Here is a 41,689-nt window from a genome sequence, read left to right as displayed (position 1 = left end):
CCCCGGGCGTGTGCCCGGGGAACCGGCCCCCTCGTACGTACTGCCGTACTGCCGTACTGCTGTTCCGCCGTGCCGCCTACTGGCCGAAGCCGTAGGCGAACAGGTGGTCGGTGCCCGAGGAGCCGGTCACCGGCAGCGTCACCGACGCCACCTGCTTGGACGGATCCAGCGGGACCTTCGTGGCGAAGACATAGGTCTTCACGCCGTCCCGGCCCCCGCTCCCGGTGTTCCGGTAGGCGGTGGTGACGGCCGTCGTGTCACTGGGCAGCGGCTTGCTCGGTCCGCCGTTGAGCGTCCAGTCCGAGAAGCCGACCGTCGCCTGGGAGGTGGTGCCGTCGGTGTAGGTGACGGTCAGCGTGCCGGAGACCCCGCTGCCGTCGGTCGGCGCGTTGACCGCCGCGCCCAGCAGGCCCAGCGACGACCCCGAGGTGCCGGCCGGCATCGGGAGGGTCTGGCCGGCCATCTCCAGGTTGTCGAGCTGACCGGAGGTCGCCGTCGGCCAGGTGTAGGAGATGCCGTCGACGGTGAGGGTGGAGCCGCTGGTGACGCCGGCCGCCGAGAGCGCGTTCTGCGAGTAGGCCCAGCCGCCGCCGTCGAAGCCGCCCGAGTAGGTGGTGCCGTCGGGGTAGATGCCCTCGTTGGTGGCGTACGGCCACAGCGCGCCGGGCTTGGCGACGGCCACCCGCAGGGCCGCCCCGGACAGTGCCGTACCGCTGGCGTGGTCGGTCAGGGCGAAGGTGACCGGGTACGTCCCCTCGCTCGCGCCCGCCGTCACGTGGACCTTGGCCTCGGCGCTGCCCGAGGCGGGCACGGTCAGCGAGCCGGACGCGGTGTCGAGCGTGACGCCGGAGGGCGCCGTCGCCGTCCAGTCGACCGTGACGGCCGCGCTGCCGAGGTTGGTCACGTCGAGGGTGCCGTCACCGCCGGTGCCCGGCTGGAGGACCAGGCCGTTGGCGGGACCGGTGGCCGCCAGCACCCGGCCGCCGCCCGTGGTGTCCGACGGCGGCACCGCCGACGGGTCGGACGCCCAGGAGGTGTTCGGCTGGGTGCCGAGCGTGTAGTCGAGCGTGCCCGCACCCTTGAACTGCTGGAACGTCAGCCAGGAGGCGTTCCACGCCTTGCCCTTGACGTTCAGGGACTGCACGTACGGCGCGTCGGGCGCGGCCTGCGGTGCGTCGATCTTCACCGTCTTGCCGTTCCCGAGGGTCACCTGGGCCGCCGGGAACGCCGGGCTGCCGAGCACCAGGGTGTCCGTGCCCGGGGTCTCCGGGTACATGCCGAGCTCGGACCAGACGTACCAGGAGCTCATGGCGCCGAGGTCGTCGTTGCCGAAGGAGCCGACGGGAGCGTTGAAGTACAGGTTCTGCTGGGCGTCGCGGACGGCCGCCTGGGTCTTCCACGGCTGGCCCGTGTAGTCGTACTCCCAGGGGATCTCCACGCTGGGCTCGTTGCTCAGGTCGGCGTCGGTGCTGCCGGGGCTGGTGATGTCGTCGAGGAGGCCGTCCAGGTAGGACGAGTACGCCTTGGCGCCGCCACGGGCCTGGATGAGTTCCTTCAGGTTGAACGGGACCATGGGGGTGTACTGGGCGGAGGTGCCCTCCACGAAGCCGTTGGAGGTGCCCGGGGTGAAACCGGTCGCGAACTGGCCGTCCTTGTTCTTCGCCTGGAGGTAGCCGGTCTGCGGGTTGAAGACGTTCATCCAGTCCTGGGCGCGGGTGGCGAACTTCGTGTAGACGTCCGTCCTGCCGAGCGACTTCGCGAAGGCGGCGAGGGCGTAGTCGGCGGAGTCGTACTCCAGTTGGGTGGAGACCGGGCCGTAGAAGTTGCAGCAGTTGTAGTCGTTCTCGTCCAGCGGGAGGTAGCCCTTGGCGTCCCGCACCGGCTCGCCGGGGCGGTCGTTGTTCGGGACGGTCGCCTCGTGCTGGAGGGCGGCGAGGGCCTTGGAGGTGTCGAAGTCCGTGGCGCCGAAGGCGTACGCGTCGGTGATGATGCCGGCGGCCGGGTCACCGACCATCACATAGCTCTCGCCGTTGTTCGAGGCCCACTTGGGCAGCAGACCGGTCTGGTCGTAGCCGTTGAGCATCGAGGTGACGACATCACTGGCGACCTTGGGCTCGACCAGCGCCATCAGCTGGGTCTGGGAGCGGTAGGTGTCCCAGCCCGAGTAGTTGGCGTACTGGGCCTTCTGGCCCTTGGCCAGGGTGTGGATCTGGTTGTCCATGCCCATGTACTGGCCGTTGGCGTCCGAGAAGACGTTCGGGTGCAGCAGGGCGTGGTAGAGCGCGGTGTAGAACTGCGTCTGCTGGTCGGCGGTTCCGCCGCCCACCTGGATCTTCTTCAGCACCGCGTTCCAGGCGTCGTGGTTGGCCTTCGCCACGGTGCCGAGGTTCCAGTTCTTGATCTCCTTGCCGAGGTTGTCCGCCGCGTTGGCGTCGCTCGTGTACGAGATGCCGACCTTCGCCGTCACCGTGGTGTTCGTGGAGGTGTCGAAGGTGAGGTACATGCCGTTCGCGCCGGTCGTGGGCGGTTGGGCGGCCTGGGCGGCCTTGGACAACCGGGAGGCGGCGTTGGCGCTCGGGGTCAGGGACGCGGTGCCGGAAGCCTTGGCCGAGGTCTTGGCCGAGGTCTTGGCCGAGGTCTTGGCCGAGGTCTTGGCCGAGGTCTTGGCCGAGGTCTTGGCCGAGGTCTTGGCGGTGCTCCCGTGGATCGTCGGGGCCGGCTTCGCGGGGACGGTGAAGTGCTTCTCCTTCAGCGGCTTCGACGTGGACTTCTGCGGGGCCTGCTCGACCTTGCCCGCCTTCAGCGACTTGGCGTCCGGGGTGATGGTGCTGCCGACCCAGGTGCCGCTCGCGGCGAACGGGCGGTCGAACTTGATGTCGAAGTGCAGCGTGTACCGGTTGCTCGCGCCGCAGAAGTGGCCGCTGTCGATCGCGCCGCTGATCTCCTTGCTGTTCACCACCTGGACCCGGGTCCCGTCCACCTGAGTGGCGCCCCCGCTCAGCTTGAACAGCAGGTTCGCCTGCTGTCCGGCGGGGAAGGCGAAGGTGCCGAGCCCGGCGCGGGTGGTGTCGGTCAGCTCGGTCGTGACCCCGTTGGCGTCGGTGACCTTGTAGGACCCGAGGGCGGCCTTCTCGTCGGCGTGGCTGAAACCGACCGACGTACTGCCGAGGTCGCCCGACAGGGCGCCGGTCACCGGCAGCACGGGCAGGTCGCCCGCGACCGGGCAGCCCGGCCCCGAGACGTGGGTGAGGCTGAAGCCGGAGAGCTTGTTGTCGGCGTACTCGTAGCCGCCGCCGTCGGGGCGGTTCGGCGTCGTGTCGGGGCCCCACTGCACCATGCCGGCCGGCATGTCGGGGCCGGGGAAGGTGTCCACCGCACCGGAGGTGCCGATCAGGGGGTTGACGAGGGACGCGGGGTCGGTCACGAGGGCCGGACTCGCGGTGCTCGCGGCATGGGCGGTGCCGACCGTCGAGAGCGGCAGGGCTGCCATGCCCAGGACGCAGACCACGGCAAGGCGCCCGCGGAATCCTGCTCTGGTGGGGGGTGGTGCGGCTGAACGTCGGGGTCTCACCATCGGTTGCCTCCGCAGCAGTTCGTGCTTCGCACATCAGGTGTCGGCGCGTCGGGAAGCGCCGGAAAGCCAGGCGACAGGCAACGGAGCGGGTCGCGCTCCCACGGCCTGACAACGTTGCCATACACGAGTGTTGAGTGAAACGCCTGCGCTTGCGGCATGTCAACGAGGCCAACAGGACTTTCCGCGCGCGAAGTTCAAAGAGTGACCCACGCCGGGATCAACGCCTGGTTTTCTTGCGGAGGTTACGCCCGCTCGGCAACGGCCCCGCGCGGCCCTACAGCCCCCGGGTGACGTGGCGCAGCGCGTCGGCGAGCTGTTCGCGGTGGCGGCGCAGCGCCTCGGGGGTGATGCCCTGCTCGGCCACGGCCCGGGCGAGGTCGTCGGTCGCCACCTTGAGCACGGCGCTCATGGTCGCGGCCCGCACACGGACGTCGAGCAGGTCGACGGAGGCTCCCGCACGTCCGGCGAGCACCTCGGCGAACGTCTGCTCCGCACGCTCCCGGAGCACCAGGTAGACGGCGCGCAGCGCGGGTTCGCCGTGGGTCAGCCGGATCACGGTGAGGACGGCCTCGGCGTCGCCGTCGGCGGACGCGTCGGGGGCGGGCCGATAGGCGGCGCGCAGATGCCCCGTCAGGTCGGCCTCGGGCGGCCAGGCGCGCAGGACCTCCTGGAAGGCCGCGACCGACTGCGTGAGCAGCGGCTCCACGCAGCTCTCCTTGCTCGGGAACCAGCGCCACAGTGTGCGCTCCGAGACGCCGGCCGCCCGCGCTATCTGCTCGCCGGAGGTGGCGGCCACGCCCTGTTCGGCGAAGAGCCGGACCGCGTGACGGGAGATGTCCAGGCGCCGGTGTCGCCGCTGCCGCTCGCTCACCGGGGGCCGTCCCCGGCGGGGCGCCATCGGGCCACTGTCCGCCGTCACGTCCTCCATCGGGCGATCCAATCACGCCGGGGTCGCGGGGCGACTGGCCGGAAACATTATTGGCAGTGACTGACAATAAAGTGTTACGGTCGAAATGCCGGAAGATCGCGTTCCGAGGTCCAGGAGGAGGACCATGAACGGTGCCGCCGAGCGTTCCCGACTGCCCTTCGCACGGCCGAACGTGCTCGATCTCGCGCCTCTCTACGAGGTGCTGCGCCGGGAGGCGCCGATCACGCCGGTGACCACCCCTGCCGGGGATCCGGCCTGGCTGGTCACCCGTTTCGAGGAGGTCCGCGACCTCCTCGGCGACAAGCGGCTCGGCCGCTCCCATCCCGACCCGGAACGGGCGTCCCGCATCACGACCGCCGCGGTGCAGGAGGGCCCCTCGGGCACCTACGCCACCGAGGAGGCCGACCACACCCGGATGCGCCGGCTGCTGACCCCGGCCTTCTCCGCCCGGCGCATGGTGATGCTCTCCGACCATGTACGGCACCTGGTGGACGGCTGTATCGACCGGCTGACCGCCGAGCACGCCGCCGCCCCCGACGGGGTCGTCGACCTGCATGCCGGGCTGGCCTTCCCGGTGCCGGTCGCCGTCATCTGCCGGCTGCTCGGCGCGCCCGAGAGCGACCGCGAGTACTTCGCCGGGCTGTCGGGGCGCATGGCCGACCACGCCATCGGGGACGAGGCCGAGCGGGCGCGGGCCGAGTTCAACGCCTACATGACCACGCTCGCCGAGGCCAAGCGCGCCCGGCCCGGCGAGGACGTCATCTCCGACCTGGTCCGTGCGCAGAGCGCCGACGCGGACTTCGACTACGACGAGATGATCAGGCTCTGCGTCGGGCTGCTGTTCGCCGGGCACGAGACCACCGTCAACCGCATCGGCCTCGGCACGCTCTTCCTGCTCACCCGGCCCGACCAGTGGCGGGCGCTGACCGCCGACCCCGCCGGCCGGGTCAACGCCACCGTCGAGGAGATCATGCGCCTGGGCGCGCCCGGCGACCTGGGCCTGCTGCGCTACGCCCACACCGACGTCGACGTCGCCGGGGTCACCATCCGCAGCGGCGACGCCGTGATCCTCTCCGTCAACTCGGCCAACCGCGACGCGGCCGTCTACACCGACGCCGAGACGTTCGACCCCGACCGTCCGGAACGGGGCCATCTCGGATTCGGCCACGGCCCGCACTTCTGCATCGGGGCGAGCCTGGCCCGCACGGAGCTGCGCATCGTGTTCGCCGCTCTGGCCGAGCGGCTGCCCGGGCTGCGGCTGGCGAAGGACGTCGACGAACTGGAGGTCCGCACCACCCTCACCGGCGGGGTCAGCGAGCTGCCCGTGACCTGGTGAGGGCGGCGCGGCCGTCGGGTCACCCCCGTCGCGCGTACGGGCGGCGCGGCCGGCGGGTCACCCCTCGTCGCGCAGCCGGGCCGCCAGGGAGGTCAGCGACTCGGTCTCCTCGGTGTGGCCCAGCGCGGTGAGGCGGGATACCGCCGCGTCGAGGCGGGCCAGGGCGGGTTCGGGGCGTTCCAGGTAGAGGCCCTCCACGACGGCCGCGAGCCGGACGCACTCGGCAAACTCGCCGACGTGGTCCCGGTCGTGGGACTCGGGTTCGGGTTCCGGTTCGGGTTCGCCGAGCAGGGTGAGCGCCTTGTCCAGGGCGGTCAGGGCGGTCTCGTACTCACTGGCGTAGGCGTTGACCCGCCCGTGCTCGTAGGCCAGGGCGCTGTCCAGGTCACGGCCGCGGGCCTCGTACCCCGCGGTCCGGGCCTCGTCGGCGATCCGGCCGGCGTCGGCGAGCAGGGCGAGGGCGTCGGCCAGGCCCTCGGCGCCCTGCTGCTGGGCCTGGAGACGGGCGAGTTCGCGCAGGCAGCTGCTGAGCTGCTCGTAGCGCGGCTCCCGGGCGTGTGCGGCGAGGGCCTGGTCCGCGGCCTCCCGGGCCCGGCCGAACTCGCCGGACTCGGCCAGGAGTACGGCGGTCTCCGCGGCGATCATGGCATGGCTCCCCGGGTCGTCGTCCCAGCCGGCCGACTCGGCCGCGAGGGCGGCGTACTCCACCGTCGCGGCCTTGAGGTCCTCGCCCGCGTGCAGCGCGCGGGCGCGGGCCAGGCGCAGCTGGGCGACGAGCCGGTCGTCCAGCTCCCCGGCGGTGACGTCCGGTTCGGCCAGGAGGGAGTCGAGGAGCGCGATGCAGTCCTCGATCCGGCCCAGGTCGAGGCTGAGCTGGGCCGCGTTGCTGTAGGTGCAGAACGCGTCGAACCGGCTGCCGTGGCGCAGTTCGAGCTCCGCGGAGCGCGTCAGGTGCCGCAGTGCCTCGTCGGGGCGGCCCAGACGCATGCAGGCCTGCGCGAGATCAGCGTGCAGGCGGGCGGTGTCGACGGCGTCGGCGGGCCATGCGGCGGCCAGTCGGAGGGCCTCGGCCAGGTCCGCGTGGGCCGCCTGCGCGTCCCGGAGGCCCAGCTGGATCCGCCCGCGCAGGCCCAGCGCGTGGGGCAGGTGCCAGGCCGGGCCGTGTGCCCTGAGCCGGTCGAGGAGGACATCGGTCCCGCTGACCGCGGCAGGCAGGTCGCCGCGGAGGGCATGGGTGCCGGCCCGCAGCAGCAGGGCTCCGGAGATCTGCCCGACGATGTCGTGCCGGACGGCGAACGCGTCCAGCAGGTCCACCTCGGCGAGGACCGGCGCGAGATGCTCCTCGTCGTGCGACGTCTGGAACCGCAGGCCGAGCGCGGTCGCCCGCAGCCGCAGCAGACGGGCCTCCTGGTACGGGGTGAGGTCGGTGGCCGCCTCGTGGAGGCGGACCATGGACGCGTGGGCGTCCGTCAGCGCCGCGGTCCTCGCCTCGGCTTCGTCGGCGTCCTGCGGGGCGATCTGCGCGGCGGCGAGCAGGGCACTGGCACGGGCGACCGCCGCCCGCCCCGGCTCCGCGGCGTCGTCGTACAGGCCCGCGGCCTCCTCGTAGAGCGCGGCGGCCTCGTCGAACAGGTCCTTCTCGCCCACCCCACTCGCCTCGTCGGCCAGCAGGTCCGCGCGCAGCCGTACGAGCGGTCCCACGGCCGGGTCGTCGGGGTGGACGTAGCCGGGGGCGGCGACGAGCGTGCGCAGCCGTGCCCAGTGGGCCGTCGCGTCCGGATGCCCCTCGGCCGCCGACGCCCGGGCCCGGGCGATGAGTTCGGGCAGCGACTCGGGCACGGCGGCGGGCGCGGGGCCGGGGGCGGGTACGGCGGCCGGGGTCACGTCGTCGAGGCCGCGGGTGCGGAGGGTCAGTTCGAGTGCGTCCAGGAGGGGGGCGCGGTCGAGGCGGGAGCGGCGCCGGTCGGCGTGGGCCGTGGTGCCGTTGCGGGTGTCGAAGCGGGCGGCGAGGTCGTCGGCGCGGCCGCGGACCTCGGCGCGCAGCCCGGCCACCGTCCAGGTGCGGCCCGGGTAGCCGGCGGCGGGCAGGCCACCGTGGCCGAGGGCCTCGACACGCTGGAGGAGGACCTCCACGCCGGTGAGGAAGCTGAGCTGGTCCAGCGGCGATTCGACGTCGTCGAACAGGTTCCGGTTCTCGGCGAGGAGTTCCAGGCCGCGTGCCTCGTTGCCGGTGAGCGCGCAGAACTCCAGGTGCCGGCCGACCTCGCCGGACATCGAGGGGTTGCGGCGGCAGGCGCGGTAGCCGGCGAGGTGCAGCTCGCGGGCGCGGTCGGCGCCGCCGGTGCGCAGCAGGGGAAGCAGTGCGTAGGAGACGGAGCGGGCGGGTTCCTCCTGGCAGGACTCCTTCCCGGCCAGGACGGGCTCCCAGGTGCGCAGCGCCTGCTCGTCGTCGCCCGCCGCGAGGTGGTGCAGGGCGCGCCCGCAGATCTCGCAGGCCTCGCAGTCGCTGAGTTCGGTGCGGGCCCGTCCCGCCCACAGCTCGTAGGCCAGGTCGGTGTCCTCGCCGACGTGGACGGCGAGCTGGTACGCCTGTCCGTAGTAGGGCTGGAGGCCGAGACCGGCCTTCTCGTACCGGTCCCGCATCTCGGTCAGCCACTGGCGCAGGCTGGCCAGCGGCATCTCGGGCAGGGCGACCAGGGCGAGGGCCACCCACTTGAACCGCCAGAACAGGGTGTGCCGCAGCCGTTCGTCGAAGACGTCGGGCTGCTCGTCGAAGAGGGTGAGCACGCGGGCGAAGACGACGGGCGACTTCCGCGGTTCGGAGCCGTAGTTGTACGCCTTCTGGAGTGCGAGGAGCGCGTGGGCCAGCGGGCGGGGCTCCGCGAACTGCTCGGCGGCGTCGACGAGTTCCTCGGCGGTGACGGTGCGGGTACGGCCGAAGGGGCGCCGGTCGTTCTCCTGGAGCGCCTGGTACAGCTCATCGGTGGTCTGGGGTGCGGTCGGCATCGTCAGCTGTCCTTGCGGAGGGCGTGGGCGAGGAGGTCGAGGAAGGAGCGGTTGATGAGGCTCGACTCGGCGGGCCTCAGCGGGCGCCGGGACAGCATCGCGGCCTGCCCGTAGAGGGCTTCGGCGCTGGTGCGGGCCAGTTCGGGCTCGTCGATGGTGACGGCGGTGCGGACCAGGGGGTTGAGCTGGTTGAGGATCAGCTGGGCGCGCGGTGCCTCCTGGCGCAGGTGGCCGAGGATGTCGCCCCAGACGCCGCCCTGCTGTTCGCGGGCGAGCTGGGAGCGGGTGCGCTCGTGCCGGGCCTCGCGGCTGTCGAGGAGGAGGGCGGGGGCGGAGGCGGGCTGGAAGGTGCGCAGCGCGACGTCGCAGTCGAAGACGGCGAGGGCGTCACGGGCCAGCGCGAGGTAGGCCGCGGCGGCGAGTTCCGTCTCGCGGTCGACGGGGTCGAGGTGGGCGGTGAGGGTGCCCGGGTCGAGGTCGGCGACGCTGACCTCGGGCCTGATCTCCGGCAGCCGGTGGACCAGTTCACGGTCGTAGGTGTAGCCGCCGTTGACGACCCCGAGCCCGGCGGCCGCGGCGATGGCCGCCACCTGCCGGAACTCCTCCACGCTGGAGGTCACGAGGACGGTGCGGTGGGTGCGCGCGAACTCGTCCAGGGTGGCGTGTCCGTCGGTGGTCTCGAACGGCAGCCACGGCAGCAGCATCCGCAGGATCTCGTCGTCGTGCACGGCCAGCGACTTGACGGCCAGGTGGTGGGTCTGGAGGAAGCGGCCAAGGAGGTCGGGGTCGCTGGCGGCGGTCCGGGCGATCCAGGCGCGCAGCCGTTCGGCGAGGGCGTCGCGGACGGCGGCGAGGGTGTCGTCCTCGTACAGGGACTCGCGGGACGCGGTCGGGCGCAGGCTCTCGGCGTCGAGGACGCAGCGGACGAAGAACGCCCACTCGGGCAGGATCTCCTCGGCCTGCTCGGACAGCAGCATGCCCTTGACGTGCACGCGGTGGCCGTGGCGGCGCCCGGCGGGCACCGCGTCGGGCAGCACGCACGCGATGCCCTTCAGGCCCACCGCCGGCAGGTCCAGGTCGATGGTGTCGAGCGGGGTGAACCCGAAGATGTCCTCGCCGTACGCGGCCAGCGCGCGGGAGCGGGCGCCCGGTGTGGGGTAGCTGCGCGCCCAGGGGGCGGGCTCGGGGTTGACGGCCGCGCCCGGGCCGCCGGTGCCGTCGTGGAAGGTCACCGGGTGGCGCAGCAGGGAGCCGAAGTGCCGGGCCAGCGCCTGCACTTGGACCGGCCGGGTCCACTCCCCCGCGTCGGCGCGGGGCGTGAGGGTGACGGTGGTGCCCGGCCGGGGGCGGGCGGAGGCGGGCAGGGCGCGGACGGAGTAGCTGCCGTCGCCGCGGCCCCGCCACTCCACGGCGGGGGCGTCGGGGGTGCGGGCGGAACGGCTGACGACGTGGATCTCGTCGGCGACCAGGAAGCAGGAGAGCAGGCCGATACCGAACTGGCCGATGAAGTCGGCGCGTTGCTCGGCAACCTGCTCGGCGCGCTTGCTGCTGCGGCCGATCGTGGCGAGGAACGTGTGCACGTCGGCCTCGGTGAGGCCGACGCCGTCGTCCTCCACCCGGACGACCGAGCCGTCGGCGTACACCCGGATGCCGAACGCGTCGGCGGGGGAGCCCGGTTCGAGGCCGTGCCGGGCGGTCAGCGCGTCCACCGCGTTCTGCAGGAGTTCACGCAGGTAGACGCGGGGGCTGGAGTAGAGGTGGTGGGAGAGGAGGTCGACGAGGCCGCGCAGGTCCACCTGGAAGGTGCGGTCGGCGCCGGCCGGGCTCGCGGGGGTCTGAGGCAGAGTCATCAAGGAGTCCCGGGGTGGGATGTCGGAAGAAGGGCGGGTGCGGTTGCCGGGCGGTGCGGGAGACACCGGTGACGACGGCAGCGCGGTGCGGGGACACCGGTGACGGCGGCCGTCGGCTCAGGCGCGGCGCCGGAAACGGGCGTACGTCTTCTCCGGCTGCGCCATGTAGACCCAGGGCCACCGGGTGTAGGCACCGTCCAGCTCGTGGTAGACGCGCGGGGCCACGACGCTCTCGGCGGCCAGCGACAGGGCCATGGCGAAGATGTTGAAGTCCTCCTGCCAGCCCGGCTGCCGCTCGTACTCGGGGTGGAGGATGCTGCGCTTGGCCGCGTCCCTCAACTCGCCCTGGATCTCCGGGGTGTCGAGGCAGTTCTTGTCGTCGGACTCCACCCAGTCCTCGATGTGGGCCATGGCGACCGCACAGCCGAGGCGATGGCCGTCGGGGGCGCCGGCGAACGCCTTGCGCGCGAACTCCAGGGCCTGGCCCGGCTCGCCGTGCCAGCGCGGCTGGAGGTGCGACACCCACTCGATGTGGGTCTCCAGGTCCAGCGGGTCGCGGCGCAGGGCGGCGGCCAGCCGGGCCTCGTTGACGGCGGTGCCCAGCGACATGCCGCGGCCGGAGGTGAGCAGGCGCCGCCACGGTGTGATCCACTCCGGCCGCAGCTCGGCGGCTTCGAGCAGGTGCTCCTCGGCGATGCGGAGCCGGTCGTAGAAGACGCGCCACTGGTCCCTCGACACGTCCGTGGCACGCGCGGAGGTGCGCGCCTCCCAGCCCCAGCTGATGTGGCGCGCCCCGGATATCAGCAGGGCCGTCGCCCGGTGCTCCTCGTCCTCCTCGACGGCCCGGCCGATCCAGTCCTGCAGCCCGTCCACGTCGGACAGTTCACCCAGCACCTTGTGGTCGCTGCCGAGATCGAAGGGGGCCGACGCCATCCTGACCGCGTCCCAGTCACCCGACTCCGCCGCCACCACCAGCGCCATGACCCGGGTGTCCCCGAGGGTCTGCAGCTTGTACACCCCGTTCTGCCGGCGCGGCGCGGGAAGGGCATGCGGATCCGCCGCCGGTCTCTCCCCGCCCCTGCCGAACAGCTTGCCGAACATGCCGCGCCCTCCCCAGGTTTCGCGTGATCATTCCGGTGCAGCATAAGCGGCACCACCGACATCGCTTCCACAGAGTTTCCACGGCCTGGGCACGGGCTGGACACGGGGTCGGTGGTCCCGCCCTCGCACCCCTCCCCCGGCCCCCGGCGCTCGGATATTCCAGCGCGGTCGCGGGTCACCCCCTGCTAGGGTGCGCCGATGCCTTCGATCAAGCAGTTCCAGGTCACCTTCGACTGCGCGGAGCCCGAGCGCGTCGCTCGCTTCTGGTGCGAGGTGCTGGGGTACGTCGTACCGCCGCCACCGAAGGGGTTCGCCACCTGGGACGACTACCAGGGCTCCGTGCCGGTCGAGGAACAGGGTTCCTGGTTCGCCTGCACCGATCCCTCGGGGGTGGGCCCGCGGCTGTTCTTCCAGCGCGTTCCCGAAGGCAAGGTCGTCAAGAACCGGGTGCACCTCGACGTACGGATCGGCACCGGACTCGTGGGTGAGGAGCGTCTGGCCGCGCTGGAGGCCGAGTGCGCACGGCTGCTCCCACTCGGCGCGGTGCGCGTACGACTGCTGTACGACGGCGGCGACGACTCGTGCATCGTGATGCAGGACATCGAGGGCAACGAGTTCTGCCTCGACTGAGGATCGCGGACAACAGGTCCGACCTCCGCCGAACGCCGCTTGACCTTACCCTCGGGGGCAGGGTCTAGCGTTCGTCGAGGTGAGAGGCATGCTGATCGGTGAGCTCGCCCGCCGGGCGGGCGTGACGGTGAAAGCGGTGCGGTACTACGAATCGCTGGGACTGCTCACGCCCGGCCGGCTGGCCAACGGCTACCGGGACTACGGCGAGGGCGACGTACGGCTCGCGCGGGAGATCCGGGCGCTCGGCGGGCTCGGGATCCCGGTGGAGAGCACCCGTCCCTTCCTGGAGTGTCTCGCGGCCGGCCACCGGCACGCCGACGACTGCCCCGCCTCGCTGGCCGGGTACCGGGACGCGATCGACGACCTCACCCGGCGGATCGAGGGACTCACCGCCCGCCGGGCGGCGCTGGTCATGCACCTGGAGCAGGCCGCTCACCGCAACAGCCGTGTCCCACCGGCCGGCGCACGCGAGGGAGAGGACCTGATGACCGACTACCTGACACCGCCCGACGACCTGCCCGTCCCCGAGGACGACGGCGCGGCCGCCCATCTGCCCGGTACGAGGATGCCGCACCTGGAACTGCGGGGCACCGGCGGCGAGCCGGTCGGTCTCGACGCGCTCGGCGCGGGCCGGACGGTGCTCTACGTCTACCCGCTCACCGGCCGCCCGGGCACCGACCTGCCCGAGGGGTGGAACGCGATCCCCGGGGCCCGCGGCTGCACCCCGGAGGCATGCGGTTTCCGCGACCACCATCAGGAGCTGCTGGCCGCCGGAGCGGCCCGCGTGTTCGGCCTCTCCAGCCAGGACACCGCCTACCAGCAGGAGGTCGTCGAACGGCTCCGCCTGCCGTTCCAGATGCTCTCCGACCCCGCCCACACCCTGGCCCGCACCCTCGGCCTGCCGACGTTCGCCGCCACCGGGCAGACGCTCTACACGCGGCTGACGCTGGTCGTCCGGGACGGTGCGGTCGAGCACGTCTTCTACCCGGTGTTCCCGCCGGACGCACACGCCGGCCAGGTGCTGGACTGGCTGCGCGCCAACCCCCGATAAGACGAACGGCCTTGGGAGTCAACCGTGTTCACAGGTCTGAGCGCCTTCCCGCTGACCCCTCTCGACCCCGACGGAGACATCGACGAGGAAGCGTTCGCCCGTCTGGTCCGTCGCCTCGCCGCCGCCGGCGTCGACTCGGTCGGGGCATTGGGTTCCACCGGGTCGTACGCCTACCTCACGCTCCAGGAGCGGGCCCGCGCCGCCCGTGTCGCGGTGGAGCACGCCGACGGCGTTCCGGTCATCGTGGGCATCGGGGCGCTGCGCACCCGGGACGTGCTGGCGGCGGCCGAGGACGCGCAGAACGCCGGGGCCGCGGGGGTGCTGCTGGCGCCGGTGTCGTACCAACCGCTCACCGAGGACGACGTGTTCGGGCTCTACGAGGACGTCACCGCGAACCTCTCGGTTCCGCTGGTGGTCTACGACAACCCGGGCACCACCCGGTTCACCTTCACCGACGAGCTGTACACCCGGGTGGCCGGGCTGCCGCGCGTGGCGTCGGTCAAGATTCCCGGGATGCCCGCCGACCCGGCCCTGGCCCGGGCCCGGGTGGCACGGCTGCGGGAGATCCTGCCCGGGCATGTGACCGTGGGGGTCAGCGGAGACGCCCGGGGAGCGGCCGGGCTGAACGCGGGATGCGACGCCTGGTACTCGGTGACCGCCGGCACGCTCCCCCGGACCGTCCTCGCCATCACGCGGCCGGCCCGGGCCGGCCAGGCGGACCGCGCCCAGGAGGAGTCGGAGCGGCTCCAGCCGCTGTGGGACCTCTTCGCCCGGCACGGATCGCTCCGGGTCATCGCGGCAGTGGCCGCCGAACTCGGCCTCACGGCGCACCACAATCTCCCCCTCCCGCTGCGCGGCCTGCAGGCCCACGACCAGAAGCAGGTCGCCGACGTGCTGGAACTGCTCCGGTTGGACGGGTGAGCGCCGCCGGACAGGAAGGAGCGCCACCCCGCCGCCCCGGCACCGGCGCCCGAGCCCGGGTTCCCGAAGGCGCCCGTCACATGGGGAGCGAGAGCAGCCGCACCGTCCCCGAGGGCCAGCGGGCGTCGTCGCGGAGGGGGGTCACCATGGTCCGCAGCGGCATGGTCACCAGGCGCTCCTCCGGCTGTTCGACGAGCACCTCCTCGTCGAGCGAATGCCATCCGAGGCGCTGGTAGAGCGGCACGAGGGGAGGCCGGCAGAACAGGAGCGCGTGCCGAGGGCCCATCGTGCGGGCGTGCTCCAGTGCGGCCGTGACCACGAGCCGCGCGAGCCCCTGGCCCTGCACACGGGGTGCGACGGCCACCCCGCCGACGCCCACCACCTCGGTCTCGGCGTCGCCGATCGCGACGGGCAGCCGCAGCAGACCGGCGTGGGCCACGAGCCGGCCGTCGTGTCTGATGCCGAAGTGCTCTTCTTTCGGCAGCCAGGTCAGACCGGCCGAGGCGACGCCGAAGGGATCGTCGCCGGTACCGAGGATCTCCTCCTGGTCGGCCTTCGTGTACCGGGGCAGCCGCACCACAGTCGGTGCCCCGGCGGACTGGTTCTCGGACATCCCCCCATGATGATCTCTCCGGCGACTGCGGACCAGGCGGTCCCCAGCCGATCCGCGCCGTCCGGAGCAGGGCCGGCACCTCGCCGATCCCCGACGAAAAAATCTCGCCCGGTTTCTGTTACGGCAGCGCCGACGGCGAACCCTCCCTTCACATGGACACCTTCTCTCCCACCCCGGAGCCCTCCGTGCCCCTCTCCCACCGCGCTCCGACCTGGACCCGCCGCAAGCTGCTCGGCGCCACGGCGGGCGGCACCGCGATCGCGGCACTGGGCACGTTCGGCGTCCGCCGCTTCGCCTCGGCGGCCGATGCGAGCGCGAGTGCCGTGGGTGACGTCGTGGGCAAGGTCACCGTCGGCTACCAGGGCTGGTTCGCCTGCAAGGGCGACGGCGCACCGATCAACGCCTGGTGGCACTGGGCCCCCAACAGCGCCTCCACCCCTTCCCCCTCCAACAACGGCATCAAGGCCTGGCCGGACATCCGCGACTACACCAACACGTACCCGACCGCCTTCGCGAACTTCGGCAACGGCCGCGCCCCGGGCCTGTTCTCCTCCTACGACCAGCAGACCGTGGACACCCACTTCCTGTGGATGCAGCAGTACGGCATCGACACCGCCGCCCTGCAGCGCTTCAACCCCACCGGTGGCGAGGGCCCGACGCGGGACGCCATGACGCAGAAGGTGCGCTCCGCCGCCGAGGCGTACGGGCGGAAGTTCTACATCATGTACGACGTCTCCAACTGGACGAACATGCAGTCCGAGATCAAGACGGACTGGACGAACAAGATGTCCGCGTACACGGCGAGTTCGGCGTACGCGATACAGAACGGCAAGCCGGTCGTGTGCATCTGGGGCTTCGGCTTCGACGACGACAAGCACGCGTTCAGCGCGGACGCCTGTCTCGACGTCGTCAACTGGTTCAAGAACCAGGGCTGTTACGTCATCGGCGGCGTCCCGACCTGGTGGCGGACCGGTACCGGTGACTCCCGCTCGGGCTTCTCGGACGTCTACCACGCGCTCGACATGATCTCGCCGTGGATGGTCGGCCGGATCGGCACCTCCTCCGACGCGGACAACTTCTACACCAACGCAACCGTCCCCGACGTGGCGGACTGCAACGCCAACGGCATCGACTACCAGCCTTGCGTCCTGCCCGGCGACGTCGCCGAACGCCAGCGCGCGCACGGCGACTTCATGTGGCGGCAGTTCTACAACATGGTCCGGGCCGGGGTGCAGGGCATCTACATCTCGATGTTCGACGAGTACAACGAGGGCAACCAGATCGCCAAGACCGCCGAGACCCAGGCCTGGGTACCCACCGACTCCGGGTTCCTCGCCCTCGACGAGGACGGCACCGCCTGCTCCGCCGACTACTACCTGCGCCTCACCGGCGACGGCGGCCGCATGCTCAAGGGGCAGATCGCGCTGACCGCCACCCGCCCCACCACCCCCTACGTGAACGGCACTTCGGCCGGCACCCCCGCCACCGCCACCGTCACCCTGAAGGCGCGGGCCAACGGCAAGTACGTGACGGCGGAGAACGCGGGCGCCGCCGCCCTCATCGCGAACCGGGACTCGCCCGGCACCTGGGAGAAGTTCGACCAGATCGACCTGGGCAGCGGCACCATCGCACTTCGCTCTCGCGCCGACGGCCGTATCGTCTGCGCGGACGACGCGGGCGCTTCCGCGCTGATCGCCAACCGCACGGCCATCGGCAGCTACGAGACCTTCCAGCTGGTGAAGAACTCCAACGGCACCGTCAGCCTGCTCGCCGCCGCCAACGGCAGGTACGTGACCGCCGAGAACGGCGGCGCCGACCCGCTCATCGCCAACCGCACCGAGGTCGGGACCTGGGAGCAGTTCGACCTGACGACGGTCTAGCGCGGCTCGCCGGTCGGGCGTCAGGCGCCGAAGACCTGGAACTCCGAGACCTGCCCGGCCAGCCAGCCGTTGTTGGCCGTGAAGGTGAGTCGTACGTAGCGGGTGGTGGCGGTGGCGGGAAGCGTGAGGGTCGCGGTGTTGCCGGTCGCCGGGTCGAAGGTGTAGCCCGCGGAGGCGAGCAGCTGGGCGAAGGTGCCGCCGTCCGTGCTGCCCTGGACGGAGACGGTCTGGGTGCGGGTGGCCCAGGCGGTCGCCGGGGGCAGCTTGAGGACGATCCGTCTGACGCCGGTGGCGGCGCCCAGATCGACCTGGACCCACTGCGGGAAGGCGTTGTTTGCGGACTCCCAGTAGGTGTTGGTGTCGCCGTCGGTCGCGTTGGACGAGGCGTAGACCTGGGTGTGGCTGCTCTCCGAGGTGGGGCGGTGCAGGGCGAGGTTGGTGGTGCTGGAAGGGGGGTCGGTGGTGACATTGACCTGGTTGGAGGGCTGCGACACGTTTCCGGCCGCATCGTGGGCGACGACGTCGAAGGTGTACGCGGTGGACGCCGCGAGTCCGGTGACGGTGAACGACGTGGCGTCGGTGGTGCCCACCTGGGTGCTGGTCGAGCCGGACACCTGCAGGACGCGGTAGCCGCTCACGCCGACGTTGTCGGTCGCCGCGTTCCAGGCCAGCGAGAGGGAGTTGCCGGTGTGCCCGGTGACGGTCAGGGCCCCCGGCGCGGCGGGCGGTGTGGTGTCGCCGGTGGGGACGACCGGCTGGGTGGGGCGGGTGGCGGTCAGCGCGATCTGCCCCTTGAGCATGCGGCCGCCGTCGCCGGTGAGGCGCAGGTAGTAGTCGGCGGAGCAGGCGGTGCCGTCCTCGTCGAGGGCGAGGAACCCGGAGTCGGTGGGTACCCAGGCCTGGGTCTCGGCGGTCTTGGCGATCTGGTTGCCCTCGTTGTACTCGTCGAACATCGAGATGTAGATGCCCTGCACCCCGGCCCGGACCATGTTGTAGAACTGCCGCCACATGAAGTCGCCGTGCGCGCGCTGCCGGCCGGAGACGTCGCCGGGCAGCACACAGGGCTGGAAGTCGATGCCGTTGGCGTTGCAGTCGGCCTGGTCGGGGACCGTGTAGGTGGTGTACGCGTTGTCGGCCTCGGTGACGTTCCCGATGGCGCCGACCATCCAGGGCGAGATCATGTTGAAGGCGTGGTAGACGCCGAGGAAGCCGGGCTGCGAGCCGCCGGTCCCCGTCCGCCATTCACGCGGGACGCCACCGATGACGTAACAGCCCTGGTTCTTGAACCAGTTGACGACGTCGAGGCAGGCGTCGGCGGTGAAGGGGTGGTTGGGGTCGTTGAAGCCGAAGCCCCAGATGCACACGACGGGCTTGCCGTTCTGCTTCGCGTACGCCGAACTCGCCGTGTACGCGGACATCTTGTTCGTCCAGTCCGTCTTGATCTCGGACTGCATGTTCGTCCAGTTGGAGACGTCGTACATGATGTAGAACTTCCGCCCGTACGCCTCGGCGGCGCTGCGCACCCTGGTCGCCATGGCGTCCCGCGTCGGGCCCTCGCCGCCGGTGGGGTTGAAGCGTTGCAGGGCGGCGGTGTCGATGCCGTTCTGCTGCATCCACAGGAAGTGGGTGTTCACGGTCTGCTGGTCGTACGAGGAGAACAGCGTGGCGGGCTGACCGTTGCCGAGGGCGGCGTACGAGGTCTGGTAGGTGTTGGTGTAGTCACGCATGTCGGGCCAGCACTTGATGTTGGTGTTGGTCGGGGACGGCGACCGGCTCCAGTCCTGGCTCCAGTGCCACCAGCCGTTGATCGGCGCGCCGTCGCCGACGCAGGCGAACCAGCCCTGGTAGCCGACGGTGATCTTGCCGACGACGTCGCCCGGCGCGCTGGCCGCGGACGCGGTCGGGGCGAGTGCGGTCTCGGTGGCGCCCACGGCTCCCACCGCGGTGGCCGCCGCCGCGGCCCGTAAGAAGACTCTGCGTGTGACACCCATCTGGACTCCTCTGCTGGCCTTCGGTGTTCGGTGCTGCCGGGTGCGAGCACGCCCGCACCCGGCGGCACCGTCGGATCGGATCAGGTGTTCCAGACCTGGAACTCGGAGACCTGGCCGGCCGGCCAGCCGTTGTTCGCGGTGATGTTCACCCGGAAGTAGCGCTGGGTGGTCGCGGTGAACGTGATGGTGACCGTGTTGTTGGTGGTGGGGTCGAAGGTGTACGTGGCCGACGACTTGACGGTGGTGAAGGAGGAGCCGTCGGTGCTGCCCGACAGGGACAGCGTCTGGTTGCGGGCGCCCCAGGTCGCGGGGAGCTGGAGGACGACGCGGCTCGCGCTCTGCGCGGACCCGAGGTCGACCTGGACCCACTGCGGGAAGGCGTTGTTGGCGCTCTCCCAGTAGGTGCCCTGGTTGCCGTCCGTGACGTTCGACGACGGGTAGACGTCGGTGTGGCTGGACTCGGTGGTGGCCGCCCCGGCTGCCAGGTTCCTGCTCACCGTGCCGACGCCGGTGCCGGTCAGCGCGACCGTGGTCGTGCCGTTCGACGCGTTGCTGGCGATGCTGAGATCGCCGGTGCGGGTGCCGGACGCGGTGGGCGTGAAGGTGACGGCCACCGTGCAGGAGGCCCCTGCCGCGATCGACGTCCCGCAGGTGTTGGTCTGCGAGAAGTCGCCCGTGGTGGTGACGCCGGAGACGGTCGCGACCGCGGTTCCGGTGTTGGTCACCGTGACCGTCTGCGCGCTGCTCGCGGTGTTGAGCGCCTGGGTGGCGTACGTCAGCGACGTCGGGCTGGCCGACAGGGTCGCCGGCGAGGAGCCGCCGGTGCTGGGGAACACCTCGAAGTCCGACAACTGGGCTGCGTTCCACCCGGTGTTGGCGGTGATGTTCACCCGCACGTAGCGCGCCGTGGCGGCGCTGAACGTGATGGTCGCCGTGTTGCCGTTGGCGTTCGGGTCGAAGGTGTACCCGGCCGATGCCTTGATCGTGGAGAAGCTGGAGCCGTCCGTGGAGCCCTGCACCGACAGGGTCTGCGTGCGGGCCGACCACGCCGTCGCCGGCGGGAGCTTGAGCACGACCTTTCCGACGCTGTAGTTCTGGCCGAGGTCCACCTGGGCCCACTGCGGGAACGAGCCGTTCGTGCCCTCCCAGTACGTCGACGCGTCCGTGTCGGTGAGGTTCGAGGCGACGTACGGGCTGTTGCTCGAACTCGCCGACGCCGGCCGCCCGGCGGCGATGTTGGTGGTGGAGTCGATGCCGCTGCCGGTCAGGGCGACGACGGTCGGGCTGTTGTTGGCGTTGCTGGTGACGGTCAGGTTGCCGGTGCGCGTTCCGCCAATGGTGGGCTTGAAGCCGACGGTCACCGTGCACGACGCGCCGACCGCGAGGGTGGCGCAGTTGTTGGTCTGGCTGAAGTCACCGGTCGCGGCGACGCCCGAGACGGTCGCCGACGTGGTGCCCGAGTTCGTCACCTTGACCGTCTGCGTGTCGGCCGAGGAGCCGACCACCGTGGCGGCGAAGGCCAGACTCGCCGGGTCGGTGTTCAGGACCGGGCCGGGCGCGGTGCCGGTACCGGAGAGGGTGACCGTGTTGGTGACCCCGCCCGCGTTGACGGTCAGCGTGCCGCTGCGGCTGCCGGTCGCCGTCGGCGCGAACTTCACGCTGACGGTGCAGGAGCCGTTCGCGGCGATCGACGAGCCGCAGGTGTTGGTCTGGGAGTAGTCGCCGCTGGTGGCGATCGAGGAGACGGACGCGGCGGTGCTGGTCGGGTTGGAGACGGTCACGGTCTGGGCGTCACTCGTCGAACCGGTCGCCACCGAACCGAAGTTGAGCGCGCCGGGGGTGGCCGTCACGCCTTCGGACGGGTAGGGCGGGTAGACCGGGGCCGGCCACCCACCGCAGTACGGCGTGCCGCTGATGCCGGAGTTGCCGCCGCCGTCGGTCACCGTGAAGCTCCCGACCGAGCAGCTGTACACCGGGGAGGAGTAACCGACGCCGGTGGCAGTGACGTTGGTGAACTTGGCGGCGCCTCCGGTCTGTTCCTGGAGGGCGAAGGTTCCGGTGCCGGCGATGGTCACGTTGTCGAGGTTGACCCCGCTGATGGTGCCCTCGACCCACTGGACCGCCTCGTACGGGCTCTGCTGGATCAGGGCGTTGGTCACGTTGATCGGGCCGGTGATCGCGCCCTGGCTGCCGTCGAACCACAGCGCACCCACGCCGAACTGCCAGTTCGGGTCGAGGCTGCCGTCCCGGACCATGGTGTTGCCGGAGATGGTGGTGGTGCCGACCGGCGTGGAGGAGAAACGTTGCCCCACGTGGATGCCGCCGCCCTGGGTGATGCCGCTGTCCACCACCCGGTTGCCGCTGACGGTGTTGTCGTGGCCGCCGTAGATCGCGATGCCGTTGGCGAGGATCTGCAGGGACACGGTGTTGTTGGAGATGGTGTCGTTGGCGTCGGCGCCGATGCCGGAGTCCGCCCAGGTGGCGATGCCGTCGTCGCCCGTGTTGCGGATCTCGCTGTTGGTGACCTTCGAGTTGGTGACGGCGCCGTGGAAGTTGATGCCGTCGGCGGTGGTGTCACGGATGCGCATGCCGGTGAACGTCAGTCCGTCCATCGGCCCGTCCATCCAGGCGCCGACCTTCATGTGGTCGATCCACACGCTGGAGACGGTCGAGTTGCTCATCGCGCCGCCGATGCCGTTGACCTGGGCGCTGTCGTTGCGCTCCTGCACATCGCCGAAGATGGCGAAGTTCTGGAGGTGCACGCCGGTGCTCGCCGAGGGTGCGGAGTTGCCGTAGAAGCCGGGGGCCGTGCCGGTGACGGTCGAGTACCACATGCCGGCGCCGGCGATCGTGACGTTGTTGACGCTGATGTGGCCGGGGATGTTGTAGGTGCCCGGCGGGATCCACACGGTGCCGCCGGGGCCTGCCGAGCTGATCGCGGCGTTGAACGCGCTGGTCGCGTCGGCCGCACCGGTCGAGTCGGCGCCCTTGCTGGTCACCGAGACCGACCCGGAGGGTGCGGTCAGGGCGGCGCCGACCTGCTCGAAGTCGGCGAAGTCGATGGTGTACGAGGAGGCGTTGTCCCCCGAGTCGACCTGCAGCTTGAAGGTCGTGCCCGCCGGATAGGTGGTGGAGAACAGGCGGTGGGCCTCGTCGTAGAAGTGGTGCGGGTTGCTGCCCGGGGTGTTGGTGAAGGGGTAGCTGCCGTAGTACCAGCTGTAGGCGTTGGTCAGGGTGAAGTCGGGCTGCTTGACGCCGTTGATGTACAGGGACAGCGCGGCGGTGTAGACCGAGCCGCCCGAGGTGTCGGGGATGCTGTACCGGAAGTTGATCGAGTTGGTCGCCACCGGCGTGGTGAAGGTGACGTACTGGCCGGTGCCCTGGAGCGTCGTGGCCTTGCGGTAGGACGCCTCGTCGGCCAGCTGGCCCTGGGTGTAGCTCGGGCCGATGGTCGTGCCGTTGGTGGCGGAGTTCTCCGCCTGCACCTCGACGTACGGCAGGCTCGCGCCGCTGCCGCCGGTGGCGGTCGACGCCGCCCAGGCGGGCTGGACGGCCAGGGCGACGATGCCGAGGGCGGCCACCATCGCGGTGCTGACCGCCCAGACCAGGGCTCGTCTCAGATCTCGGATGGAATGGAACACGTACCACTCCTTTCATCAGGACATGCCGGAAATGCCCTGCTGACACCGCCGGAGAGGGAGGGACGTGGCGCAAGGGGAGACGGGAGGCAGGGGGAAGGCAGGGGGTGCTGATGACGCGAGGGGGACCGTAATGTCCTCGACAGAGGCACGCAAGAACTAGACAGAAAATTGCAACAATAAAAATTCAGCATGCAAGATCTAATGTGCCACCGTGGGGCTGCGGCCTGCGGTGGGGCCGCGCGCACGGCGGTGCCGCCGGACCGGGGTCCGGCGGCACCGTGGAGCGGATCGGGTCAGGTGGTCCAGATCTGGAACTCCGACACCTGACCTGCCGGCCAGCCGTCGTTGGCGGTGACGGTGACGCGGTAGTAGCGCTGGGCGGCGGCGGGGAAGGTGAGCGTGACGGTGTTCCCGGTGCCCGGGTCGAAGGTGTAGGCGGCCGAGGGCTTCAGGGTGGTGAAGACGGCGCCGTCGGTGCTGCCGCCGAGGGTCAGGGTCTGGGTGCGGGCGCCCCAGCCGGCGGGCAGTTGCAGGACCACGCGGGAGGCGCTCCGGGCCGAGCCGAGGTCGACCTGGACCCACTGCGGAAACGCGTTGTTGGCACTCTCCCAGTAGGTGGACTGGTTGCCGTCCGTGACGTTCGACGACGGGTAGACGTCGGTGTGGCTGGACTCGGCCGCGGGCTTGCCGGCAGCGAGGTCGGTCCCGGGTGTGTCGGTGCCCGCGGTGAAACCGAGGTGGTTGATGTTCCAGCCGCCGGAGTCCTGGGCGAGGGTCAGGGTCTGCCGGCCCGCCGGCAGGGTCACATGGATGGTCACGGTGGCCCAGGTCTGCCAGTCGCCCGTGGCGGGCAGGTCGACGGCCCCGGTCAGGCTGGTGCCCGCGGCGTCCGACAGGTGCAGCGCGCCCGTCACCGCGGACGGGGCCGCGACACGGAGGCCGAGGGTGTAGGTGCCGGCCGCGGCGACGTCCACGGTGTAGCGGAACCACTGCCCGCCGCCGGTCCAGCCCAGGTTGTAACCGCCGCCGGTGTCCGAGGTGTTGTCCAGGTCCACCCCGTCGGCGCGGTAGGAGTTGGCGTTGCCGTTGACGGAGGTGACGTTGTAGGCCACGCCCTGGCCGCCGGTGTCGTAGTTCTCCGCCTGCACCGTGCCGGGCACGGCGGCCGGGGTACCGCCGTAGGGGCCCTCGGGAGCGGGCGGCGGCCAGTGGTTGTCACTCAGCGTGGCGACGAACCCGGTGGAGTTGTCGACGAAGGCCGAGGCGCCGGAGGGGAGCCCGGTCACCGTGTTGCCGGTGATCGTCGCGGAACCGGTGGGCGCGGGGTAGAACGGCGGGGAGATCGCGATGCCGTTGCGGCCGGGGTTGCTGACCGTGTTGTCCTGGAGCAGGGTGTCGGTCGAGGTGGAGAAGCCGATCCCGTCGTAGAGGGAGTCGGTGACGGTGTTGCCGGTCACCGTGACCTTGTCGACGATTCCGGTGTTCTGTCCGTCGCCGCCGTTGCCGATGTGCAGGGCGGGCTGGCCCTGGCTGTAGGCGTTGCCGCCGGAGCGGACCACGGTGTTGCCGGTCACGGTCGCGGACAGCAGGTCACTGCCGTTGACACCGAAGCGCCCGGCCCCGAGACCGATGTAGCGGGCCGTGTCGCCGATGTAGTTGTCCTTGACCTGGTGGCCGCTGCCGCCGTAGATCCCGATGCCCTTGCCGCCCCATGGCGCGATCGAGGTGTTGTCACTGACGGTGACATTGGTCATCGGGTGGTAGTAGGTCCTGGATCCGTCGCCGTTGGTGTTGTAGTTCACCGAGTTGATGGCGATCGCGTCGTCCCCGGTGCCGCGGACGAAGTTGCCGGTGACCGTCAGGTCGTTCCCGGTGTCGGCGCCCAGCGACACGTTGTTGACGTTGATCCCGTCCGCCCAGATCGACGTCAGCCTGCTGTTGCGCACCGTCCCGCCGGTGCCGGAGGCCCAGAAGCCGGACATGGTGTGCTGGGTCCAGATGCCGTCGGCCAGCCAGCCGGTACCGGTGGTGTCCATCGCGCCGCCGTCCCCGCCGACGGTGCTGCGGCTGACGGCGTTGGCGTCGATGTGGAAGTTCCGTACGGTGCAGGAGGTCAGGTCGAACAGGGCTGCCAGCGGTGTGCTGTTGGGGACCGGCACGTCACGGTAGACCGTGCTGTACCAGAGCCCCGCGCCCGCGATGGTGATCCCCTGCGCGTGCAGTCCCTCGGTGCCCTTCACGTAGAAGGTGCCCTGGGGGATCCACAGGATCCTGCCCTGCTGCTGGGCCTGGTCGATGCAGTTCTGGATGGCGGCCCGGCTGTCCACCGACCGGCTGTCGGCGGCGCCGTTGGTCGGGCTGTCGTCCGCCACCGCACCGCAGCTCGTGATCGAGATCGAGTCCGCCGGCTGCGTCAGCGGCGCCGGCGGCTGCTCCACGTCGACCGAGTCCACGTCGTAGAAGGACGCGCCGTTGTCGGAGTCCTTCCGCAGCGAGAACGTGGCGCCCGCCGGGATCGGGGACCCGGTGACGAAGGTGTGCGACTCGTCCCAGAAGACCCTCGGGTCACCGTCGGCCGGGTTCTGGTTGTCGCTCGTGTTGTAGTTGCCGTTGCCCTCGTACACCCAGCTCTGGCGCGAGTTGAGGTTCAGCGCCTGCCGGAACACCCCGTTGACGTACAGGTTCAGTGTTCCGGTGATACCGCCGCCGGCCGCCGAATCCGGGACACTGGCGCGGACGTCGAGGAAGGAGATCGGCTGCCCGGTGGTGTTCGTCCACTGCACCGACTGGCCCGTGCCGTCCAGGTGGACGTAGGAGTGGCCCGACGCCTCCAGGGCGGCGCTCGAGTACTGCGACGTCGGCGCCGAGGTCAGCGACCGGACGGCCGCACCTCCGCCCGGTGTTCCCGACTCGGCCTCGTAGACCGAGAACGGCGTCGCCGCACCCACCGCCGCGCTCCTCGCCACCGCCACCGCCTGCGCCTGCGCCTGCGCCTGCGAGTGCGAGTGCGAGTGCGAGTGCGAGTGCGCCGGAGAGTGCGCCTGAGCCTGCTGTGTGGCGGCGGCCGGCAAGGCGGACACGCACATCGCGCCGACCGCGGCGACGGCGGCCGCCGCCAGTCGCCGGGGTCTGAAGATCGTCAGCATGTGATGCTCCTTCGGGGAATGGGGGCAAAACCGGCGCCCCGACCGTACGGAGCACCCATTCATCCCGCTAGATTCCGACGAAGTAAAGAATGAATCACGCAGATCTTCGCAAGTTCCTTACTCGGTGCCCGCAAATCCCGGATGCCGTAGTCGTCGGAGGAATAGGCGGCGCCGGCCGCGGCCTTGAAGAACCGAGACCGAAAGATCGTCCGCCCGGGCGTGATCCGGTGCCCTGGGGTTCGCCGTACGCCCGGTGATCTGCTATTCAGGGGCGCCCGCTCATATGACCGCCGCGGACTCGGATCGATGCCATTTCACACAGGAGGACTGCTTCATGAACGACCGGCCCTTGACGCTCATGGCGGTACACGCCCACCCCGACGACGAGGCCACCGGAACGGGCGGCGTCCTCGCGCGGTACGCGGCGGAGGGCATGCGCACGGTGCTCGTGACGTGTACCGACGGCGCTTGCGGTGACGGACCGGGAGGCGTCAAGCCCGGCGATCCCGGGCACGATCCGGCAGCCGTGGCCCTGATGCGGCGCCAGGAACTGCAGGCGAGCTGCGACATCCTGAAGATCAGCCACCTGGAGATGTTGGACTACGCCGACTCCGGGATGATGGGCTGGCCGGCCAACGACGCCCCCGGATCCTTCTGGCGGACGCCCGTGGAGGAGGGCGCTGCCCGGCTCGCGGAACTCATGCGGCGCTACCGGCCCGATGTGGTCGTCACCTATGACGAGAACGGCTTCTACGGCCACCCCGACCACATCCAGGCCAACCGCATCACGATGGCCGCGCTGGCGATGACCGAGCCGACCGCGAAGGTGTACTGGACGACGGCACCCCGCTCGATGATGCAGCGCTTCGGGGAGGCCATGCGCGAGTTCGATGCGGACATGCCCGAGCCGGATCCCGCCGAGGCAGCCGCGATCGCGGAGATCGGACTCCCCGACGAGGAGATCACCACCTGGGTGGACACCACCGCGTTCGGCGGCCAGAAGTTCGACGCGCTCGCCGCGCACGCCAGCCAGGGCGAGAACATCTTCTTCCTCAGGATGGGCCGGGAGAGGTTCACCGAGCTGATGGGCGTCGAGACCTTCGTACGCGTCCGGGACACCACCGGAGCGCCCGTGCCCGAGAACGACCTCTTCGCCGGACTGCGCTGATCCGTCCGTCCACCGGGGCCGGCAGCAGGTGTGGGATCAGCCTTCGTCCTCCCGCGCCACGCGCTCCAGCCGGCTCCGGTGGCCCTCCCACCACTGCTTGTCCCCGGGGGGCAGGTTCTCCTTGCCGGACAGGTATCCGACGGATCCGTCGATGAGCTCTCGCACGATGTCCGCGTGGCCGGCGTGCCGCTGGGTGTCGGAGATCACGCGCACCAGGATGTGGTGCAAGGTCACCTCCCGGCGTTCCTCCGGCCACCACGGGACGTGACCGGTGGCGTCGAGCGCGAGCGTCGCGATCGTGCTGTCGGAGTGCTCCCACGCCTGGCGGTACAGCCCGACGATCTGTTCCCGTGATTCGTCCGCACCGGCCCACATGTCCGAATTGGGCTCCGACTCCTCGGTGTACCACCAGGAAGGCGGCGGTTGCGCCTCGAAGAACGGCCTCCCGAAGGTGTCGCCGAAGTACGCGAGCTCCACGCCGGCGACATGCTTGACCAGCCCCAGCAGGTTCGTGCCCGTGGGGGTCAGCGGACGGCGGACGTCGTACTCCGACAGGCCGTCGAGCTTCCACACCAGGGCGTCCCGCGCCTCTTGCAAGTACCGGAGAAGGTCCGCTTTCGGATTCGGTTCGATCATGCCGGGCAGTTTCCCACCCGGCACCGACAACCGGTCGCGCTGCGGGCCGATCCCGGACTCCGGCCGGGCACGCAGCATGAGGTCGAAGCGGAAGAGGCACCTGAAGTCCGCACCGCGGGAACGCCGCCGTGTCGGCTGATACGACGTACAGGCCCAGGTCAGCGGCGTAAGGAGTGGTGGTAGCCCCCGGAAGGTCGTGAGGCCGTCCCCCTGCGGATCCGGTGGCTGGCCAGCTGTCGACCCCGTGCCGCCATGCCCAGACTCGGCGGCATGACCTTCTCCATCGACGACCCGGTCGCGGCCGCAACGCCCGCCGCCCCCGCACAGTCCGCCACCCCCGCACAGCCCACCGCCCCCGCACGGTCCTCCGCCCCCGCCCAGCTCTCCGGCCCCGGCAGCGATTTCGCCGGACTCTCCCGACGCGTCGGCGCGGCAGGCCTGCTGGACCGGCGCCCGGGCTACTACACCGTGCGGCTCGTCCTGGTGATCGCGGCCCTGCTGGGTGGCGGGGCGGCCTTCTTCGCGCTCGGTGACACCTGGTGGCAGCTGGCCGTCGCCGCCGCCATGGCCTTCGTCTTCGGCCAAGTGGCGCTCGTGGCACACGATCTGGCGCACCGGCAGGTCTTCCGCCGGCGCCGGCCGAGCGAGACATGGGGCCGTCTCTTCGGCAACCTCGGCATCGGCATGAGCTACGGGTGGTGGATGAACAAGCACACCCGTCACCACGCCAACCCCAACCACGAGGAGCTCGACCCCGACGTCGCCCCGGACCTCCTGGTGTGGTCCACCGACCAGGCGCGCGACAGCAGCGGCCTGGCCCGGGTCATCGGCGGCCACCAGGCTTTCCTGTTCTTCCCGCTGCTGACGCTGGAGGGTTTCAACCTGCATGTGTCGAGCCTGCGTGCGCTGCGCTCGCCGTCGATGAAGAACCGGGAGCTGGAGGGCACGCTGCTCCTCCTGCACCTGGCGGCCTATCTGTCCGCACTGTTCCTGGTGCTCTCTCCCGGCAAGGCGGTGGCGTTCCTCGCGGTGCATCAGTGTCTCTTCGGTGTCTATCTCGGCTGTACGTTCGCCCCCAACCACAAGGGCATGCCCACCTTCACCGGTGACGAGCGGCCGGACTTCCTGCGGCGTCAGGTGCTCACCTCCCGCAACGTGCGGGGCGGTTGGTTCACGGACCTGATGCTCGGCGGGCTCAACTACCAGATCGAACACCACCTGTTCCCGAGCATGCCCACACCCCATCTGCGACGCGCCCAGGTGATCGTGCGGGAGTACTGCGCGGAGATCGGTGTGCCGTACCACGAGACCGGGCTGCTGCGGTCCTACCGCGAGGCCCTCACACACCTGCACCGGGTGGGTGAGCCCATCAGGCGGCAGCGCAGGGCGTCCTGACGACGCGCCGAGCACGTGACACGCCTCGCGCAGGACTCGTTCAGCGCGGCGTGTTCAGCTCGCCGTGTTCACCGGTCTGCTTCCTCGTGATCGGTGACGAGCACGACACCGCCGCGGACCCCGCCCTTCGCCAGCAGGGTGTGTGCCTCCGCGACCCGCTCGAACGGGAACGTCCTGGCGACTCGCAGGTTCAGCAGACCGCTTTCGACCAGGCGAGCCGGCTCGGTGAGTTCGGCACCGTCCGCCCGCGCCTGCACCAGGCCGACCCTGACACCGCGCTCCGAGGGCGGTGTGCCCGGCGGGCGTCCTTCCGCCGGATCGCCGAGGTGGCCGAGGTCTCCGAGCAGACCGTGGCCCGCCGCTATCGCGCCCTGGTCGCCGACGGAACTGTCCGCGTGCGCGGCCTGCCCAGCCACACTCTGCTCGGCGATCAGACCTGGTTCGTCCGGGTCCGGTGCCGGCCCGACGCCACCGACGCCCTGGCGGATGCTCTGGCCGCCCGCGACGACACCGCCTACGTCAGCGTCACCTCCGGCGGCTCCGAGATCGTGTGCCAGACCCACACCGGCCCACGCCACCAGCAGGGATCGGTTCTGCACCGCCTGCCACGCACCGCGAAGGTCCTGGGCTTCGACGCCTGTGCGGTCATGCACATGTACCTGGGCAGCGGCTCCAAATGGCTCGCCTTCGACGATCCGCTCACCGACGACCAGCTGGCCCTGCTCCACACCTCCGGCCAGCAGCAGCGCGCCACCATCGGCGGAGCGGTCCAGGACGCCCGGAGCGCGGGAGTACCGCACGAGCAGGACGAGCCGCTGCTGGCCGAACTCGCTCTCGACGGCCGCGCCGGAGTGGTCGAACTCGCCCGCGCCTGCGGCTGGTCCAAGTCCCGGGTCTCCGCGCGCCTGGAGGAACTCCTCGCGGCGGGGGCCCTGCGCATCGCCGTGGACCTGGCCTACCCGCGCTTCGGCTTCCACAGCCCCGCCTACCTGTGGCTCACCGTCGCCCCCGGCCGCCTGAACGCCACCGGCGAAGTCCTCTCCGCCTACCCGGAGACCACCTTCGCCGCGGCGGTCACCGGATCCGCCGACCTCCTGGTGACCGTCACCTGCCGCACCATGGACGACCTCTACTCCTACGTCACCACCAAGGTCGGCGCCCTCGACGCCGTGCGCCAGGTCGACGTCGTTCCCGTCCTGCGCCGCGTCAAGCAGGCGGGCACCCGACTCCACGACGGCCACCTCGCTCCGGCCTGACCGATGTCCAGCAGGGCCCACCGGGCGCGAGACGGTCTGTTTCAGCACGCCCTTCGGTCGGCGGGCTTCTCGATCTCGGTGGTCACCCGTGCCGCTCGGAAGAGGACGGGGAGCCAGAGGAGACATGCCAGCAGCGGGACCGCGGCGTAGGTGGCCATGCCCGCACTGGAGCCCAACCCGTCCATGAGCGCGCCGAGGACGAGATAGCCGATGCCGATGAGCACCGACTCCACGAATGCGATCATCGACAGCAGGCTCGCCCGGTGGCGCGACGGCACGGCCTCGTTGAACACGTTGTCCACGAGCACGGCGGTGATCTCGGGAATCCCGACCAGGGCCAGGAACGCGGCGACGGTGACCCGGACAAGGCCGAGGCCGCTCAGGCCGAGTGCCGCGGCGAGCGTCAGGAGGGACACCGGGACCATGACCCGGTACCCGATGCGCCGGTCCGCGCCGTCCGACAGCAAGGGAGTGAGCCCGCCGACGAAGAATCCCGCCGCTATGACCACGCTGACCAATGCGGTGCCCGCTCCCTGATCGGAGAGGGTCTTCTGCGTGAAAATGATGTACGGCGTCAAAGTCGCGTGCATCAGTCCGGACACCACGACAAGCGTCACGAGCGCCGGCGTGGCGACCCGAAGCATCGCCCGCCATGCCGTGACATCGCCGTGCTCCTCCTTGGCTCCGTCCTGCTCGTCCACCGCGTCCGCGCCGCGGATCTCGGGCACCCCTGACATCAGCACCACCACGGCCAGGACCAGGCACGCCGCCGAACCGACGTAGACGAATCCCCAGGAAATCCGCTGCAGTTGGCCGCCGAGGACGATGGCGACTCCCGAGGTGACCGTCCCGAACATGGTGAACCGGGACTTGATCCTGACGTAGCCGGCCGTTGCACCACGACGCACGAGCAGGTCGTACAGCAGGGCGGTGTCCGAACCGGACGCACATGCCATGCCCACGCCCTGCCCGATGAACAGCGCCAGGAACACCCAGTAGTTGGCGAAAGCCACCTGACCGAGCAGACATGCAGCTATCAGCATCTGGCCGATCACGATGCTCGCACGCCTGCCGATTCGGTCGGCGATGACTCCCGTCGGCAACTCCGCAAGTCCGCTGACCAGGTAGAGCAGTGTCTGCAGGAGGGCCACCTGCCCGGCGGAGAAGCCGCGCTGATACAGGAAGAGGACGAATACGCCGCGCTGGAACAGCGAGTTGGCGAGCACGGCGTAGACGTAGAAGGGGCGCGTGACACTTCGTGCTGCATCGTCGACTGCAGCCGACCCGCCAAGGGCCTCCGTGGTGCCGGTCATGCTGCGGGCTCCCCCTGTGAACCGCTTGATCCGGAACGGGTGGGGCAGGTGGCCCCGATCGTCGAGAGACGTGAAGCCCCTGGCAGGACGGCCATCACCGCAAGATCGTCCGCTGCACCAGAGGCTTCGGGTTGGTCACCCATGCTGCCACGCTCGATGTCCCGCGCCACAGCGTGGTGCACCTCTCCCGGCTGCTTGCCGCGCATCGCCGTCGCCTGGGCACCCCGCGGGGCCCGCGCGCACCGGGCACGTCCCGGCAGCCGGTCCTCGTGCTGCGCTGGTTCCGTGAGCGGAACAAGCCCTCGACACCGACACCCTCGCCCCGGCCACCGCGTGACAGCACACCAAGAACTCAGCCGAGCGGCTTCGCCGCCCGGCTGCTGCCGCCTGCCCGCCTGAGCCTCGATTTTCCGTTCAGCGCCATCAGAATCCCGTGTCGTACGGTCCGATGTCGCGGTCGCCCACCGTCCGCAACGGATCTCACCGAACCCGGCGGTGCCGCCGGTACGGCCGAAGGATCTGAACCAGTACCGGGAATCAGGCCGCGACGAGCTCCTGCTCGCGGTCCGGCGTCTTGACCTTGGGCTTCCTGTTGGGCAGCGAGAGCCGGAAGACCTTGCGCCATGCGGAGAACACCTGCTTGGGCAGCGGCCCGGTGACGTACTCCAGCTCGTACTTCTCGAACAGCGCGCGCACCTTCACCGCGACCTCGGCGTACCGGTTGCTCGGCAGGTCCGGGAACAGGTGGTGCTCGATCTGGTGCGACAGGTTGCCGGTCATGAAGTGCATGGCCCTGCTGCCGCTGATGTTCGCCGAGCCCATCATCTGGCGCAGGTACCACTGGCCGCGCGTCTCGCCCTTGATCGACCGGCGCTCGAAGACCTGCACGCCCTCGGGGAAGTGCCCGCACATGATCACCGAGTGGGACCAGATGTTGCGGACCAGGTTCGCGGTGAACGTGGCGGCGAGCGTGGTGAGGAACGACGGGCCCGACAGCAGCGGGTGGATCACGTAGTCCTTGAGCACCTGCTTGCGGATCTTGCGGCCCACGGCCCTGGCCCGCGCGCGGAACTCCGGGTTGTTGCGGCGGCGCTTGCGCAGGTTCTTGCCGAGCTCCAGGTCGTACGCTGCGATGCCGTACTCGAAGAAGCAGGCGTTGAGGAAGTTCCACAGCGGCTGGCCGAGGTGGAACGGGTGCCACTTCTGGTCCTCGTCGACGCGCATGATGCCGTAGCCGAGGTCGTTGTCCTTGCCGATCACGTTGGTGTACGTGTGGTGCAGCTCGTTGTGCGAGTGCTTCCACTGGTCGGCCGGCGAGACGTGGTCCCACTCCCAGGTGGTGGAGTGGATCTTCGGGTCGCGCATCCAGTCCCACTGGCCGTGCAGGATGTTGTGCCCGATCTCCATGTTGTCCATGATCTTCGCCACGGACAGTCCGGCGGTGCCGAGCAGCCACGCGGGCGGGAAGAACGAGAACAACAGCACGCCCCTGCTGGCCAGTTCGAGCTTGCGCTGCGCCGAGACGACCTTGCGGATGTAGGCGGCGTCCTTCTCGCCGCGGTCGGCGATCACCTCGTCGCGGATCGCGTCCAGCTCGCGGCCGAGCTCCTCGATCTGGTCCGCGGTCAGGTGGGCGGTGGGGTCGATGGCGGTCAAGGTGCTCCTACCGTTCGATGTCGCAGGGGCCCGCGGCGGCGGACACGCAGGTCTGGATGAGGACGCCCGGCTCGGCCTCGGTGATCTCGCCGGTGCGCAGGTCGCGGACGGCGCCCGCCTTGAGCGGTGTGACGCAGCCGAAGCAGATGCCCATGCGGCACCCGGAGGGCATGAGCACGCCGGCCTCCTCGCCGATGTCCAGCAACGGCGTGGCGCCGTCCGCGTCGACGGTCTTGCCGGTGGCGCTGAACGTGACCTCGCCGCCGTCGCCGGTGACAACAATGCCGGGGCGGAAGCGTTCGGTGTGCAGGCGCTCTTGTACGCCGTGCTCGGTCCAGTGCTCCTCGGCGGCGTCGAGCAGGCCCGCGGGCCCGCAGGCCCAGGTCTCGCGCTCGGCCCAGTCGGGCACGAGTTCGTCGAGACGGGCGATGTCGAGCATGCCGTCCGTGTCGGTGTGCACCTCGGTGAGCCGCAGCTTCTTGTCCGCTACCAGGTCGTGCAGTTCCTTGCGGAAGATCACGTCTCGCGGCTGTGGCGCGCAGTGGACCATGACGACGTCGTCGAACTCGGTGTCGCGCAGCATGCCCATCACGGGCGTGATGCCGCTGCCGGCCGTCAGGTAGAGCACCTTGGCCGGCCTGGCCTGCGGCAGCACGAAGTCACCGGTCGCCTGGTCGAGCTGGATCAGCGTGCCCGGTCTCGCCCTGCGGACCAGGTGGTTGCTGACCTTGCCGTCCGGGATCGCCTTCACGGTGATGGTGACGCGGCCGTCCTGGCGCTTTGCCGGAGAAGTGAGCGAGTACGCACGCCACAGGCGCACCCCGTCGACGTCGACCCCGATCCGCACGTACTGACCGGCCGTGTGGCCGCGCCAGCCCCGTCCCGGCCTGATCACGATGGTCGCGGCGTCACCCGTCTCGGGGTGCACGGCCTCGATGCGCCCTCGCAGGTCAGCGCCCGCGCGCAGCGGGCTGACCAGGTCGAGGTAGTCCGACGGCAGCAGCGGCGTCGTGACCATCTCCAGCAGTTTCCACGCCCTGCTGCGGAGGGCTGTACTCGTCATGGCTCCAGCTTGCTGTGCCTCAGGGCGTAAGGTCCTAACCGCAGGACGTAAATCTGGACGGCAGAATTGTTCGCAGGGAATAAAAAGTGAACCATGTGATCCGGAGGGCCAGCGAACTGGCCCTGGATGAGACGACGGTCACCGTCCTTCGGGCTGGGCTGAAGACCACCGCCGACGAGGTCGTCCAGGCGATCATCGACGAGGTCCCTCCCTATGCCAACGCCCTTACGGGCCACATGGGCGCCACCATCCGCCGAGCCGTCCGCACCGCCCTGGGGCACTACCTGGACCTCGCGAGCGGGAACGCCACCGGCGGCGACGGCGGTGACGCGGCCTACGAGCTCGGCCGCGGCGAGGTGCGCGACGGCCGTTCGATGGACGCCCTGCTCAGCGCCTACCGCGTCGGTGCCCGCGTGGCCTGGCGATGCCTGGCAGCGGGTGCCGTACCCGCAGGTCTGCCCGCCGCCGAGGTCGCCAAGTTCGCCGAGCTGACCTTCGCCTACATCGACGAGCTCTCCGCCGCGAGCGCCGCGGGCCACGCCGACGAACTGGCCGCCCGGGGCAGGGATCACGAGCGTCACCTGGAGCAGCTGGCCGGCGACCTCCTCGCCGGCGCGAGCCCGGACGTGCTGTTGGTCTCTGCTCAACGGGCCGGGTGGCAGCCTCCGGTTTCGCTGACCGCGGTCCTGCTGCCCGCCGCCCAGGCCCGGCCCGCCTACCGCGCGTTCGACCCGAGCACCCTCGTCCTCGACGATCTGCCGGACGCCACCGGTGTGCTGCTCGTCCCCGATGCCGACCGGTCACATCTCTTGCGGCAGCTGACCGACCGCACCGCCGTGGTCGGCCCGGCCCGGCCATGGACTCGTGCGTCCGCCTCGTACGCACGAGCCGTACGCGCGCGCTCCCTCTCCTCTGATATTCGCGACACCGAGGACCACCTGCCCGAGCTGGTGCTGAGCGCCGACATGGACGCGTTCGCAGACCTGCGGGCCCGAGCCCTCGCACCGTTGCGGACCTTGCCTGTCGCGACCGCACGGCGGCTGGAGGAGACCTTGCGGGAGTGGCTGCTGCACCAGGGCAGGCGGGACGAGGTGGCGGCGGCGTTGTTCGTCCATCCCCAGACGGTCCGGTACCGGATGTCGCAGCTGCGGGAGCTGTTTCCGGATCTCGCATCGCCACACCGGGTCCTTGAACTGACGCTGGCGGTCGGTCTTGGGGCCGGCTGACGCGCTCATCGAGCATCTGGTCGGTGATCTGGGCCGCTGCGCCCTGGAAGACGGCTTTCATGTCGCCGTGGAGGGCGCTGTCCTGGCACGAGCTGAGCCACGGGCGCGCGGCGGGCTGCAGCTGGGCGACCGGCGGGGCGGCCACGCCGGGTCACCAGGGGCGAGGGGCCGGGCCGGCCTGGCACACCGCGCGAGGGATGATGGGGATGGAATGACGGAACGTGAGGTCAGGAGCTTCCATGACGAAGCGGGTTCACCGACCGCGTGAGGACGCGGAGTTCAATTTCATCCTCAGGATGAGCGGACTTCCGGTCTTCGCATACTTCACCGGGACGTGGCCCAAGGCAATCGAGCCCTGCCGGGTGATGGACCTCGTCGTGGATGGCATCGCCGACGAGTACACGGGCCGCCTGACGGCCGTCCGCGCCGACATCACGCGTTGTCCGGCCGCAACCGAGCGATACGGGATCACCGGAGCCCCGTCCTACGTCCTGCTGAAGGACGGAGAGGCGGTGGCGCACGGCACGGGGCCCATGACCATCGCCGAGGTACGGAAGTTCCTGGACGGCCACCTCTGAGCGGCCGCTGCGGCACGTGGCCGCGACGACACCGGCCCAGGCAGAGAGGACCGCCATCAGCTGACCGAAGCCCACCGAACCGCTGACGAAGGGGGAAAGCCAGGCCGCGGGCGCCGCAACGACGAACACCCGCCACGGCCTGGAGCCGCAAGCGGGTGCCAATGTCCCCTGCCCCGAAACAGGGCACCGTGGGGCAACTCTGTCATCTGTGTCCGAGGGGCGAGTTGACCACTGCCGATACGGTCGTGATCGGGCAAGGACACCTCGTGGTGCAAGGTCCGCGGTGTGCTCCTCCCAGCGTCTCCTCGTGAGAACCACTACCCACGCGAACTGCTCGCCAACTGCTCGGAGAAGCCCCTGGCCGCCTGGCCGGCACGGTGATCAAGATGTCGGGCAAGGCCTCACCGACGGTGGACGCTGACGGCATAGCCGCCGCCGTCGTAAGGGACGGCGTCCCAGGTGGCGAAGCGGTCCACGAGGCTGAGGCCGACCGCGGCGCAACATTCGTCATACTCCGCCAGCGTGATGCCTGGCGGCACCGGCAGATGGGCTTCGTCCAGGCCGAAGCCGGCGACCATCAGACCACCCGGGCGCAGGACTGCGGCCAGGCGCTCGACCACCGTGGCCTCGGTGCCGGCCGCGAGCAACGGGAAAACGTTGCCTGCGGCGACCACGAGATCGAAGTCCGCCGCGATGCCGAGCAGATCCGACTCGAACTCAGCCAGATCGACCTGGAACCAGGGCAGTTCCGGCGCCCGCTTCTGCGCCACTGCCAGCATCGACGCATCAAGATCCACCCCGACACAGTCGTACCCGAGCTCCGCAAGCCGGATCATGACCCGTCCGGTACCGCACCCGGCGTCGAGCACCCGCGCTCCGGCCGGCATGAGCGCTGCGCAGAACCGCGCCTCACCGTGCACATCCTTCCCGCCACGGGCCAGAGCCGCGAACCGCGCAGCATAGTCCTGTCCGGATGTCCCTCCGGTCAACTCCTGCCAACGGCTCATGACGCCCACTCTAAGCCGTCCGTGTGCCACTCGAAGACGGGGCCGGGTCCGCGGCGCTGCAGGCCGTCACGGAAAAGGGCGCAAAGGCCGGCAACCGTCGGCGCGACGACGTCACCGGCACAACCGACACCCGGACAGGCGGCGGGCGATGGCGGACGTCTTCCCGGAAACCCTGCTGCCCCGGCGATCGGGCTGTTCGGATGTCCGGGCAAGCGGCGGTGCACGAGACCCGGGGGCCGACGTCGTGGCCTCGGCCTTCATCGCGGGCAACGGACTCGCCGGCCCCCATCCATCCGCAACCAATACTTGCGCGTAAGCGCCTGACGACCTAGGCTGACATGCAACCAAAGGTTGCGAAAGGGTTGGCATGGAGTACGGCAGTATCGAGCGCGACATCCACGTCGATGCATCACCCGATCTGGTCTTCGAGGTCATCAGCCGACCGGAGCACATGCGAGAGTGGTGGCCGGACGACGCCCGGTTCAAGCCCGTCGAAGGGGCGCCCGGTGAGCTCTTCTGGCGTGACGAGGCGACCGGGGAGACGATGACCGTCGCGCTCACCGTCGTCGAGGTCGACCCGCCGTCGCGGTTCTCGTTCCGGTGGTGCTATTCCGAAACCGATCGCGGCGGGGACTCGCTGCTGGTCACCTTCGACCTGGAGCCGACGGAGCGAGGGACCCGGGTGCGGATGACAGAGACCGGGTTCCGCGAGATGGGCTGGGAGATCGCCGTCCTCGAGGAGCAGTACCGCGAGCACGCGAGCGCCTGGGACCACTACATCCCCCAGCTGGGCGCGTACATCGCGCGGCTGGAGTCGACCCCATGAGCGCGCCGGTCGACGACGAGCTGTGGTCGGCGATCGGCGACCCGACCCGGCGCACCCTGATCGACCTGCTCCTCGCGTCCGGGCCCGGCACCGCCACCTCACTCAGCGCGGGCCTCCCCCTCACGCGGCAGGCCGTGTCGAAACACCTCGCCGTCCTCGACCGCGTCGGGCTGGTCCACGCCGAGCCGGCCGGTCGCGAGCGGCGCTACCACGTCGACGAGGCGCAGCTCGCCCGCGCGGCCGCGCAACTGGCTTCGGTCGGCGCCACCTGGGACGCCCGACTCCGCCGGATCAAACGCATCGCGGAGGCGATCGAACGCAGCCGCAACAACACCGAAGGAGAATGACCATGGTCGACATCCTGCATCGAATCGGCGCCGTCGCGTCGCTGGACGACGTCTATCGGGCCATCGCAACCCCCGAAGGCATCGCCGGCTGGTGGACGACCGACACCACCGGCAAGAGCGAGGTCGGCGGCCAACTGGCGTTCCGGTTCGGCGACCTCGGCGGCTTCGACATGGAGATCCTGGAGCTCGACCCCGTCGGCCGGGTGCGGTGGCGCGTCACGGACGGACCCGCGGAGTGGATCGGGACCGAGATCGACTGGAGCCTCAGCCGGCGCGACGAGTACACGATCGTCCTGTTCAAACACGAGGGCTGGCGCGAGCCGGTCGAGTTCATGCACCACTGCAGCACGAAGTGGGCGACCTTCCTGATGAGCCTCAAGGAGTTCGTGGAGACCGGACACGGCAGGCCGACACCCGATGACGTCCGTATCAGCGACTGGCACTAGTGCGTGTGCCGTTCAGAAACTCATCGCTGCTGCTCGGAGTAGGTCTGGTGCGCCACGATGGCCTCCTGGAACCCTGGCCGGATGTTCGTCTCACTGGTGTGCGGGGTGGCCCGGAAGCTGCTGTCGGTCCCGGCGGTGCTGGTGCGCCGGGGCGCGGCGAAGGATGCCGAGTTGCTGGTGCTGCAGCATGAGAACGCAGTGCTGCACAGGCAGCTCACGGGCCCGGTGCGGGCAGGCCACCGACCATGCGCGCGGTAGGGGCGTTGGCGGTGCGGCCGGCCCGGGAGAATCCGCGTTGGGGCTGTCGTCGGATCCAGGGCGAACCCGTTCGTCCGGGGCATCCGATCGGCACCACGACGGTGTGGGAGATCCTGACGGCTTCCGGCATCGACCCGGCCCCGCGTCGCAGCGGACCGACAAGGCGCGAGTTCCTGACCGCGCAGGCCGAGGGCATCATCGCCTGCGACGTCGTACACATCGACCTGATCGACCTGCGCCGCGTGTACGCATCGGTCTTCGTCGAGCACGGCGCGCGCCGACGGCACATTGCGGGGGTTGCTGCGCATCCGACCGGACCGTGGACGGTGCAGCAGGGAGGCTGGCTCACGCACGACTGCGTCACTCGGCCTGCGGGGCGCTCCTCAGGGTCGCAGGGCAGCGGCACCGGCCCGCATCATCGCGGACACCGTCGACCCTGCCCATTGCACGAGGTCACGCGGCAAGCCGACGTCGAGTGCGATGGTCACCCGCATGTATCGGGTGTGCAGCTGAGTGACTTTGACGGGACGTGGTACGACAGCGTCCGGTCCGCGCTGCAATGCGGCTCGGTAGGTGTCCTTCCGCTGATTCATGCCTTGTCCTGTCGCTTGATGAGTTCGCCCGCGAGGTCCATGTACGCCGAGGCTTTGACTTCCACCGGACTTCCGAATGACTGGGCGTACAGGTCGAGCCGCGGAATGTGCGTGGACAACACGTCGAATCCCCGCTCGGTAAGAGCTTCGCGGGCGTCGGCATCGGGACCGGTACGCGTTGCTTCGGCACGATTCGTTCGGTTCAGCAGAACGGCGGCGTGGGCCGGCTGGACGCGCAAGGACTGTACGTCGCCCATCTCCCCGCCGATGGGCGCCATGCGATCCAGCTCGATGGGAGCCGGCGTCACTGGCACGATCCATTCGCTTGCGTACCTCATGATGCTGCGGGCGATGTGCGCGTGGTCCTCCATCTGCGGAGCGTCGAATACGACGGCCTGGCGGTCGCCCAGGAAGTCGTTGACGCGCCGGTGCACATCACCCACCGGAAGAGCGACCACAGGAAACGGGAAGCCTCCTGCCAATTCGCTCCAGCGCAGCGCGGAGGAAGCGGGGTCGCTGTCGACCAGTAGCGGTGGGATACCCGACTCGTGAAGTGCGTGGGCCAACCAGACTGCGCTGGTCGTCTTTCCCACCCCGGGCTTCAGGTTCACAAAGGCGTAGCTCAGCAACACACGAGTCAACGTATGGTCGCGAGAGCTGCCCGACTGTCGACTCGGGACAAACAGTGCCGTCGTTCACCCTGCGGCTCCGGTGAATCACTCCTATGGGCCAGTACGGCAGTCGCAAGGCCCGAGGGGGATCGACAGTGAGTTGACAGCTCTCGCCGCGTCAGGAGCAACCACCCTGGTCTCGCTCATGGTCACCGACTCCTGGGTGCGCGCCCGCGACGTCGCCAGGCGGTTTCTTGTCCGCATCGGTTCAGACAGCACCGCGATTGCCGACTTGGACACCGACCGAACCCGACTGCTCGCCGACGACACCGCAGACAGCTCGCAAACGACCCTTGACATCACCGATGGCTGCCCCCTCGACGACACCGGTATCCCCAGTCCGTCCGCCGCCGCCGCCACCCGTAACCCGCACCGCAGCGGCCAGCGCTGGGTGCTGAACACGGTGCCGACCATCCTCCGCGAAAGTGCCGGTGAACACCCGTGCGAAAATCTCCAGGTCGGCGGCATCCCTACGCGGCGCGGCCGTCAGCAGGTGGCTGAAGTCCGCTTTCCCGTCGGGCTCGTACGAGACAGAGTCGCGCCGCGAAGTCACCGACCTCAGTCGGCGAGAGCGGAGCCCGGATCCCAACGGCTTTTCTGAACCAGCCTCGTGATCTGTTGTCCTACCTCGGGATCGGTGTAGGTGTGCCCGGTTTGTTGGACGCGGTTGGCCAGATCCTGGGCATGGAGGTCGACCACGGCCTCGATAAGTGCAGCCAAGTTGGCAGTTGCGGAGCGGCTTCTGAGGTGAGCGGTCATCAGCGTGCCGGCCGCGATGAACAATGCCGGCCACCACCAGGCCACCAGGACGAGGTAGAGGAGGCCCCAGGCGGTGATGCGGGCGGCGGTCGCGAAGGCGTCGCGCGCCGCTGACAGCTCATTCCGAGCGTCTTCGGAGAGGATCAACCAGAGAAGTGCCCAGGTGGAGTCGATGTCCAAGCCGTAGAACGCGGCCACACGCAGGCGAGTGACGCGAAGCCGATCGCCGATCCAGGTCGGGCGGTCGGCTTCCAGCAGGCAGATGCGATTGGCCTCGGCGATCGCCTCCGACAGTTCCGCCTGGGTTGCCGCCGCGTCCGCTCTGCTCTTGGCGGCGCGGGAGCGTGTGCGGCGGCGTGCTGCCAGCCAGCGGGCCGGCCTACGACGCCCCGGCATGGTCCACATCATCTCGACCAGGTGCCCCAGCGCGCCCGCGAGCAGCCCTGCGGCGATGGATCCCAGCAGTACTGCCACCACGATCAGCGCGGCGCCACCCACTGATCGGAGCGATCGCGAAGTCGACCACTCGGTGATCTGGCCGCTCAGCATCCCCAGGTTCCAGGCATTTCGGTGCCCGAGCGTCACGGCTACCGCAGCAGTCGCCAGATAGAGCAGGCCGGGAAGCGCCAGCAGAGACATCCATCTTTCGGCGAACTTCTTGCCTACCTCATCAAGAAACGCGTTCATCGCGCCAGCGGGAGGGCGACGAGCGCGGCCCCGTTCGCCCCTGTCGGCGGCGCGTGAATCGTGACCCATATCCGACGGATGAAAAGTGACCCCCACTGCGTCAGTTGATGTTGGTCATTCCCCGGTGTTGGCTGCG

General features: G+C 70.3%; 32 protein-coding genes. 15 read left to right on the top strand and 17 right to left on the bottom strand.

What is annotated here, in order from left to right; all coding sequences use genetic code 11:
• Positions 1-76: 76 nt before the first annotated feature.
• The gene (locus tag ACFWPQ_RS47915) at positions 77-3,490 is read right to left on the bottom strand and encodes a GH92 family glycosyl hydrolase (RefSeq protein WP_384050408.1); all 3,414 of its coding nucleotides are present in this window, start codon (positions 3,488-3,490) and stop codon (positions 77-79) included.
• Between the two features lie 358 nt (positions 3,491-3,848).
• Positions 3,849-4,502 carry a TetR/AcrR family transcriptional regulator gene (locus tag ACFWPQ_RS47910; RefSeq protein WP_384050405.1) on the bottom strand — a complete coding sequence of 218 codons (654 nt, stop codon included), beginning with the start codon at positions 4,500-4,502 and terminating at the stop codon, positions 3,849-3,851.
• Positions 4,503-4,626: 124 nt separating this feature from the next.
• On the opposite strand from ACFWPQ_RS47910, the gene ACFWPQ_RS47905 reads away from it, so the two are divergent.
• Positions 4,627-5,838, top strand: coding sequence for a cytochrome P450 (locus tag ACFWPQ_RS47905; protein ID WP_384050402.1), 1,212 nt, complete (start codon positions 4,627-4,629; stop codon positions 5,836-5,838).
• Positions 5,839-5,895: 57 nt separating this feature from the next.
• Here ACFWPQ_RS47905 and ACFWPQ_RS47900 read toward each other — a convergent pair whose 3' ends face one another.
• From ACFWPQ_RS47900 to ACFWPQ_RS47890, 3 genes are all read right to left on the bottom strand, one after another.
• Entirely contained in the window at positions 5,896-8,844 is a 2,949-nt protein-coding gene (locus tag ACFWPQ_RS47900; protein WP_384050399.1) for a hypothetical protein, read from the bottom strand.
• Between the two features lie 2 nt (positions 8,845-8,846).
• Positions 8,847-10,694, bottom strand: a complete 1,848-nt coding sequence (locus ACFWPQ_RS47895; RefSeq protein ID WP_361295133.1) for an HSP90 family protein — start codon at positions 10,692-10,694, stop codon at positions 8,847-8,849.
• A gap of 117 nt (positions 10,695-10,811) precedes the next feature.
• Positions 10,812-11,795, bottom strand: a complete 984-nt coding sequence (locus ACFWPQ_RS47890) for a hypothetical protein (protein ID WP_384050396.1) — start codon at positions 11,793-11,795, stop codon at positions 10,812-10,814.
• 198 nt (positions 11,796-11,993) lie between these two features.
• Between ACFWPQ_RS47890 and ACFWPQ_RS47885 the strand changes: the two genes are divergently transcribed.
• The 3 genes from ACFWPQ_RS47885 to ACFWPQ_RS47875 all read left to right on the top strand — a co-directional run bounded on the left by ACFWPQ_RS47885 (position 11,994) and on the right by ACFWPQ_RS47875 (position 14,397).
• Entirely contained in the window at positions 11,994-12,425 is a 432-nt protein-coding gene (locus ACFWPQ_RS47885) for a VOC family protein (RefSeq protein WP_384050393.1), read from the top strand.
• A gap of 88 nt (positions 12,426-12,513) precedes the next feature.
• Positions 12,514-13,476, top strand: coding sequence for a redoxin family protein (locus tag ACFWPQ_RS47880; protein WP_384050390.1), 963 nt, complete (start codon positions 12,514-12,516; stop codon positions 13,474-13,476).
• Positions 13,477-13,500: 24 nt separating this feature from the next.
• Positions 13,501-14,397 (top strand): dihydrodipicolinate synthase family protein, encoded by an 897-nt coding sequence (locus ACFWPQ_RS47875; protein ID WP_384050387.1) that lies wholly within the window; start codon positions 13,501-13,503, stop codon positions 14,395-14,397.
• A 76-nt stretch (positions 14,398-14,473) separates the two neighbouring features.
• On the opposite strand, the gene ACFWPQ_RS47870 is transcribed toward ACFWPQ_RS47875, so the two are convergent.
• Positions 14,474-15,010, bottom strand: coding sequence for a GNAT family N-acetyltransferase (locus ACFWPQ_RS47870; protein WP_384050384.1), 537 nt, complete (start codon positions 15,008-15,010; stop codon positions 14,474-14,476).
• A 152-nt stretch (positions 15,011-15,162) separates the two neighbouring features.
• Here ACFWPQ_RS47870 and ACFWPQ_RS47865 point away from each other — a divergent pair, with 152 nt between their 5' ends.
• On the top strand, positions 15,163-16,890 hold the full coding sequence (locus tag ACFWPQ_RS47865) for a xylosidase (RefSeq protein WP_384050382.1): 1,728 nt from the start codon (positions 15,163-15,165) through the stop codon (positions 16,888-16,890).
• 20 nt (positions 16,891-16,910) lie between these two features.
• Here ACFWPQ_RS47865 and ACFWPQ_RS47860 read toward each other — a convergent pair whose 3' ends face one another.
• From ACFWPQ_RS47860 to ACFWPQ_RS47850, 3 genes are all read right to left on the bottom strand, one after another.
• Complete coding sequence (locus ACFWPQ_RS47860) at positions 16,911-18,881, bottom strand: discoidin domain-containing protein (protein ID WP_384050379.1); 1,971 nt, start codon at positions 18,879-18,881, stop codon at positions 16,911-16,913.
• A gap of 80 nt (positions 18,882-18,961) precedes the next feature.
• Positions 18,962-22,522: a choice-of-anchor D domain-containing protein gene (locus tag ACFWPQ_RS47855; RefSeq protein WP_384050376.1), complete on the bottom strand. Its 3,561-nt coding sequence runs from the start codon at positions 22,520-22,522 to the stop codon at positions 18,962-18,964.
• Positions 22,523-22,815: 293 nt separating this feature from the next.
• Positions 22,816-25,668: a carbohydrate-binding protein gene (locus tag ACFWPQ_RS47850; RefSeq protein WP_384050373.1), complete on the bottom strand. Its 2,853-nt coding sequence runs from the start codon at positions 25,666-25,668 to the stop codon at positions 22,816-22,818.
• 334 nt (positions 25,669-26,002) lie between these two features.
• Between ACFWPQ_RS47850 and ACFWPQ_RS47845 the strand changes: the two genes are divergently transcribed.
• Complete coding sequence (locus ACFWPQ_RS47845; RefSeq protein WP_384050370.1) at positions 26,003-26,836, top strand: PIG-L family deacetylase; 834 nt, start codon at positions 26,003-26,005, stop codon at positions 26,834-26,836.
• A gap of 36 nt (positions 26,837-26,872) precedes the next feature.
• Here ACFWPQ_RS47845 and ACFWPQ_RS47840 read toward each other — a convergent pair whose 3' ends face one another.
• Positions 26,873-27,472, bottom strand: a complete 600-nt coding sequence (locus tag ACFWPQ_RS47840; RefSeq protein WP_384050367.1) for a DinB family protein — start codon at positions 27,470-27,472, stop codon at positions 26,873-26,875.
• A 270-nt stretch (positions 27,473-27,742) separates the two neighbouring features.
• On the opposite strand from ACFWPQ_RS47840, the gene ACFWPQ_RS47835 reads away from it, so the two are divergent.
• Positions 27,743-28,867: a fatty acid desaturase family protein gene (locus tag ACFWPQ_RS47835; protein ID WP_384050365.1), complete on the top strand. Its 1,125-nt coding sequence runs from the start codon at positions 27,743-27,745 to the stop codon at positions 28,865-28,867.
• A 68-nt stretch (positions 28,868-28,935) separates the two neighbouring features.
• Here ACFWPQ_RS47835 and ACFWPQ_RS47830 read toward each other — a convergent pair whose 3' ends face one another.
• Positions 28,936-29,124 (bottom strand): zinc-binding dehydrogenase, encoded by a 189-nt coding sequence (locus tag ACFWPQ_RS47830; protein WP_384050362.1) that lies wholly within the window; start codon positions 29,122-29,124, stop codon positions 28,936-28,938.
• 390 nt (positions 29,125-29,514) lie between these two features.
• Between ACFWPQ_RS47830 and ACFWPQ_RS47825 the strand changes: the two genes are divergently transcribed.
• Positions 29,515-30,123, top strand: coding sequence for an Lrp/AsnC family transcriptional regulator (locus ACFWPQ_RS47825; protein WP_384050411.1), 609 nt, complete (start codon positions 29,515-29,517; stop codon positions 30,121-30,123).
• Between the two features lie 41 nt (positions 30,124-30,164).
• Here ACFWPQ_RS47825 and ACFWPQ_RS47820 read toward each other — a convergent pair whose 3' ends face one another.
• From ACFWPQ_RS47820 to ACFWPQ_RS47810, 3 genes are all read right to left on the bottom strand, one after another.
• A complete protein-coding gene (locus tag ACFWPQ_RS47820) occupies positions 30,165-31,436 on the bottom strand; it encodes an MFS transporter (RefSeq protein ID WP_384050360.1) in 1,272 nt (423 codons plus the stop codon).
• Positions 31,437-31,973: 537 nt separating this feature from the next.
• A complete protein-coding gene (locus ACFWPQ_RS47815; RefSeq protein WP_384050358.1) occupies positions 31,974-33,092 on the bottom strand; it encodes a fatty acid desaturase family protein in 1,119 nt (372 codons plus the stop codon).
• 7 nt (positions 33,093-33,099) lie between these two features.
• Entirely contained in the window at positions 33,100-34,155 is a 1,056-nt protein-coding gene (locus ACFWPQ_RS47810) for a ferredoxin reductase (RefSeq protein WP_384050356.1), read from the bottom strand.
• 86 nt (positions 34,156-34,241) lie between these two features.
• On the opposite strand from ACFWPQ_RS47810, the gene ACFWPQ_RS47805 reads away from it, so the two are divergent.
• Both ACFWPQ_RS47805 and ACFWPQ_RS47800 read left to right on the top strand, forming a co-directional pair.
• The gene (locus tag ACFWPQ_RS47805) at positions 34,242-35,381 is read left to right on the top strand and encodes a PucR family transcriptional regulator (RefSeq protein ID WP_384050353.1); all 1,140 of its coding nucleotides are present in this window, start codon (positions 34,242-34,244) and stop codon (positions 35,379-35,381) included.
• Positions 35,382-35,620: 239 nt separating this feature from the next.
• Positions 35,621-35,959, top strand: coding sequence for a thioredoxin family protein (locus ACFWPQ_RS47800; RefSeq protein ID WP_384050351.1), 339 nt, complete (start codon positions 35,621-35,623; stop codon positions 35,957-35,959).
• Between the two features lie 401 nt (positions 35,960-36,360).
• Here the strand turns inward: ACFWPQ_RS47800 and ACFWPQ_RS47795 are convergent, their stop codons facing one another.
• Positions 36,361-36,966, bottom strand: coding sequence for a class I SAM-dependent methyltransferase (locus ACFWPQ_RS47795; protein WP_384050348.1), 606 nt, complete (start codon positions 36,964-36,966; stop codon positions 36,361-36,363).
• A 367-nt stretch (positions 36,967-37,333) separates the two neighbouring features.
• Here ACFWPQ_RS47795 and ACFWPQ_RS47790 point away from each other — a divergent pair, with 367 nt between their 5' ends.
• The 4 genes from ACFWPQ_RS47790 to ACFWPQ_RS47775 all read left to right on the top strand — a co-directional run bounded on the left by ACFWPQ_RS47790 (position 37,334) and on the right by ACFWPQ_RS47775 (position 38,843).
• The gene (locus tag ACFWPQ_RS47790) at positions 37,334-37,792 is read left to right on the top strand and encodes an SRPBCC domain-containing protein (RefSeq protein WP_384050345.1); all 459 of its coding nucleotides are present in this window, start codon (positions 37,334-37,336) and stop codon (positions 37,790-37,792) included.
• A complete protein-coding gene (locus ACFWPQ_RS47785; protein WP_384050342.1) occupies positions 37,789-38,139 on the top strand; it encodes an ArsR/SmtB family transcription factor in 351 nt (116 codons plus the stop codon). Before ACFWPQ_RS47790 ends, ACFWPQ_RS47785 begins: the two co-directional genes overlap by 4 nt.
• 2 nt (positions 38,140-38,141) lie before the next feature.
• On the top strand, positions 38,142-38,585 hold the full coding sequence (locus ACFWPQ_RS47780) for an SRPBCC domain-containing protein (protein WP_384050339.1): 444 nt from the start codon (positions 38,142-38,144) through the stop codon (positions 38,583-38,585).
• Between the two features lie 81 nt (positions 38,586-38,666).
• On the top strand, positions 38,667-38,843 hold the full coding sequence (locus ACFWPQ_RS47775) for an integrase (RefSeq protein ID WP_384050336.1): 177 nt from the start codon (positions 38,667-38,669) through the stop codon (positions 38,841-38,843).
• Positions 38,844-39,432: 589 nt separating this feature from the next.
• Here ACFWPQ_RS47775 and ACFWPQ_RS47770 read toward each other — a convergent pair.
• Positions 39,433-40,068 (bottom strand): AAA family ATPase, encoded by a 636-nt coding sequence (locus ACFWPQ_RS47770; protein WP_384050334.1) that lies wholly within the window; start codon positions 40,066-40,068, stop codon positions 39,433-39,435.
• A gap of 184 nt (positions 40,069-40,252) precedes the next feature.
• On the opposite strand from ACFWPQ_RS47770, the gene ACFWPQ_RS47765 reads away from it, so the two are divergent.
• Positions 40,253-40,708 carry a hypothetical protein gene (locus ACFWPQ_RS47765; protein ID WP_384050331.1) on the top strand — a complete coding sequence of 152 codons (456 nt, stop codon included), beginning with the start codon at positions 40,253-40,255 and terminating at the stop codon, positions 40,706-40,708.
• Here the strand turns inward: ACFWPQ_RS47765 and ACFWPQ_RS47760 are convergent.
• On the bottom strand, positions 40,666-41,553 hold the full coding sequence (locus tag ACFWPQ_RS47760; RefSeq protein ID WP_384050328.1) for a hypothetical protein: 888 nt from the start codon (positions 41,551-41,553) through the stop codon (positions 40,666-40,668). The genes ACFWPQ_RS47765 and ACFWPQ_RS47760 overlap by 43 nt on opposite strands.
• Positions 41,554-41,689 lie beyond the last annotated feature (136 nt).

The organism is Streptomyces sp. NPDC058464, from assembly GCF_042721035.1.
Lineage (GTDB): Bacteria > Actinomycetota > Actinomycetes > Streptomycetales > Streptomycetaceae > Streptomyces.
Note: the sequence above shows the minus strand (reverse complement) of the source record. Positions and strands in the feature narration are given on the sequence as shown.

Coding starts and splice junctions, on each gene's coding strand:
- ACFWPQ_RS47915 (WP_384050408.1), bottom strand. CDS start 3,490: ATGGCAGCCCTGCCGCTCTCGACGGTCGGCACCGCCCATGCCGCGAGC.
- ACFWPQ_RS47910 (WP_384050405.1), bottom strand. CDS start 4,502: ATGGAGGACGTGACGGCGGACAGTGGCCCGATGGCGCCCCGCCGGGGA.
- ACFWPQ_RS47905 (WP_384050402.1), top strand. CDS start 4,627: ATGAACGGTGCCGCCGAGCGTTCCCGACTGCCCTTCGCACGGCCGAAC.
- ACFWPQ_RS47900 (WP_384050399.1), bottom strand. CDS start 8,844: ATGCCGACCGCACCCCAGACCACCGATGAGCTGTACCAGGCGCTCCAG.
- ACFWPQ_RS47895 (WP_361295133.1), bottom strand. CDS start 10,694: ATGACTCTGCCTCAGACCCCCGCGAGCCCGGCCGGCGCCGACCGCACC.
- ACFWPQ_RS47890 (WP_384050396.1), bottom strand. CDS start 11,795: ATGTTCGGCAAGCTGTTCGGCAGGGGCGGGGAGAGACCGGCGGCGGAT.
- ACFWPQ_RS47885 (WP_384050393.1), top strand. CDS start 11,994: ATGCCTTCGATCAAGCAGTTCCAGGTCACCTTCGACTGCGCGGAGCCC.
- ACFWPQ_RS47880 (WP_384050390.1), top strand. CDS start 12,514: ATGCTGATCGGTGAGCTCGCCCGCCGGGCGGGCGTGACGGTGAAAGCG.
- ACFWPQ_RS47870 (WP_384050384.1), bottom strand. CDS start 15,010: ATGTCCGAGAACCAGTCCGCCGGGGCACCGACTGTGGTGCGGCTGCCC.
- ACFWPQ_RS47865 (WP_384050382.1), top strand. CDS start 15,163: ATGGACACCTTCTCTCCCACCCCGGAGCCCTCCGTGCCCCTCTCCCAC.
- ACFWPQ_RS47860 (WP_384050379.1), bottom strand. CDS start 18,881: ATGGGTGTCACACGCAGAGTCTTCTTACGGGCCGCGGCGGCGGCCACC.
- ACFWPQ_RS47850 (WP_384050373.1), bottom strand. CDS start 25,668: ATGCTGACGATCTTCAGACCCCGGCGACTGGCGGCGGCCGCCGTCGCC.
- ACFWPQ_RS47845 (WP_384050370.1), top strand. CDS start 26,003: ATGAACGACCGGCCCTTGACGCTCATGGCGGTACACGCCCACCCCGAC.
- ACFWPQ_RS47840 (WP_384050367.1), bottom strand. CDS start 27,472: ATGATCGAACCGAATCCGAAAGCGGACCTTCTCCGGTACTTGCAAGAG.
- ACFWPQ_RS47835 (WP_384050365.1), top strand. CDS start 27,743: ATGACCTTCTCCATCGACGACCCGGTCGCGGCCGCAACGCCCGCCGCC.
- ACFWPQ_RS47825 (WP_384050411.1), top strand. CDS start 29,515: ATGCACATGTACCTGGGCAGCGGCTCCAAATGGCTCGCCTTCGACGAT.
- ACFWPQ_RS47820 (WP_384050360.1), bottom strand. CDS start 31,436: ATGACCGGCACCACGGAGGCCCTTGGCGGGTCGGCTGCAGTCGACGAT.
- ACFWPQ_RS47810 (WP_384050356.1), bottom strand. CDS start 34,155: ATGACGAGTACAGCCCTCCGCAGCAGGGCGTGGAAACTGCTGGAGATG.
- ACFWPQ_RS47800 (WP_384050351.1), top strand. CDS start 35,621: ATGACGAAGCGGGTTCACCGACCGCGTGAGGACGCGGAGTTCAATTTC.
- ACFWPQ_RS47795 (WP_384050348.1), bottom strand. CDS start 36,966: ATGAGCCGTTGGCAGGAGTTGACCGGAGGGACATCCGGACAGGACTAT.
- ACFWPQ_RS47790 (WP_384050345.1), top strand. CDS start 37,334: ATGGAGTACGGCAGTATCGAGCGCGACATCCACGTCGATGCATCACCC.
- ACFWPQ_RS47785 (WP_384050342.1), top strand. CDS start 37,789: ATGAGCGCGCCGGTCGACGACGAGCTGTGGTCGGCGATCGGCGACCCG.
- ACFWPQ_RS47780 (WP_384050339.1), top strand. CDS start 38,142: ATGGTCGACATCCTGCATCGAATCGGCGCCGTCGCGTCGCTGGACGAC.
- ACFWPQ_RS47775 (WP_384050336.1), top strand. CDS start 38,667: ATGTTCGTCTCACTGGTGTGCGGGGTGGCCCGGAAGCTGCTGTCGGTC.
- ACFWPQ_RS47765 (WP_384050331.1), top strand. CDS start 40,253: ATGGTCACCGACTCCTGGGTGCGCGCCCGCGACGTCGCCAGGCGGTTT.
- ACFWPQ_RS47760 (WP_384050328.1), bottom strand. CDS start 41,553: ATGAACGCGTTTCTTGATGAGGTAGGCAAGAAGTTCGCCGAAAGATGG.